The organism is Fenollaria massiliensis (assembly GCF_000312505.2).
Classification (GTDB): Bacteria; Bacillota; Clostridia; order Tissierellales; family Peptoniphilaceae; genus Fenollaria; species Fenollaria massiliensis.
Genome location: NZ_HG326226.1, coordinates 1 through 57671, shown reverse-complemented (window position 1 = coordinate 57671; position 57671 = coordinate 1). Strand labels below are relative to the sequence as shown.

General features: G+C 36.9%; 52 protein-coding genes, 1 tRNA gene and 1 riboswitch (1 of these 54 running past the window's edge). Of the genes, 11 read left to right on the top strand and 42 right to left on the bottom strand.

Going from position 1 to position 57671, the window contains the following annotated elements:
- Both BN30_RS03905 and BN30_RS03900 read right to left on the bottom strand, forming a co-directional pair.
- A protein-coding gene (locus BN30_RS03905) for an FtsX-like permease family protein (RefSeq protein ID WP_019214205.1) crosses the window boundary here: on the bottom strand, positions 1-1894 show its 5' portion. Its footprint begins 347 nt before the window's first position; the window shows 1894 of its 2241 coding nt (coding positions 1-1894); it begins with the start codon at positions 1892-1894; its stop codon lies beyond the left edge, outside the window.
- The gene (locus BN30_RS03900; protein ID WP_019214204.1) at positions 1895-2590 is read right to left on the bottom strand and encodes an ABC transporter ATP-binding protein; all 696 of its coding nucleotides are present in this window, start codon (positions 2588-2590) and stop codon (positions 1895-1897) included.
- A gap of 410 nt (positions 2591-3000) precedes the next feature.
- Between BN30_RS03900 and BN30_RS03895 the strand changes: the two genes are divergently transcribed.
- From BN30_RS03895 to BN30_RS03875, 5 genes are all read left to right on the top strand, one after another.
- Positions 3001-3276, top strand: a complete 276-nt coding sequence (locus tag BN30_RS03895) for an autorepressor SdpR family transcription factor (protein ID WP_019214203.1) — start codon at positions 3001-3003, stop codon at positions 3274-3276.
- Positions 3266-3865, top strand: coding sequence for an SdpI family protein (locus BN30_RS03890; RefSeq protein ID WP_019214202.1), 600 nt, complete (start codon positions 3266-3268; stop codon positions 3863-3865). The genes BN30_RS03895 and BN30_RS03890 overlap by 11 nt, the downstream gene beginning before the upstream one ends.
- Positions 3846-4154, top strand: a complete 309-nt coding sequence (locus BN30_RS03885; protein ID WP_004825228.1) for a DUF1648 domain-containing protein — start codon at positions 3846-3848, stop codon at positions 4152-4154. The genes BN30_RS03890 and BN30_RS03885 overlap by 20 nt, the downstream gene beginning before the upstream one ends.
- Positions 4155-4219: 65 nt before the next feature.
- Positions 4220-4930, top strand: a complete 711-nt coding sequence (locus BN30_RS03880) for an ABC transporter ATP-binding protein (protein WP_019214201.1) — start codon at positions 4220-4222, stop codon at positions 4928-4930.
- Positions 4927-6474 carry a hypothetical protein gene (locus BN30_RS03875; RefSeq protein ID WP_019214200.1) on the top strand — a complete coding sequence of 516 codons (1548 nt, stop codon included), beginning with the start codon at positions 4927-4929 and terminating at the stop codon, positions 6472-6474. The genes BN30_RS03880 and BN30_RS03875 overlap by 4 nt, the downstream gene beginning before the upstream one ends.
- 117 nt (positions 6475-6591) lie before the next feature.
- On the opposite strand, the gene BN30_RS08950 is transcribed toward BN30_RS03875, so the two are convergent.
- The 11 genes from BN30_RS08950 to BN30_RS03820 all read right to left on the bottom strand — a co-directional run bounded on the left by BN30_RS08950 (position 6592) and on the right by BN30_RS03820 (position 20436).
- Positions 6592-8361, bottom strand: a complete 1770-nt coding sequence (locus BN30_RS08950; RefSeq protein WP_019214199.1) for an ABC transporter ATP-binding protein — start codon at positions 8359-8361, stop codon at positions 6592-6594.
- Positions 8362-10137, bottom strand: a complete 1776-nt coding sequence (locus tag BN30_RS03865; RefSeq protein WP_019214198.1) for an ABC transporter ATP-binding protein — start codon at positions 10135-10137, stop codon at positions 8362-8364. It lies immediately after the preceding gene.
- 440 nt (positions 10138-10577) lie between these two features.
- Positions 10578-11273, bottom strand: a complete 696-nt coding sequence (locus BN30_RS03860; protein WP_019214197.1) for an ABC transporter ATP-binding protein — start codon at positions 11271-11273, stop codon at positions 10578-10580.
- On the bottom strand, positions 11251-12006 hold the full coding sequence (locus BN30_RS03855; RefSeq protein WP_019214196.1) for an ATP-binding cassette domain-containing protein: 756 nt from the start codon (positions 12004-12006) through the stop codon (positions 11251-11253). The genes BN30_RS03860 and BN30_RS03855 overlap by 23 nt, the downstream gene beginning before the upstream one ends.
- Positions 12003-12770: an ABC transporter permease gene (locus BN30_RS03850; protein WP_019214195.1), complete on the bottom strand. Its 768-nt coding sequence runs from the start codon at positions 12768-12770 to the stop codon at positions 12003-12005. The genes BN30_RS03855 and BN30_RS03850 overlap by 4 nt, the downstream gene beginning before the upstream one ends.
- A complete protein-coding gene (locus tag BN30_RS03845) occupies positions 12770-13687 on the bottom strand; it encodes an ABC transporter permease (RefSeq protein WP_019214194.1) in 918 nt (305 codons plus the stop codon). Before BN30_RS03845 ends, BN30_RS03850 begins: the two co-directional genes overlap by 1 nt.
- Positions 13688-15232, bottom strand: a complete 1545-nt coding sequence (locus BN30_RS03840) for an ABC transporter substrate-binding protein (protein ID WP_019214193.1) — start codon at positions 15230-15232, stop codon at positions 13688-13690.
- Between the two features lie 69 nt (positions 15233-15301).
- Positions 15302-15432: riboswitch (cobalamin riboswitch) on the bottom strand.
- A 583-nt stretch (positions 15433-16015) separates the two neighbouring features.
- On the bottom strand, positions 16016-17134 hold the full coding sequence (hydF, locus tag BN30_RS03835) for a [FeFe] hydrogenase H-cluster maturation GTPase HydF (protein WP_019214192.1): 1119 nt from the start codon (positions 17132-17134) through the stop codon (positions 16016-16018).
- Positions 17131-18558, bottom strand: coding sequence for a [FeFe] hydrogenase H-cluster radical SAM maturase HydG (gene hydG / locus BN30_RS03830; protein WP_019214191.1), 1428 nt, complete (start codon positions 18556-18558; stop codon positions 17131-17133). The genes hydF and hydG overlap by 4 nt, the downstream gene beginning before the upstream one ends.
- A complete protein-coding gene (gene hydE / locus BN30_RS03825; RefSeq protein WP_019214190.1) occupies positions 18551-19552 on the bottom strand; it encodes a [FeFe] hydrogenase H-cluster radical SAM maturase HydE in 1002 nt (333 codons plus the stop codon). Before hydE ends, hydG begins: the two co-directional genes overlap by 8 nt.
- Positions 19552-20436 carry a radical SAM protein gene (locus BN30_RS03820; RefSeq protein ID WP_019214189.1) on the bottom strand — a complete coding sequence of 295 codons (885 nt, stop codon included), beginning with the start codon at positions 20434-20436 and terminating at the stop codon, positions 19552-19554. Before BN30_RS03820 ends, hydE begins: the two co-directional genes overlap by 1 nt.
- A gap of 125 nt (positions 20437-20561) precedes the next feature.
- On the opposite strand from BN30_RS03820, the gene BN30_RS03815 reads away from it, so the two are divergent.
- On the top strand, positions 20562-20819 hold the full coding sequence (locus BN30_RS03815; protein WP_019214188.1) for an AbrB/MazE/SpoVT family DNA-binding domain-containing protein: 258 nt from the start codon (positions 20562-20564) through the stop codon (positions 20817-20819).
- A 21-nt stretch (positions 20820-20840) separates the two neighbouring features.
- On the opposite strand, the gene BN30_RS03810 is transcribed toward BN30_RS03815, so the two are convergent.
- The 7 genes from BN30_RS03810 to BN30_RS08940 all read right to left on the bottom strand — a co-directional run bounded on the left by BN30_RS03810 (position 20841) and on the right by BN30_RS08940 (position 26588).
- Positions 20841-21269: a hypothetical protein gene (locus BN30_RS03810; protein ID WP_019214187.1), complete on the bottom strand. Its 429-nt coding sequence runs from the start codon at positions 21267-21269 to the stop codon at positions 20841-20843.
- Positions 21270-21299: 30 nt separating this feature from the next.
- Entirely contained in the window at positions 21300-21575 is a 276-nt protein-coding gene (locus tag BN30_RS03805) for a hypothetical protein (RefSeq protein WP_019214186.1), read from the bottom strand.
- A 399-nt stretch (positions 21576-21974) separates the two neighbouring features.
- Positions 21975-22916: a hypothetical protein gene (locus tag BN30_RS08945; protein WP_019214185.1), complete on the bottom strand. Its 942-nt coding sequence runs from the start codon at positions 22914-22916 to the stop codon at positions 21975-21977.
- An 11-nt stretch (positions 22917-22927) separates the two neighbouring features.
- Positions 22928-24274, bottom strand: coding sequence for an MBOAT family O-acyltransferase (locus BN30_RS03795; protein ID WP_019214184.1), 1347 nt, complete (start codon positions 24272-24274; stop codon positions 22928-22930).
- A 155-nt stretch (positions 24275-24429) separates the two neighbouring features.
- A complete protein-coding gene (locus BN30_RS03790; protein ID WP_019214183.1) occupies positions 24430-25122 on the bottom strand; it encodes a Crp/Fnr family transcriptional regulator in 693 nt (230 codons plus the stop codon).
- A gap of 1 nt (position 25123) precedes the next feature.
- Positions 25124-25408 carry a cupin domain-containing protein gene (locus BN30_RS03785; RefSeq protein WP_019214182.1) on the bottom strand — a complete coding sequence of 95 codons (285 nt, stop codon included), beginning with the start codon at positions 25406-25408 and terminating at the stop codon, positions 25124-25126.
- Positions 25409-25412: 4 nt separating this feature from the next.
- Entirely contained in the window at positions 25413-26588 is a 1176-nt protein-coding gene (locus BN30_RS08940; RefSeq protein ID WP_019214181.1) for a glucose-6-phosphate isomerase, read from the bottom strand.
- Between the two features lie 168 nt (positions 26589-26756).
- Between BN30_RS08940 and tpx the strand changes: the two genes are divergently transcribed.
- The 3 genes from tpx (at position 26757) to BN30_RS03765 (ending at position 28614) form a co-directional block, all read left to right on the top strand.
- Positions 26757-27269, top strand: a complete 513-nt coding sequence (gene tpx / locus BN30_RS03775; protein ID WP_019214180.1) for a thiol peroxidase — start codon at positions 26757-26759, stop codon at positions 27267-27269.
- Between the two features lie 326 nt (positions 27270-27595).
- Complete coding sequence (locus BN30_RS03770; protein WP_019214179.1) at positions 27596-27949, top strand: CidA/LrgA family protein; 354 nt, start codon at positions 27596-27598, stop codon at positions 27947-27949.
- On the top strand, positions 27949-28614 hold the full coding sequence (locus BN30_RS03765) for an LrgB family protein (RefSeq protein ID WP_019214178.1): 666 nt from the start codon (positions 27949-27951) through the stop codon (positions 28612-28614). Before BN30_RS03770 ends, BN30_RS03765 begins: the two co-directional genes overlap by 1 nt.
- A 287-nt stretch (positions 28615-28901) precedes the next feature.
- Here the strand turns inward: BN30_RS03765 and BN30_RS03760 are convergent, their stop codons facing one another.
- A complete protein-coding gene (locus BN30_RS03760; RefSeq protein WP_019214177.1) occupies positions 28902-29762 on the bottom strand; it encodes a DegV family protein in 861 nt (286 codons plus the stop codon).
- A 42-nt stretch (positions 29763-29804) separates the two neighbouring features.
- Positions 29805-31187, bottom strand: a complete 1383-nt coding sequence (gene pdxR / locus BN30_RS03755; RefSeq protein ID WP_019214176.1) for a MocR-like pyridoxine biosynthesis transcription factor PdxR — start codon at positions 31185-31187, stop codon at positions 29805-29807.
- 95 nt (positions 31188-31282) lie between these two features.
- Between pdxR and pdxS the strand changes: the two genes are divergently transcribed.
- A complete protein-coding gene (gene pdxS / locus BN30_RS03750) occupies positions 31283-32140 on the top strand; it encodes a pyridoxal 5'-phosphate synthase lyase subunit PdxS (RefSeq protein WP_019214175.1) in 858 nt (285 codons plus the stop codon).
- Between the two features lie 373 nt (positions 32141-32513).
- Here pdxS and BN30_RS03745 read toward each other — a convergent pair whose 3' ends face one another.
- The 20 genes from BN30_RS03745 to BN30_RS03645 form a co-directional block, all read right to left on the bottom strand.
- Positions 32514-34268, bottom strand: a complete 1755-nt coding sequence (locus tag BN30_RS03745; RefSeq protein ID WP_019214174.1) for an ABC transporter ATP-binding protein — start codon at positions 34266-34268, stop codon at positions 32514-32516.
- A 3-nt stretch (positions 34269-34271) separates the two neighbouring features.
- Positions 34272-36062: an ABC transporter ATP-binding protein/permease gene (locus BN30_RS03740; RefSeq protein ID WP_019214173.1), complete on the bottom strand. Its 1791-nt coding sequence runs from the start codon at positions 36060-36062 to the stop codon at positions 34272-34274.
- 17 nt (positions 36063-36079) lie between these two features.
- On the bottom strand, positions 36080-36847 hold the full coding sequence (locus BN30_RS03735) for an ABC transporter ATP-binding protein (RefSeq protein ID WP_019214172.1): 768 nt from the start codon (positions 36845-36847) through the stop codon (positions 36080-36082).
- 2 nt (positions 36848-36849) lie between these two features.
- Positions 36850-37881 (bottom strand): FecCD family ABC transporter permease, encoded by a 1032-nt coding sequence (locus BN30_RS03730; protein WP_019214171.1) that lies wholly within the window; start codon positions 37879-37881, stop codon positions 36850-36852.
- Between the two features lie 55 nt (positions 37882-37936).
- A complete protein-coding gene (locus tag BN30_RS03725; protein ID WP_019214170.1) occupies positions 37937-38980 on the bottom strand; it encodes an ABC transporter substrate-binding protein in 1044 nt (347 codons plus the stop codon).
- Positions 38981-39606: 626 nt separating this feature from the next.
- The gene (locus BN30_RS03715; RefSeq protein WP_019214168.1) at positions 39607-40281 is read right to left on the bottom strand and encodes a hypothetical protein; all 675 of its coding nucleotides are present in this window, start codon (positions 40279-40281) and stop codon (positions 39607-39609) included.
- Complete coding sequence (locus BN30_RS03710; protein WP_019214167.1) at positions 40274-41116, bottom strand: metal ABC transporter permease; 843 nt, start codon at positions 41114-41116, stop codon at positions 40274-40276. Before BN30_RS03710 ends, BN30_RS03715 begins: the two co-directional genes overlap by 8 nt.
- Positions 41100-41762: a metal ABC transporter ATP-binding protein gene (locus tag BN30_RS08935; RefSeq protein ID WP_019214166.1), complete on the bottom strand. Its 663-nt coding sequence runs from the start codon at positions 41760-41762 to the stop codon at positions 41100-41102. The genes BN30_RS03710 and BN30_RS08935 overlap by 17 nt, the downstream gene beginning before the upstream one ends.
- Entirely contained in the window at positions 41762-42841 is a 1080-nt protein-coding gene (locus BN30_RS03700) for a metal ABC transporter substrate-binding protein (protein WP_019214165.1), read from the bottom strand. Before BN30_RS03700 ends, BN30_RS08935 begins: the two co-directional genes overlap by 1 nt.
- 105 nt (positions 42842-42946) lie before the next feature.
- On the bottom strand, positions 42947-43240 hold the full coding sequence (locus BN30_RS03695; RefSeq protein WP_019214164.1) for a hypothetical protein: 294 nt from the start codon (positions 43238-43240) through the stop codon (positions 42947-42949).
- 508 nt (positions 43241-43748) lie between these two features.
- Complete coding sequence (locus BN30_RS03690; RefSeq protein ID WP_019214163.1) at positions 43749-44609, bottom strand: DegV family protein; 861 nt, start codon at positions 44607-44609, stop codon at positions 43749-43751.
- Between the two features lie 417 nt (positions 44610-45026).
- A complete protein-coding gene (gene rlmH / locus BN30_RS03685; protein ID WP_019214162.1) occupies positions 45027-45509 on the bottom strand; it encodes a 23S rRNA (pseudouridine(1915)-N(3))-methyltransferase RlmH in 483 nt (160 codons plus the stop codon).
- Positions 45509-46303, bottom strand: a complete 795-nt coding sequence (locus BN30_RS03680) for an MBL fold metallo-hydrolase (RefSeq protein ID WP_019214161.1) — start codon at positions 46301-46303, stop codon at positions 45509-45511. Before BN30_RS03680 ends, rlmH begins: the two co-directional genes overlap by 1 nt.
- Before the next feature lie 13 nt (positions 46304-46316).
- The gene (locus tag BN30_RS03675; protein ID WP_019214160.1) at positions 46317-47141 is read right to left on the bottom strand and encodes a two-component system regulatory protein YycI; all 825 of its coding nucleotides are present in this window, start codon (positions 47139-47141) and stop codon (positions 46317-46319) included.
- Positions 47122-48498, bottom strand: a complete 1377-nt coding sequence (locus BN30_RS03670) for a hypothetical protein (protein ID WP_019214159.1) — start codon at positions 48496-48498, stop codon at positions 47122-47124. Before BN30_RS03670 ends, BN30_RS03675 begins: the two co-directional genes overlap by 20 nt.
- A gap of 11 nt (positions 48499-48509) precedes the next feature.
- Entirely contained in the window at positions 48510-49013 is a 504-nt protein-coding gene (locus BN30_RS03665) for a hypothetical protein (protein ID WP_019214158.1), read from the bottom strand.
- Between the two features lie 91 nt (positions 49014-49104).
- Positions 49105-50967, bottom strand: coding sequence for a sensor histidine kinase (locus BN30_RS08930; protein ID WP_154648833.1), 1863 nt, complete (start codon positions 50965-50967; stop codon positions 49105-49107).
- Positions 50888-51574, bottom strand: coding sequence for a response regulator (locus tag BN30_RS03655; RefSeq protein ID WP_019214156.1), 687 nt, complete (start codon positions 51572-51574; stop codon positions 50888-50890). Before BN30_RS03655 ends, BN30_RS08930 begins: the two co-directional genes overlap by 80 nt.
- Before the next feature lie 15 nt (positions 51575-51589).
- Positions 51590-53686 (bottom strand): ATP-dependent zinc metalloprotease FtsH, encoded by a 2097-nt coding sequence (gene ftsH, locus BN30_RS03650; RefSeq protein WP_019214155.1) that lies wholly within the window; start codon positions 53684-53686, stop codon positions 51590-51592.
- Between the two features lie 156 nt (positions 53687-53842).
- Positions 53843-56611, bottom strand: a complete 2769-nt coding sequence (locus BN30_RS03645; RefSeq protein WP_019214154.1) for a phosphodiester glycosidase family protein — start codon at positions 56609-56611, stop codon at positions 53843-53845.
- A gap of 238 nt (positions 56612-56849) precedes the next feature.
- Between BN30_RS03645 and BN30_RS03640 the strand changes: the two genes are divergently transcribed.
- A tRNA-Pro gene (locus BN30_RS03640) sits at positions 56850-56926 on the top strand.
- Positions 56927-57671 lie beyond the last annotated feature (745 nt).

Below are 57671 nucleotides of genomic sequence, written 5' to 3'. Positions count from 1 at the left end.
GTATCAATATAAAGAAGAATGCTACGGCAACGAGCTGAATCATGATGAAAACTGCTGAGAATGAATCTAAAAAGTGTCTCATGAATCTTGACATTTCTTTTCTGTCTATATGTGTAAGTAGATTTTCTTTAGTAATTTTTAACTCTTTATCGCTAAGATAAGCGTTGTAATAATCACTGTCTTTACCGATAATTTTATTTAAAATCTCTCTTTTTGTAAAAATTTGGAAATAATTATTGGTCTTATCTATGTCCTTGACCATAAGATATTTTTCTTCTGTATTGTATGGCTCTCTAATCTTGATTTTATCGCCTATTTCGTAGTTAAATCTCTTTGAAAGACCAAGGCTGATAACTACCTCATCACCTTTAAGGCTTTTTACATCAATCTCATCATATTTTGTATCAGCGTCTATGCCATAAGTTTGGACTTTTTCCTCATCTCTATCGACTAATTCTAAACTGACTATACTTGCCTTGCTCGCATCTAAATCATCCATATCGCTCTTGACAATGTAGGTGTGGGCGTATTTCATCTGATTTTGCATATCATCAGCATATTTTGTAAATATGGGTTTGGCTGAAACGCCAAAGATGAGTAATAAATTTGCTATAAAAACGCCAAAAAGCAAAGAAACGTAGCTAAATTTATTTGCAAATATAACTCTTAATTTAAATTTATTTATAAAATTCATATTTTTTAGCTTAAATCTACTTCTTGTTTTTGCCTTTTTAAAGTTTTTTCTCAAGAAATCAACTGGTCTCATCTTAAGACTCTTTGCTATGATGATGTAGTTGATCACAAGATACAAAACTAGTGGCATAATCGATGTTATTAAGAAGGAGCGAAGTGTGATATATGGCTCAAATACTGGTAAATCATAGGATTGATAATAAACGTTTGCATATATTTTGTACGCATGAAGATAACTTATCGAATTTCCCGCTATTGACGCAATTATTACTATGAATAGTGGCATTGCCATGTAATTTAAAAGAAGCTCTCTCTTTTTATAGCCTGAAGCAAGCAAAGTTCCGATGATTGGCGCTTCTTCTTCGATGATGGATTTAACTTCTGCGCTCGAAATGAAAGCTATTGCAATGAAGAGAAGTGCTGTAACTATGCTCATTGTAGGTACGTCGCCGCTCATGTCATCTGCAATGAAGGTGATGCACTTGTTGTCAAAGCGTGTGACAGCGTCAACCACAAGATTATCCTTGTTAACTATCTTGACTATATCTTTTAATTTTTCTCTCGCATCTTTTTTATTTAAAGCCTCATCTGTGTGATAAGAGTAAAGATATTTCACTTTAGCGTCCTTCATATCGTCAAAGGCTTCTTCAGATATAGTCGCTATGCCGAAGTGACCTGTGTCCATAGTCAAGTCATTTCTATTTCTAAGTGCTGAGGAGTAATCAGGGAAGGATGCTAGTGAAGACACTTTAAATTTTTTATTTTGTATAGTGATTTCATCGCCAATATTTATTTTATTATTTCTTGCATAATAAGCGGAGATGTTTATCTCGTCTGATTTTTCTGGTAAATTTCCTTCAAAAATTTGTGCTTCGTTGATATCTTTTCTATTTTTAAAAATTCTTAAGGCTCTTTCGTCATCATTTTCATATTCAAAATAATAATTCTCATAAAGTTTTACGCCAAGACCCTCTATCTCATCTTTTGCCTCATCGCTAAGCGCATAAATCGCTTCAAACTCTCCATCTTCAACTTTTCCATTAATTATTTGCTTATTATAAAGCTTTTCAACTGATTCTTGTGAAATGAAGAATGACGATGCGAAGACAACTATAAAAGTAAGTGCTAGCAAGATGGGTATGACTTTTAAAGGCTTGTATTTAAACTGCCTGTAAATACGTTTATTAATAGGACATCTCATCTACCAAGTCACTTCCTTTGCAGAGATTTTCTCTGTATTTCTCTCTACGCTCTTGATGCTGCCGTTATGCAAGGACAAAATTACGTCGCTCATCTTGGCAATTTGTGTGTTGTGGCTCGCGATGATGACTGTTGCGCCATATTTTTGATTAAGTTTTTCGATTAAACACAAAACATCTTTTGCGCTCTCATAATCAAGTGCTCCAGTTGGTTCGTCGCAGATAAGTAATTTCGGGCTCTTAATCATAGCTCTTGCAATCGATGCTCTTTGCGCTTGACCACCAGAAATTTCGTTTGGGTACTTGTACTTGTGCTCATCAAGTCCCAAGTCCTTTAGAAGCTCATCTATATCAAGCGGTTCCTTCGATAGATACTCGCCCACTTGAACATTCTCAAGAAGATTGAGGTCGCTGATTAGATTATAGAATTGAAAAACAAAACCAAGGTAATCGCGCCTATAATTTTCAAGTGCCTTCTTTGACATAGATTTAAGATCCTTATCAAATACACTTACATCGCCTTCGTCAATAGTTTCGATCCCACCTAAAATATTTAATAAAGTTGACTTGCCAGAGCCAGATGGACCTAAGACGCAGATGATCTTGCCATCTTCAAGTTCAAGGTCTATGCCCTTTAATACCTCCACCCTATTGTCTTTTGTGCCGTAGTACTTATGCAAATTTGAAATTTTTATCATATAAACACCTCATTTCAATATAGTATTATAATTATTGAAATAACCTTTCAAGATAATAATAGCACAATTTTTTGTTAGCGTCAACTAACTTTTTTAATATTTTTTATTTTTTCCACAAAAAAGAGACCCGTTAAGGTCTGCTCCATTAATTTTTTCGTAAGTGTACGTACACTTACTGTGCTTGCTCAAAAGAATGATTAACATAACAAGCATTAAGATAATATTAAGTTCATAGATATTGTAACATAATATATGAAATGTTTGAAATTTATTTAACAGCTTTTAGCAAATGAAAATTCGAATATTTTCAAAATAGACTTGACATATTTTGCTTGTGGTAGTATAATCTATTTAGAAATATATCGAAATAGAATTTTGAAGTTTAAAATAGAGTAGACGAGGTAATTTTAGTGGGATTTCCGAATACATTTAAGGCATTAGCAGATCCTGTGAGGCGTGATATTTTACTTTCCTTGAAGCAAAAATCACTTACAGCAGGAGAGATTGCTAAAAAATATGATTTATCTAATTCAACCATTTCTTATCATTTATCCTTGCTAAAAAAAGCAGAATTAGTAACGGAGAGGAAGTATAAGAATTTTATATACTATGACATAAATATATCCGTATTTGAGGAAATGATAATTTGGTTATCACAGTTTCAAGGAGTGGAAAATGAAGAATAAAAAATGGTATGTGGTAATAATACTACTTAGTTTTTCAGCAAGTATATACCTATTAACTATCGGAAATGGAGAAATTAGTTTCTATAAGTTGTATATACTACCAATGATAATTTCGGTATTTAGCATATGCTTAGATATAATTGGTGGGATGCTGGCGAAAAGAGATAGATTGCCACATAAATTAGTATTGCCTATTGCAATGAGTGTTCCTGTGTTATTTTCCATATCACAATATGGAAAATATGTTTTTAATCAAGCAAACGAGAACTATACTCAGAAAATAATACACGTATTAGTAGCTCTAATTATCATCGCTGTTGGAAATTATTTGCCAAAGACAAATCCAAGTCGATTTGTTGGACTGAAATTCTTTTGGCTTTTAGATAAACCAGTATTATGGTTTAAAGTTCATAGGTTAGCGGGATATTTGTGGATTATATCTGGTATTTTGATTCTCTCTCTTGGAGTTTCAAATAAATGGTTTTGGATGATTAGTTATGCAATGCTGCTATATGTCATTCCATTGATATATTCCATTGTGTTATTAAAAAAAGAAAAGGAGGAGAAAAATGAAATCATCAAAGATTAAGCACCTAATTATTAGTAGTATTTTATGCTTAGCTACAGTTGGCATTTTCTTGGTATTTGGTAAGAATTTACCAGATATAGTACCAGTACATTGGGATTCATCTGGAAATGTTAATGGTACTATCGCCAAAACCTACTTAACTTACGGAGCACCATTTGCATATTTACTTATTAACTTTATTGCATTTGCAAAGTTTCAAGGAAGTGAAAAAGCAACATGGAAATACTATCTTGTACCATTAAGTGTAATAGCAATTAGTTTCTTGGTAATATTTTTAGCTTTGAGATAAGAACATAGTGCAGAGTAAAATAGCTCCAGACAGATTATTCTGCTGGGCTATTTTTAGGAGGAATTATGCTGAAAATAAATAATTTTTCGAAAATCTATAGTAATGGTCATGTTGCAATTGCTAACTTAAATTTAACGGTAGAAGCAGGTGATATATATGCGTTTATCGGTTCTAATGGTTCAGGTAAGACATCAACTATAAAGGCTATCGTGGGAATACATGATTTTGATGGTGAAATCATTGTTAATGGTAAAAAAGTAAGCAGAAAAAATGAAACTTATAAAAAAGATATTGCTTATATACCGGATAATCCTGATGTATATGAAAATTTGACAGGCTTTCAATATGTCAATTTTGTATCTGATTTATACGAAGTCGCAAAAAATGTAAGAGAGGAAAAGTTAGATTATTTCTCAAACTTGTTTGAAATGAAATCCTTTCTAAACAATACAATTTCATCTTATTCACATGGTATGAAACAAAAAATTGTGATTATCTCAGCATTGATTCATTCCCCTAAGTTATTAGTAATGGATGAGCCTTTCGTGGGATTAGATCCCAAATCATCATATTTGCTAAAAGAAGAAATGAGAAAGTTAGCGAGAAATGGTGGAGCAATTTTCTTTTCAACACATGTTTTAGAAGTTGCAGAAAAGCTTTGTAATAAAATTGCCATGATAGATAATGGACATTTGATTTTTGAGGGTAAAACAACAGAAATATTAAAAACCTCTGATGGATTAGAGCAATATTTTATGGAGATGATTAAAAAATGAAAAATACTATCATACTTGTAAAAAATCAAGTGATCAATCTCCTTAATATCGGTAATGGAGAGAAAAACAAAAAAGAAACATTGATATATACTTCATTGAGTCTATTTTCTGTATTTATGTTGGTTTGCTTGTACAATTTCTTTTCAATAAAATCAATTACAGAAATTGGGTTATATAAGTATGCTGTATCGTATGGAGTTTCCATATCGTTTTTCTTTGTGGTTTTAGCAACGATTTTTAGAAGTAATTCTATTTTCTTTTATAACAAAGATTTTGAAATGCTTAGTTCTTTTCCGGTAAAAAAATCTGAAATCATTGCAAGTAAGTTTTTTCTATTATATTTAATAGACTTAATTATATGTGAAAGCGTACTGCTACCAGATGTAATTTTATTATTATTAAAACAATACATTTCAATTGAACTATTTTTGATTTTTTTAGTAGCAAGCATAATTGTCCCTATTATTCCTATGTGTGTGGCTTCTGGCTTGGCGATTTTAATTGAGATGTTAGGTAGTTTATGTAAAAGAAAAAATATTGTGAACATCACATTATCATTTTTGCTTTTCATGGGATATTTTATAGTTATATCAATAAATCGTGGGGCGAAATATTCAGCGTTAGAAAAAATTATTGAGAATAAACTTATAAAAATATTTCCTTTTGCAAAGCTATTTTATATCGGAGAAAGTTTACAAATTAGACTTGTTATTTTCTTGTTGATTTCGGTTGCGATATTTAGCTTGTATTTCACTTTCTCAATGAAAAATTACGATAAAATACATCTATTTCTAAATAGAAGTTTTCAAGGGAAAAGAGAGAGTAACTTAATATTTAAAACAAAAACACCATTTAGAGCGTTGTTTGAAAAAGAATTGAGGAGGTATTTAGGCTCAAGTAGTTATGTGATAAATACTTCTTTGGGCATTATGATTTTGTGTTTTGTATCATGTGGATGTATTATATTTGGAATTTCTAATATAGAAAATCTGTTAGGAATAAGCTCATTGGAATCAATACTTACTCAATATGGTTCATTGTTTATTGCTTCATTTTTAATAATGTCTTGCACTACATCATCGTCCATATCATTGGAAGGCAATAACCTATGGATATTGCAATCATCACCAGTGTCTACAAGGAAAATCATAAATAGTAAAATAGCGGTTAATGTTTCAATACACTTTGTTGGATATGTACTTGCAGTAATGATGATTCTTTTGAAAACTAAATTGAATGTGATTCAAATGAGTTTTGTATTGATTGTTCCGATATGTTATTCATTATTTATTTCTGTTGTAGGTCTTTATCTAAACATGCGATACATGAAACTTAAATGGAATGATGAGATAAGTGTAATTAAGCATAGTACAGCATCCATACTAACAAATCTTATTGCAATCTTGATGATTGCAGTTCCTGTTATAATGATGATTTTCTTGCATTTGTCATATCAAGTAACAATGCTTATAATATGCACCTTAATGCTTATTGATTGTCAAAAATTATATAGAGTTAGTCTATCTATAAATTTTTGCAAGTAATGTGAAGAAAACAAAATGGATGCCACCTACTTTTTATAGGTTAGCATCCATGAATGTAAACTAAATATTAATGTGTCCAGTTTTCTAGGTACACATCAGTAAGTAACTGCATTTAAATTAAATATTATTTAATTGCGATTCAATATACTGCTTCCTATACAAATTATAATACATTCCTTTTTTAGCGATTAGCTCTTTATGCGTACCCATCTCAGCTATACGTCCTTGATGTATATATAAAATTCTATCGCTAGTAACTATGGTCGATAATCTGTGAGCAACGGTGATTGAAGTTCTTCCCTCAAGAAGTTTCTCGATTGCATCTTGTATCCTCTTTTCTTGATAGGTATCAACTGATGATGTCGCCTCGTCTAGTATCAATATAGCTGGGTCCTTGATCAAGGCTCTTGCGAAGCTCACTAATTGCTTTTCGCCTTGTGATAATTTTCCTCCGCCTTCACCGACGTCTGTGTCGTAGCCATCTTTGAATGACTTTACAATCTCATCTAGCCCAACAACTTCAGCTGCCCTTAGCATCTCCTCTTCTGTCGCATCGTCCTTGCCATATAAAATATTTTCTCTTATGCTTCCTCTAAAAAGATATGGCGTTTGCAAAACATAGCCCAAATTCATTTGCACCCACTTAAGCGGCATCTCTTTATAATTAATACCATCGATAAAAACCTCGCCCTTTGTTGGTTCGTAAAATCTTGATGCTATGTTAATGATGGTCGACTTACCTCCGCCAGTTTCTCCAACTAGAGCAAGTCTTTCGCCATCTTTTATTTTTAGAGAAAAATCCTTTAATATATAGTCATCATCTTTATATGCAAAATACACATCTTTAAACTCAATCTCGCCCTTCATCGCAGGAAGCGACTTTTTAGGCGCATCAAGCGCATCGCCATAAACTTCTTCTATCTCTTTCGTGTCATAGACATCGACATCTGCTTCTAAAATGCTGTTGACCCTGTCCATTGACGCTTGCATCGATATAAGCTCTTTCAAAACCGAGGCAACTTGCCTAATGGGCTCGTAAATCTCAGTTGAGTACTGAACCATAGCAAAGAGCGTACCCACTGTCAAAGTGCCTGCTATGGCTGCTACCCCACCATCTTTAAGAATAAAAGCTGTGGCGATTGAGCCTAAGAATGTTAAGGACGGAATATATAGACTTTGAAGCGTAACTGAGTGTTTGCTGCGTCTTTCGTATCTTTTTGATATTTCTTTGAACTCTTCAAGATTTTCCTTTTCTCTAAGAAGGGTCTTGATAGTTTTTTGTCCTTGTATGTCTTCATTTAGCTTGCTTGTAAGGTCTGACGATGCTGCCTTTATCTCCTTTTGTGCCTTCATCATCTTATCTTGGAAAATGTAGGTAAATATGGCTATGAATGGCATACTTGCTAGAACATAAAGACTTAGCCTTGCATTAAGTAAGTACATAGTTATAAATATGATGACTAGCCTCGATAAACCATCTGCCATATCGAAGAGGTTCCAAGCAACTGATTCTTTAATTGACATCGTGTCGTGAACAAGCCTTGAGACCATCCAACCAACTTGGTGTGTATCCATGTACTTAGCGGAAAGTTTTTGCGTTTTCAAAAAAGTTTCGCTTCTTAGGTAAAGTATGACCTTTTTTTCGAATTTTCCCGCCATAAAGCAGTAAGAAAGCTCGGTAAGCGATATCATCACCACAAAAAGTAGCATCACGATGATAAATTTTGGGAAATTATCAATATCATTTTTATAAATATAATTATCGATGATAAATTTTGTTAATAGCGGCCAAAACGCAAGAAGCATCGCATATATCATATTAAGTACCGCAACGATGGCAGCATCTTTTTTAAATTTTTTCACTAAATTAATTAAACTTATCCTCATCTAGTCCACCTCGATGTTTTGTATCTCATAAATCGTCTTATAAAGACCGTCCTCGTGAATAAGTTCATCATGAGTGCCTTCTTGAATTTTCTTGCCCCTCTTCATAACGATGATTTTGTCAGCGTTCATAAGAGTTGAAATTCTGTGCGAGATGATGATCTTCGTTTGAGTCTCTTCGCTTTGACTAAGTGCAGTTCTTATGTTGATGTCTGTTTGCGTATCAACTGCAGAAAGTGCATCGTCAAAGATAATTATAGGCGTGTGAACAAGTATGGTTCTTGCTATGGCAAGCCTTTGCTTTTGTCCGCCCGATAGACTCACGCCCCTCTCTCCGACAATTGTGTCGTAGCCATCAGGAAAATTCATAATGTCATCGTGAATATCCGCAATTTTAGCCGCCTTAATGATGTCCTCATCGCTCGCGTCAGGATTTCTATATGCAATATTTTCTTTTATACTCTTGTTAAAAAGGTATGGCTCTTGCAAAACTATGGACGTGTTCTCTCTAATCTTGCGCTTAGCAATGGTATTTAGCTCCACACCGTCAATTTTAATAGATCCTTCGTAGTCCATAAGCCTTGGTATAAGCGAAACTAGTGTAGACTTGCCAGAACCAGTTAGGCCAAGCACTCCAAGTGTCTTGCCAGCACCTATGCTAAAGGATAGGTCCTTAACTGCATCATGTACCCCATCATAAGTGAAAGACACCTTGTCAAAGTCTATAGCTCCCTTGATGTTCATGTCTTTGATGCCCTTGTCAAGGTCTTCAGAGTCCATCTGTAAAACTTCGTCGAAACGTCTGATGGCAACAGTTACTCTTGTAAATCTTGAAAGCATTCTGCCTGTTCCTAAGACAACCCAAACCATATTCAAGGCAACAGCAAAGACTGCTGTAAACTCACCAACGGAAACAGCTCCATTTTTGTGCATAAGAACCCCAAATATCGCAATCAAAGCTATTTGCAAGAAGCAAAGAAATTCAGCTACTGACCAAAAGTATGCGAAATACTTCATGATCTTGTAGTCCTTGTTCGCAAGGTCCATGCTTGCCTCTTCAAATTTATTGATCTCGTGCTTTTGTTTGAAAAATGCTCTAACTACCTTGTATGAAGATAAATTTTCTTGCACAGTCGCAGTTAGTCTCGCCTCCGACTGCTCGAACTCGTCGAAGACCTTGACCACGCTTCTATCAAAAAGATATGTTCCTATGAGAAGGAAGGGCATCAAGGATATGGATGCAAGTGCAAGCTTCGCATTAATTGTAAATAGCGTGATTAAAGAGATGACGATGTAGGAGATGTTTCCTAGTAGCGCCATCATGGTAGTAGAAATAATCGTTTCGAATTGAGTGATGTCGCTCGATGCCCTTTGAAGCATGTCACCAGTTGTGATTGACGCCATGTCTTTGATGCTTAGTGACGAAATCTTCGCGTAAATATTGTCACGAATGCCCTTGCTAATGGTGTAAGTCGCCTTGCCACTAATGTATGGCCTTAAAAAATTTAACAGAGCGATTGAAAAACTAATTAAGATGAAAGCCGCAGCTATGATGCCAAGACGCTCTCTAACTAAGTCCCTGCCGCCTAAAAAGTTTATGAAAGATATCATGATTTTATTAGTCGGCTCCTCACTGCCAATTATGCTGTCAATAGTTGTACCGAGGATTATAGGTATAAGCATTTGCAATGCGCTCGATAGAATTTCAAATAAAAATGCTAAAAAATAAATAAATATGTATGGCTGTATGTATTTTTTAACTAGAGAATATTTTTTCATTGTATCACCTCATTTTGCCAATGGTATTATTATACTACTTATTATCACACTTGTCAAAATATTTGCATTCGAACGATTTGCATTCAAGCGTCGCAAAAAAAATGGATACACATCAAACGATATATATCCATCAATATATTTATTAAATTATTTTTTATAAAAACTTTCTTTTACTCCGTGTCAATTAAGACTTAAGCTTAAAATTTTAATTTTAAGTTTAAGTCATTCTTCAAGCAGAAGAAGAACCTCGTCCATACGGACGAGAACCTTTGCGCTATGATGGATAAGGCGAAGCAGTTTTTATAAGATTACACAAAATCGCCCAAACCAAATTTCGCAGATAAAACGCGATGATTGGACGAAGTGGACTGACGAAGCAAGCGGAGCGTACACGAAGTACGTGAGCATTGCTGAGGAAGGAACAAGTTCAAGGGCGCGTTTTAGCGCGAAATCTTATAAGAATTAATATCTCTAATCATTATGTCATTGATATCAATCACACGGTCGCATACATGTTCAAGCAGCTCCACATCATGACTAACCAATATAATGCTCATCCCATGTGTTTTTCTATACGCATCAAGTAGCTCTGTAATCTTGAGCTTCAGATTAACATCAAGTGGCGATGTAATCTCGTCTGCTAGTAAAACCTTTGGCTGTGTTAGTAGTGCCCTAATTATTTGCGCACGGCTAATCATGCCGCCTGATAATTCATTTGGAAGCTTTTGTAAAGAGCTTCTATCTAGCTCGAAGTCATCCATGAGTTTTTCAAGCTCTTCTTCGTTAAAATCTTTTTTCGAAAAGTGAAGCGCCTCTTTAAAGCTAGCTAAGATAGTTTTTTTTGCATCGAAGGATGAGACAGCGTTTTGAAATATTAGCTGTACTGGAAAATCATCGAGGTTCCTTCTTTTATCGCCAACTATGGGCAAATCGCGTCCCTTGTAGAGAATTTCACCTTTGTCAAGAACTATGAGACCAGCTATGAGCCTAAGAAGGGTTGTCTTGCCGCTACCTGATGGACCGATGATGCCTAAAAATTCATTCTCGTATAAATCTAAATTTAAATCGGAAATGGTCGGTGCGTCTGACATTTTAAATGTCTTTTTTAAATTTTTAATCTCTAAAATTTTTTCCATATATTTTCCCTGCCGCATCTAAAAGTAATTTCGTATTCTCTTCTTCGCTTTCAAAAATCTCGTCTGACGCTCTATTCTCAATGATTCGTCCGTCTTTAAAAACGCAAATCCTATCTGTAAGCGCTATGCCGTCAAAGGGGTTATGTGTGATATAGATAAGGCTCATCTTGTTTTTGTCCATGTGATTTTTAATCATATTTATCGCCATATCAGTCGATTCTCTGTCAAGCGCGCTCGAAATTTCGTCCGCAATCAAAAGCTCTGGCCCTCTGTTTAATATCATGGCGATGACAACTCTTTGCTGCATGCCGCCTGAAAACTCATCTGGGTACTTCTTTGCCTTGTCTTTACTGATTCCAATCGCTTCCAAGGACTCAATTGCCTTCTCTTTTGCTTCCGCTTTAGGAATGCCTTTTGCAAAAACTAAATCGCTCGTCATCTGATCAATGACTTTGATGTAAGGATTTAGCGAGTTTTGTACGTCTTGCGTGATATAGCCGATTTCATTTTTTAATTTATCTTTTAAAGTTTTTACTCTTTCACCTTTGTAATATATCTCGCCATCTATTTGTGCCTTGCGGACCAAGCCAAGCGCTGACCTAAAGGTCATGCTCTTACCTGCTCCTGAAACACCAATAATGCTCATGGACTTGCCATCATCAATTAAAAGGTTTATATCTTTGATTATGGATTTGCCAGCTATGCTCACTGAATAATTTCTTAGCTCAATCATACGTTCACCTCATCAAATGTGTAGTGAAAAATTAAGCTTAGGAAAAATATTCCAAGTGCTGGCCACAAAACTATAAGCGGTTTGTCAATGATGTAGCCTCTATACTGATATAGCATGGTTCCAAAATCTGGCGCTGTGATGTCTGCGCCTAAACCGATAAATGTTAGTGAAGCGTAAGCTAGTATATGGTTTGAGGCTTTATTGCCCATAAGATTTAGGCTCGGTGCAAGAAGCTCTGGCAGCAAAAACTTTCTCATGATGTATGAGTTTGGTGCTTGCAGCATTCTAAGCGTATCAACATAAGGGTCTCTAAGGATAATTTCGCTAAGTTTATAGCTTTGGTTTGCGAAGAAACCTATATTTGAAAAGCCTAGTGCAAGACCAACGGCTAAAACCGTGTCCGAGAAGATGATTGACGCGATCAAGGCAACTATAAAGGTTGGTATAATCAAGGTTAAGTCTGTTAAAAAACGTATGACGCTTAAAGCAGCCCCGCCATAAAAGCCAGCTACTATGCCAAGTGCAAGCCCAGCTGCGTATGAGACGGCGCTCGCTATCAAAACAACGCATAAGGTTCTTAAAAAGCCTTGTGCCATAAGCGAGAAGATATCACGTCCCAAGTGATCTGTGCCCATGAAGTGTTCAGCCGATGGCGGCAAGAATTTATTTTTGATGTCAACGAATTTTGGGTTTTGTGTCGGAATTATTGTGAGGACTATCGCTACCAAAAGTATTATGACTACTGATATTATCATCTTTTTCATTATGCGCTTCCCCTCTTTATCACAAATTTCGAAAATACACTAAAAATTAAGTGTACAAAGAACATCCATATAATTATCATCATGATATATGTTTGTATGATTAGATAATCTCTGTGGGCGATGGACTCGATCAAGAATGTCGATAGTCCTTGTATTGATAAAGCGAACTCTACAACTGAGCTGGCGCCTATCACGTAAGCACTTTGACTGATAAGTAAACCGGAAAGGCCTTGCAAGGGCTCGTGGTAGCAGTACTTTAAAAGAGCCTTTTCTCTTTTGTAGCCTCTTTCAATATAAAAACGGAAGAATGGTTTTTTCATCACTTCTAAAAAATATATCCTAACCGTTCTGGACATAGGTCCAATAAGTGGAAGACCTACAAAAAACGTCCCAACTGCTAGGCTTGCGATTGAGCCGGTTTTGAAGAACCTGATGAATCTGTATTTCACTCCGAAAAAATATACAAATAGAACAATAAGTATAAAGACCGGAACGGTTTGAGTGAAAAGAGCGAGTGCCCTTGTGAATTTATCAAAAAAGCCATCTTTAAGGCTTGACAAATAGCCTAGCCAAAAGGCTAATATACTCGCATATATTAGCCCTAATAAGCCAAGCATAAGTGAAACAGGAGCTCTCCTTAATATTTCAGGCTTCAAATCGACGTCTGTCATGTAGCTCTTGCCCCAATCGCCTTTGATAAAATCACTTATCCACTCAAAATACTGCATGCTAAGTGATTTATCAAGGCCGAATTCTTTTTTCAAATAGCTAATATTTTCTTCAGTCGCAGGGAGGTTTCTCTCGCTAAGCGCCATCATAACTGGATCGCCGCTCATAAGCCTAACGATGCCAAAGGCAATCAGTGAACCTACTATGAATATCAAAAGCCATTTGAAAAAAAAGTTTATGACTTTCATTTATCTAACTGTTAGTGTTGGATTTGTTACAAAATAGTCTCCGTTCCAGATTTCATAATTCTTAATATTATCAGAAAGCATTACAAACCAGTGCGGATCAACTGTGTATAGTATTGGAAGATCTTCATAGATCTTTGTTTGAATTTCTTTTGAAAGCTCGTCTCTCTTAGCAATATCAGCTGTTACGCCAAGTTCATCGATTAATTTATCAACTTCAGCATTAGCATAGTAGCTGTGGTTCTTAACAGCGTCTGTCTTAAAGTGTTGAGCGAAGAAATAGTGTGGGTTGCCGCTTGCTGTTGGGTTTTGAGCGTATAATAATATATCGTGATTGCCCTTAGCAGCTTCTTCGTCGATGCTGTCAGCTAGTGAAACGCTTGCTTCTATGCCCACTTGTTCTAGATCAGATACAAGTACTTGGCCAATAACTGGTAGATCTGGTTTAGCAGAGTATGTTAATATAGTTAATTTAACAGGATTACCGTTTTTATCCATAAGCTTGTCGCCTTCATAAGTGTAGCCAGCAGCCTTAAATTCTTCTTTAGCCTTGTCTACATCAAAAGTTAATTTTTGATCGCCATTGAAGCTGAAGTTCTTCGCAAATAGTCCTGTAGGCATGTCTCCTCCGCCAAGTGCATCGATAATCTCTTGTCTATTAACAAGAAGGTCAAGTGCCTTTCTGAAGTGAAGGTCGTTTAAGTGATCTCTCTTAAGATTTAAGAAGCAGTAGTATTGGTAGCCAGCATTGTAATCAAGCGCTTTGAAGCCCTTGTCTTTTAATCCTACAGCTACATCGTTTGTAAGGCCGAAAGCTAGGTCCACTTCACCGCTTTCATAAGCAAGCTTAAGCGCGTTGCCGTCTTTGAAAGCCTTGATAATAACAGTTTCAGGTCTATCTTCAAAACCATCGTAATATTCGTTTCTCTCTAAAACTACTTCAGCGCCTGGTTTAAGCTCTTTAATCTTGTAAGCGCCTGTGAAGATGTATTTGTCACCATCTTTCTTGAACATAACGTTAGTCCACTCAGCGAAAATTGATTCAAGATTAACTGCAGGTAGCTCAGTAACTATCTCTACTTTGTAATCTTCTACTGGAGTGAAAACTATCTTGCCAGCAGAAGCGCGAGCAAATTCATTATTTTCCATGATCATGTTCATTGCTTCACAAAATGCCTTAGCATCAACCTCACTGCCATCAGCGAACTTAACGCCTTCGTTTAATTCAGCAGTAAAGTGAGTCTCGTCTTGAGCCTCGATTGATTTAACAAATCTTGATTTTAAAGTACCATCAGCTTGAAGAGTGTATACGTACTCACTGATACCGTGGTTTGTTATGCTCCAGCCGTTAGATCCATCAAGTGGGTCATCACTTGTAATAACCCAAGTTTGACCAACAGTTATCTCTTTAACATCAGACTTTTCAGTAGTTTCTGTTTTTTCTCCAGAGGCAGTCTTTTCGTTCTTGTCTGCGCCTGTGTCGTTAGTTTTGCAGCCAAATGTGAATAATAATGATAAGATGACCGCCAAGAAAATAATTTTTTTCATAAAATCTTTCTCCTTTAATATACTATAGTATAGAATTAACTGTGCTAAAAAAACTAGCCTTGCTCTGAACCGGAGCAAAACTCAAATACAAGTATCGGACTTATGCGTAGTGCAAATACCGTAGCGGCACTGTGTAGGACTCTAACCCACTTCCTTGTTATATTCTATCTAAGATGATTATACTACAGAGATTAAATTTAGTCAATTGAAATGTGATTGTATAAATAGAAATAGATACATAGAGAGTATGCGTCTTGACAATTGCACATCGAAAAGTATTTTACTTCACACATCGAAAAGTGTTTTCCTTCGCTTGCTACGTCTACATAAATTGTTAATTTCTAAGCTTGCACATCGAAAAGATATTTCCACGCAGCTTAGTTCAACAAATTGACAATTGCTAAGCTTGTCCGACTATAAATCCATATTCGTTCCGCTACGCTTCACTAGATGGATTTATGGCCGTCGTCCTGCGCCAAGCAATTGAAGCAATTTTTCTCAATGCGCTGCTTTTGGAACATATCTTTTCTCACTATATATTCTCAAAAATAAAAATGGATACAAAAAAATGTATCCACTAAAATATTTATAAAATCAAATTTTTACCCCGTGTCAATTAAGGTTTTAGTGTTTAAACTTTAGTTTAAACCTAAAGCCATTCTTCAAAAAAAATTTATGGATAAGGCGAAGTGGAGATTTTTGTCAAACGGAGTGTACACGAAGTACTCGAGTATTGACAAAAATCGAACGAGCCTTAGGCGAAATTTTTTTAAGAATTTTGAATTACAGCGAAATTTTGTCTAATATACCATTTAAGTAAGCAATAGTAATCCCGTAGTTAGTCATCGGCACATTTTTATCCTTCGCCTTCATAACACGATTAAAAACAAGTGTTTTATTAAACATACAAGCACCACAATGAATAATCATGTCATATTTTTCAATATCATCAAAGTCGTCGGCTCTTGTAAATGTAAACTGAAGTCCATCGCCGAAGCGTTTCTTAAGCATGGCAGGAATTTTCACGGTTCCGATATCTTCGTTAATGGGTGGATGTGTACAAGCCTCGGCTATCAGAATTTTTTCATTGCCCTTAAAATTATCGAATTTTTTCGCTGACTCGATGAAATAAGCTATATCGCCTTTCATTTTTGAAAAAAGTACCGAAAATGAAGTGACTTTTGTTATTCCCCCAAAAACGTCATAAACTTTTTTAAAAACTCTTGAGTCGCAGATCACAAGGTCTGCGCCGTGAAATCTATCTCTCACGCTCTCAAGGTCCTCGTCGCCCACGACTATGCTTGTCATGCCCTTGTCAAGTGCTTCTCTTATGGCTTCAACTTGCGCTTTTATCAGTCTTCCCTTTGGTGCTGCTGCATCTTGCGGCATAACCATGATGATGGTCGCTTTGCTATCAACAAGACCATCTAGTAAGGACTCTTCTTTTGTATCTAAAACTTTTTTAAGCGCTGAAAATATTTTTTCTCGTGATGAGTCATCTCTATAAACAATTGCATCTCCATTATCATAGCTCACGTCTCTATCGATCGCCATAATAACTTTGATGACTGGCTTATTGTATTTTTCTAGCTCTGATAAAATCGCTTCATCATCATTATCACCTATATATATAAAGGCATCGGCTTTAGAAAATTCGGCGCGTGTCTTTTTTAGTCTCTCATCTGAAAGGGCTGTGTCGTCGCCAAATCCAGCTGTATCAATGAATACGACTGGTCCAAGTCCCGGAACTTCGATGGATTTACGAACTGCATCTGTCGTCGTACCTCGTTTGTCTGAGACTATGGCAGCATCTGAGCCCATGATGGAGTTAAAAAGCGTTGATTTGCCTGCGTTTACTCTGCCTGCGATGACAACGTGTTTTTGCAATGAACGCGCCATCATAGTCTGAAGTCTCTCTCGCCATTTTCAATCTTTTTAAGATTGTCTCTAACTATCTCTTTAACTTTTTCCTTGCCAATGTTATTTATTTCTCTTTCGATAAGTGCTTCGCCCTTTTTTCTTGTTTCTGGCGATGCATAATCCATTAAATATTCTTTAAGTGTCATAAGTGCGTTCGGTTGACAGATGTTGCCGATTTGTCCTGCTTTAACAAGGCTCATGAATCTATCGCCTGTCCTGCCCGCTCTGTAACAAGCTGTGCAGAATGATGGTATGTGGTTTGTATCCATCAGCCATGAAACTACCTCATCAAGTGTTCTTTGGTCTGATGTAAAGAACTGCTCTGTATCGGCTGAGGACTCTTCTTCCTCGTGCGCGTAGCCGCCTACTGATGTTTTTGAGCCGCCACTAATTTGGCTTATACCAAAGTCGATTATCCTTGCTCTAGTCTCTACTGACTCTCTTGTTGAGATAATCATGCCTGTGTATGGCACAGAAACTCTGATGCAGGCTACTATCTTTTTAAATATATCGTCAGAAATTGCATTTTCAAAAGTTTCTGGGTCTATGTCGTCTGCTGGTCTGATTCTTGGCACGCTAATTGTGTGCGGTCCAACGCCAAAGCGCGCTTCAAGGTGCTCTGCATGCATCAAAAGACCCACGAAATCGTATTCGTAATTATTTAGTCCAAATAAAACGCCGCAGCCAACATCGTCTATGCCGCCTAATTGTGCTCTGTCCATGGCCTCTGTGTGATAAGCGTAGTCATGCTTTGGTCCTGTTGGATGAAGTGCTTCGTAATTTTTTCTATGATATGTCTCTTGAAACAAAATATATGTTCCTATACCGACATCCTTTAATTTCTTGTAATTTTCAATGGTTGTCGCAGCTATATTAACATTGACCCTTCTTATGTCACCAGCTTTGTGATGAACGGAGTAAATGGTTTTGATAGACTCAAGTATGTACTCAATCGGGTTATTGACTGGGTCTTCGCCTGTTTCAAGCGCAAGTCTCTTGTGTCCCATGTCTTGAAGAGCGATTACCTCATTTTTTATCTCTTCTTGAGTTAATTTTCTTCTGCGAATAGTTTTGTTCTTTAAGTGATATGGACAATAAACACAGCCATTGACACAGTAGTTTGATAAATATAGCGGCGCGAATAAAACTATTCTATTGCCATAAAATTTACGCTTGATATCGTTTGCAAGCTTGTAAACTTCTTCGTTTAAATCCTCTTCTTCAGACGACAACAAAAGAAATGCTTCTCTGTGCGAAAGTCCCTTAACTTCCTTCGCCTTATCAATCGCAGCCTTAATCAGCTCTCTGTTGTGCTTATTCGCCCTACCGTACTCAAGCGAGGCAAGAATCTCCTCGTGATTAATAAATTCATCTGCTTTTTCAGAATTAACATCGTATTTATACATTGTAGTCTCCTCTCGTAAATTCAATCTCATATCCAAATTCTTTCAAATACTCGTTTAGTTCGCGAACGCCCTCGATCGCCTCAAGGCCTGATGACTTCTTTCCGTCATATAGGTTATAGCTCTCGCGTGCAAATTTTGGTGACACGTTTGGCATGATTACATTCGCCCCTGATAATATACCCAATTTTCTGCCATTTTCAACAATAGTATTTAAAGCTGTCGTCGATGGTATTAGTGCTTTAGGATGCTCAAGTCTAAGTATTGCGAGTAGTTTTCGCGTTATTTCAAGCGTTCCAGCTGGACACGACTCAAAGCGCGTTCCCTTCGATGGGATGAAGGGTCCCATGCCTATCATAGCTGGGTCTATCTCTCTAATTAATTTTATATCTTTTATAAAGCTCTCTATATTTGTAAATGGCGCTCCGACCATGAAACCCGTTCCGACTTGGTAGCCAAGCTCCTTTAAATCATAGATTGCTTTAAGTCTCCTATCTAAGCTTTGCTCAGCAGGATGAAGCTTTTGAAATATATTTTTATCTGCCGTTTCGTGTCTTAATAAAAATCTATCTGCACCAGCATCTTTAAACATCTTGTAAGACTCATAGCTTCTCACTCCTAAGGATAAAGTGATGGCTGCATCATAGTTTTTCTTTAAATGAGAAATAATTTCAGAAAAAATTTCGTCCGTGAAATGAGTATCTTCCCCGCCTTGTAGAACAAAGGTTCTAAAACCTGCTTCATAAGCCGACTCAGCCGCAGAATAAATCTCTTCTTTACTCAAGCGAAATCTATGGACAGAGGATTTATTCCTGTTTATGCCGCAGTAATAGCAGCCCTCTTTGCAATAGTTTGAAAATTCGATCAAAGCCCTTATGTAAATCTTGTTCGAGAAAGTGGCTTTGGCCGTTTCGCGCGCTTTTTCATATAGCTCTTCTAAAAAATCTTGATCCTCGCTTAAAAGTATTTCTCTAAGCTCCTTATCAGAAAAAAGCATTAAACCCCCTCCAAATCAAAGTTTGGCGTGTAATTCTTGCCATCTTGCTTATCTTGAACGAAGGCCTTCGATATGCCAAGGTCCGCCGCATAGTCGACGAAGCTATCGTATTCTAGGTCGCTAACAGTCCTATTGATCTTCTTATAATTTTTAGCTAAATGCATTGGCTGATATTGATTCATCAGTGAAAATATCACGCTATCGCCATATTTGCCATAAAGAAGACGAACTATCTTTTTCGCATCAAAATATAAATTTGGTAGCAAAAGTATACGTATAATGACTCCTTTCTTCATGATCCCGTCCTCGATAATTACCTCAGAGACTTGTCTATGCATCTCGTCAATTGCCTCAAGAGCATACTTCCTATAATTAGGCGCGTGTGAAAACTCATTGGCATAAGTGTCTGAAAAGTACTTGAAATCAGCTAAGTAGATGTCGATGAGACCATCAAGATTTTTGATTGCCTCTTTGAGCTCGTAGCTGTTTGTGTTGTAGACGAATGGCAGATCAAAGCCCTTTTCCTTAGCCAGAATGATGGCGTCCTTGATAAGATGACTAAAGTGCATTGGCGAGACCAAATTGATATTGTGAACACCCTTTGCTTTTAGCTCGAAAAATATTTCTACGAGCCTTTCTTTGCTTATGTACTTAAATATAGCGTCCTTATTTTGAGAAATTTCATAATTTTGGCAGAAGACGCAAGATAGATTGCATCCTGCGAAAAAAACTGTTCCCGAACCGCGTGTGCCCGAGATGACAGGCTCTTCAAAGACATGAACACTTGCCTTTGAAACTGCAAGTTCATTCTTCATTTTGCAAACACCAAGTTTTTCATCTCTGTCTATGCCGCACTTGCGCGGACATAAATTACATATATACATCATATCACCAAGAATATTATATAACTAATGAAGGATTATTGTCAATAAATATGTATTGACATAAACTTTATAAAAATATATAATATAATCAGAAAGTAAGAAATTCTAACTAAGGAGGTAAGGCTATGTTAGTTGAGTTAAAAGCTAAGTCGCAAGTGACTATACCTAAGGAAATAGTGAGCTTGATGAATTTAAATCAAGGAGATAAATTTGAAATTATCGAAGAAAGTGGCAGGATAGTTTTGATCCCACTTGAAGTCTACCCAAAGAACGTGATAGATGAACTAAAGGCCTCAGTTGAAGAGATAAAGGCAAGTATTGACAATGGTGAAAGACCTGTCTTTGACTCGATAGATGCCTTGTTTGAAGAACTTGACAAGTAATATAAAATGCTAGAGACATCTCTAGCATTCTTTTAATTCGTCAAGCTCAGCATCAAGCTTTATTATTAAATTTTCTATGCTCGTTCTAAAGTTCTTTAACTCATCAAGTTTTTCCTTAATCTCGCCAGCTACTCTTATGTCCGTAAAAATGTTATCAAAGTATATATCCATGACATTGTCACTCATGGTGTCGCTAATCTCCTTAGGAAGCTTCATGCCAATGTCGCCGAGCTCCTTATTAAGGCTCTTTAGGTATATGCCAGCTTCCTTTATACTAAGGTTCGCTTCTTGTATGTGCTTTCTCTTAATCACGCTGAAGAAGGCGCCTCCAAAGATATCAATCATGCTCATCTTTGACGCACCATCAAGAGACTTCACCGCCTCATCAAGCCTTAACAAGACCTCGACCGCAGCGGCCTTTGCTTCTTTTATTTCCTTTTCCTTATCCATGGTTTTCACCTCTATATATATTTACCCAAATTATTTCTTTTCTTTAAATAAAGATATGCTATTAATAATAATCGATCCTGCTGAGCAAACAAAAAGGCCATTTATCAATGTTGGAGCAGTGTCTTCAAGTGCAGTGAAATCCTTTATAAAGAATAGATTAAGCTCCTCTTTAAGAGCCACCCACAAAGTAAGTATAGTTAGAGCCATGCTCATAAATCTAAAATATTTTGCCTCTTTCCCCTTAAATGCGAAAATCAAATTTAATATGGCAAATATTACTGCCATGATTCCAAATGCGAACCACATAGATAAAACCTCCTATTTCTTATCTTTAATCAAAATTTTATTTATTCACAATTAACACAAACTATTTTTCACAGAATAAGGAAGAACCTCGGACATAAACGTCCGAGAACCTTTGCGCTATGATGCATGGGACGATGTGGACTGACGAAGCAAGCGGTGTACAAATGTACTCGAGCATTGCACATCGAAAATTGTTTTCCTTCGCTTGCTAGTCTACGAAAACTGATAATTTCTAAGCTTGTTCACCTGTGAGCCCATATTCGTTCGCTTCGCTCAGCTAGATGGTCTCACGGGCGGCTCACTTCGCAAAGAAATTAAAACAGTTTTCTCCGAATGCTGCGCTCGTGAAAATCAATTTTCTCACTATTAGTTCCAGGCGCAACTTAAATGCGAAAAAACTTATTTATTCAGAACATTCTTAATAAAGTACCCAGTAAATTTTTTTGCTCCCATACTATTCAAATGCGACGCATCGTAATAATCATCAAAACCTAAATCATCCATAGCCTTAGTAAAATCTATAAAATCCGCGCCTATACTATGAGCGTAGCTCTCAAGTGCAGCGATGTTCTCATCGTAGACATCTTTTGTAAAAATCGGCGTCTTTATAAAATGCACTTCAACACCATTTTTCTTAGCAAGTTCATTTATCCTCTTAAGTGCGGCGTATTTTTTCTCTCTAAAGTCCTTATCACGCGCTTTTGTGATATTATCAAGGTTTTCCTTGCTTAGCTCAGGATTTTTAACAAATTCTTTGCTTTGACGTTCGAGCTTCACAAAACCATTCAAGTCATCGTGGTAGTCCTTCCACTTGGCCTTGTAATCTTTTTCTTCAAGTGCCCTCCATCTTGTGTGGTACTTGATTAAAGGCATCACATTCTCCGCCCATTCTTCAGGAGGAAGGCTATCCTTAATCATCATAGCCTTATTTATGCCCATGGGGAAGTAGTCGGTGTAGGTGTGGACGCTTCCTTCATCTACGTCATTCATAGCCAAGGCATCGAGCACGTCGACGTAGATGGCCTTTGGCTTTGACCTCTTAATCGCTTCTTTGATGTAGTAGTATGTCGCCTCAAGTGGCTGTTTTTGGCTCGCTAGTATATATGAACTAATGCCATGCTCCGCCAAATATTCTGTATCAAAAGAGCAATATGCGTGCGAAGTGCCGAAGAAGATGACGTCATAAGGCTTGTCCTCGTTGAAATATCCCGAAATCTTGTTAATCATGTCCCAAGGCTTCACATCGGATTTTCTGATGAAGATGATATTTAATTTTGCAAGCACAAGGCTCAGAATTATAACAAAGCCCGCGATTTTTAAAATTCTCTTAATATATTTCATCTGACTCACCCTTAGAACTGGAAATAAATGAACTGCGCTTCGCTGTAACCCGGTCCATATATGCCAAAAATTAGTATTACTACTAGTAAAAATATATATATCGGCCATCTTATAATCAGGCTTCTCTTTTCAATTCTTTCAACCATGTTCACTTTATTGTAAATAAGTATGTCAATTACTATAAGAATGGCTATCGCAATGAGTAAGATGACTGTGTCTTCGTATGGAAAGGCGATTGACGCATCCAAAGTTCCTGCCTGCCTCTTAAGTATGCCAAGTATAAAGGCCTTTGCCGCACCAATATTTTTGCTTCTAAAGATGACAAAACTTATGACTGCAACGACAAAGGTAATAAGCCTGCGAATATTTTTATAAATTAAATTATTGCTAATATTTTTTGTAATGCCTTTAAAACTATCTTCCAAAATATTGAAAATACCATGAATTAAACCCCAAAGAACGAAGGTGTAGTTCGCTCCGTGCCAAAGACCGCTCACCAAAAAAACTATCAAAACGTTTAAATGCTTTCTGAAAGCTCCTTTTCTATTCCCCCCTAAAGGGATGTATAAATAGTCCTTAAACCAAGTTGATAGCGAGATGTGCCAGCGTCTCCAAAATTCTGTGATTGATTTCGAAAGATAGGGCGCTTTAAAATTGTCCATAAGATCGTAGCCCAAAATTTTGGCAGAGCCCTTTGCGATGATTGAATATGAATAAAAATCGCAATAGATTTGCACCGCGAAGAGTAAAGCGGCGTAGCATAAAAATACGTATGAGTAGCCTTGGTAGCTGTCATAGACTTGATTTACGAATATTGCTGCTCTATCTGCAATGACTAGCTTTAGGAAAAAGCCCCAAAGTATGTAAAGAAGTCCCTTTGATAAATTTTCATAGCGTCTGTGTCCTAAATTATCTATCTGCGTTAAAAGATTTTTTGATCTCTCTATAGGTCCAGCGACTAATTGTGGGAAGAATGAGACGAAGAGAGCGTAATTGATAAAATTTCTCTCAGCCTTAATCTCGCCTCTGTAAACGTCAACGATGTAGCCAAGCGCTTGAAAAGTGTAGAATGAAATGCCGACTGGAAGTAAAACATTGATCAGTGGCAGATTTAAGCTCCCTCCCACAAGTCCAAGTATTTTTTTTAAAAAATTAACTGTGAAGCCGTAGTACTTAAAGACGAAAAGTATCGCCAAATTGACAAAGAAACAAAGTCCGAGATAGATTTTTTTCTTTTGTTTCGCTCCCACCATGTCCATGGCGATGGCTGTTAAGTATGTCGCTACTGTGCTAAAGAGCATTAGTAGTGAGTACTTAAGGTTCCAGCATGAATAAAAGAAATAGCTTGCCAAAAGCAAAAAGGCTCTCTTGACTTTTTTTGGGCAATATGAAATAAACTAGGCAAACGATTGTGAAAAACACAAGGTAGCCAGCTGAATTAAATAGCATATATATTCTCCTAAATATTTAAAATGGACAAAGACCTCTATTTACGCGCCTTTGTCCAAGTTCATCATATAGTTTTGTCTGAAAGTTTTCTAATATCGTTAATAATAATCTTGTTACGTTCGAGCGTGATTATGCCCTCATCTTGAAATTGGCTAAGCTTTCTCGAGATAGTTTCGCGCGTAAGTCCTGTGAAAGAGCCCATCTCCTCGCGATTGATCTTAAGGTCAACTGTGATGACGCCATCCTTGATTGAGCCCGATATTTTAATCAGATTGATAAGGGCCTTAGCAACCTTCATATCCGCGTTTATAACTGAGAGCCTGTCAATAAGCTCTTCTGACTTTCTGATTCTGTAGTAGGCTTCTTCCAAAACCTTCAAAACGAAATCCTTGTTCTTTAGCATGATATTTTCGAAGTCATACTTATTTATAACTATGATCTTTGCGTTCGTTGTGGCAGCAGCATTGTAGACATATTTGTCCTGATAAAGTATGTTGAAGCCGCCAACGAAGTCGTCTTTTTTGTAGATGTAGAGAATTTGCTCTCTACCGTCCGAAAGATACATAGATATCTTCATAAATCCTTCATAGACGATGAACATCCTATCCGCGCTGTCGCCTGATGAGAATATGGCGTCGCCACGCTTAAGTGTCTCAAGCTTAAGACCTTTTCTGATCTCGTTAAGTTCTTCGTCTGAAAAATATGAGAATAATGGTATCTTCTTTAAATCGATGCTTTCTGGAAATTTATTAAGCATTTTATTCTTTATTAACTAGCACAACAAGGCTTTCACTATCGTCCAAAGCCACTGCGCTTATAGTATTAGTGCCATCGAAATTAAGCGCTTCTCCAGCCTTTACAAGGTGTTTTTCTTCTTCGCCAATAGTAATCTCGAAAGAGCCCTTCATCACAGCGAAAACTATTTCCTTATCTGGATGATTGTGTTTATCAATTACATCGCCCTTTTTCAAAATTTTGTGAACAAAATTAACCCCATTTATGCTTTTTATTAAGCCTTCATCTTTTAATACTTTTGCTAACATCTTATCACTCCTCTAATATATTTCTGATTTTTTCTTTGTAAACTTCTACACCCGGCTGACCATAAGGCTCTACCTCATCCATAACAGCGTTATAAACGCAAGATGCCATGTAAAATATAGAGAGCTTTGCAAGGCTTTCTTCGCTAATGGTCTTTAGCTTAATCACGCAGCTTGGCACGCCGCCCATGTGATGCGCCTTAACAGTCGCTTTGAAGGCAATTTCATTAATCTTATTTATATTCATGATAGCCTCATCTTGAGTTTTTTTCGCCTCCGCAAATAAATGCGTCTCGATTATATTGCGCCTGCCCTCTTGCAAAAGCTGACCCATAGAGTGCAAATCCTGTGTATACTTAAGATTAGAAACAATGAGTCCCTTGCCGTCCTTGGCAAGCGATTCGCAAAGAAGCTGCTTTATCCACTCAGTAAATGAAGCAAGCCTTTCCTCGTAAACGCTGATAAACTCAAGCGCATAAGTCTTTCCAGCTAGATGCCTATAGTAAGCGTAATCAAGAGCTGTGTTTATGGCTCCATCGCTTTCAAAATATTCTTCCTTTGCACTTTTTATACCCATAATTACTTTTTCTATATCAAGACCACTGGCCGCCATTGGCAAAAGGCCAACTGCAGTGAAAACGCTGTAGCGTCCACCTATATCTTCGGGTATTATAAAAGTTTTCATCTTATGTAATAGAGCAAAATTTGCTAATTCACTAGTTTCTGAGCTAGTCACTATAACGCTATTCTTAAGGTCAATGCCTTTTTTCATCATATCGTTAAGGAAAATTTCGAATACAAGCTTTGTCTCCATAGTTGTTCCTGACTTGCTTATAACGTTTATCGCGTAGCGCTTATCTTTGAGTTCATTAATTAAATTAATAAGGCACTCTCCATCAAGATTATTTCCGGTGAAATATATTGGGAAATCATTTCCTAAAGCGTCGATGAATGCCTTTGCACCGATAAAAGATCCGCCGATCCCGATAACTACAAGAGCATCAAAAGATTTGCGTATGTAATCAGCTGTTTTTTTGACATCACTAATAAAGGCTTCGTTCAAATAATCAAGCCTAATCCAGTCAGACGCATATTTCGTATGAAATTGTTTAAATGCATTAAGCTTTTTCTCGGAAGCACTCGCCTCGAATTGAAGCGGCTCCTTATATATTTCAAGCTGCATAAGATTCACCTCGCTTATAAGTATCTATATTATAACACGAAAGAGCATAAATTTCCAGATATTAATATAGTCTTTGATAAGATTGAGCCTATTGATGAAGAAGAAATTAAATAAATCGTTTAAAATTTTTCATTTAGGGTAAATAATTTACACTAGGGGGTAATAAATATGGAAGAAAGAAAAGGTATAATAACATTTGGCGGTTCACCTGTAACTTTAATTGGTGAAGAAACAAAGGTAGGCAGCAAGGCGCCTGATTTTAAGGCTCTTAAGAATGACTTATCTGAGTTTTCTCTTGACGAAGTGAAAGGTAAAGTAGTTATCATCAGCTCAGTTCCTTCAATTGACACACCTGTTTGTGAATTACAAACTAAGAGATTCAACGAAGAAGCTGCTAAGCTTGGTGATGCAGTTGTTTTAACACTTAGCTGCGACCTACCATTTGCTCAATCAAGATTTTGCGCTGCAGACGGCATTGACAAGGTTATAGTTTTATCAGACCACAGAGACCTTGATTTTGGTACAAAATACGGTCTTGTGATCAAAGAGCTTCGTCTACTTGCAAGAGCAATCACTATCATAGATAAGGACGGCACTATCAAGTATCAAGAAATTGTTAGTGAAGTTACTAAACATCCTGACTATGACAAAGCTTTGGAAGAAGCAAAGAAACTTATTTAAGCAAATATCTTTTTATATGACAATAGCTGGGCCACGAGGTCCAGCTATTATTTTTGAAAATAGTTTTTGCAAACAAAAAAACGCTCGGCCAATGAACGTTTTTTTAGGTGGTGTAAATTATGTGTCCAAGATTATTCTTACAATTAATTATAATATAGAACATAATTCTTGAAATGTCAATGGATTTAGCTAAATTACTCACTTGTATAATAAATTGCAATACATGGCCCACTTAGTATAGATAAAATTTATAATTATAGTAAAAAATTTTTACTTTTCATAAACGCATATTAATGGTATACTATTTAAGAATAGGAGTGATTTTTTTGAATACAATATTTGGAATAATAATCGTGGCGGCGGTGACACTTGTGAGCGACTATCTCTCAAAAACCTTGCCAGTCTCGATGCCAGCAAGCATTTACGGTATAATAATACTTTTTTTGCTTCTACAAATGGGTCTCGTTAAAAAAGAAAAAGTTGAAGGCGTTTGTAAATTTTTGATTAAAATAATGCCGCTAACTTTCATACCGAGCGCAGTTGCACTTATTGACAGCTTCATAGACCTTAAAGTCATCATAGTCCCAGTTCTAGTCGCAATCGTTTTCTCAACAATTTTCGTTATGGCAACGACAGGAAAATTTTGCGAAACGCTATTAAAGATAAGGAAGGTGAAGTGATGACAGCCATTTTCATGCTGTTACTAACAGTAGTGCCATATTTTTTCTTTGTTTACATAAAAAAGAAGCTTAAGTGGTCTTTTATCAATCCACTTCTATTTGCAATAGCAGTCGATATGGCTGTGCTTTTGAGTTTTAAAATTGACAGCAAAACTTATGCATCGGGCGCAAAATATGTTTCGCTATTACTAACACCGGCAACCATTGCCCTAGCCTTTCCCTTGTATGAAGAGCTAAAAACCATAAAAAAAGACATAGTTCCAATACTTATGAGCATAGTCTTCGGCGTATTCTCTTCAGTTTTGACAGTTTTTGCAATTTATAAGATATTTGTGCTTGAGAAAGTGCATTTTGCAACGCTTTTGCCAAAGTCCATCACCACAGCGATAGGCATAGACGTTTCTAGATCGATGGGCGGCATCGTTTCAATTACAGTATTTACGATAATATTTACAGGCATATTCGGAGCCATGGTGAGTGATGCTGTTTTTAAAATTATGAAAATTAAATCAGACGTTGCTAAGGGAGTTGCCTTGGGAAGCGCATCGCACGCGATAGGCACAGCGAAGGCAAATAATATGAATGAATTGACTGGGGCGGCGAGCTCGATGAGTTTAGTGATTAGCGGGATACTAAGTGTAATAATCCTTCCTTTCTTTGTATGATTTTTTGTTCAAGCGCGCCCTTGGGCTCGTTCCTTCCTCGGCAATGCTCACGTATTGCATATACGCTCCGCTTGCCTCGTCGGTCCACTTCGCCCAATCATCACGCTTGCTACAAAAAATTTGTTTGGCGATGATTCATTAACAAGGGTAAAATTGCTTCGCCTTATGCTAGAATTTTCTCTGCAAAACTAATTATACTGGGTGAGTTCATTCGCACCTACAATTAAATTCAAACGACAAAGGGACAGATTTGCTCTGTCCCTTCTTATATCTTATAAACCTATTAACTATAGTTCAAAATTCTTTATAGTACATATATGCACCGTACCAGGTCCTGTATGAGCGCCTATGCATACCGCAAATTGGTTTAGCTTTATCTCCATGTCTGGATACTTTTCTACGAGTAGCTCCTTTACCTTATTTGCAAGGTCTTCGCAGTCCGCATGACATACGTATATCGTGTTAGCGTACAAGTCATGACCCACTTCATTTTCGAAAAAATCAACAGTCCTTGCAATGGCTCTCTTAGTACCTCTAACCTTGTCTTCAGTGTAAATCACACCATCAGAGTGCACATCAAGCACAACCTTCATATTGATCAAGTTACCAATTGCAGCACTTAGCTTTGAAACCCTGCCGCCCCTTTGCAAGTACTCAAGCGAGTCCACGAAGAATACATACCTTGTATTCTTGACAAAGCCATGTGCATAAGCCTTAAGCTCATCAAAAGTCTTGCCTTCTTGATTAATCTTTGCTAAAGATAAAACCTGCAAGCCTTGGCCCATAGAAGCGCCACGCGAGTCAACAAGCATAAGCCTATCGTCACCTATACCAAGCGAGTTCTTCGCAAGCACAGCGTTATTATATGTAGAAGACATGCCAGTCGACAAAGATACGTATATAGCCTTGTCATACTTTTCCAAAACTTCCTTGAATTTCTCCTCATACTCATTGGGAGATATGGCACCAGTTTTGTAAACAGTCCCCTGCCTCATATCGTCATATATCATCTTGCCACTTATGTCCACACCATCAAGGTAAGTTTCGTCACCCTTCATGATGACTATGGGCATGATGTCTATGTCATATTCACTTGCTAATTCATAGCTTATGTCCGAAGCTGAATCCGTTATAATTTTGATGCTCATGGTATCCTCCTTAGCTTTAACTAAATATATTATATGATAAAATTATAGATTTTTCAAGTTTTTAATTGTATCAAGAACTATAGCCGCAGCAGACTCAAGCTCTTTCTCACTCATAAGGCCATAGCCAAGTAAAAGAGCATCTTCACTTACGCTTTTTTTGCCAAAAGTGTAGCTCGATATAGTTTCAGCCTTGACACTTCTCTTGTCAAGCATTTGAACTAGCCTACTGTAATCTTCAAGACCACTCATATAAAGCTTAAGGTGCATACCAGCCATGGAGTCCACAAGCCTAATACCAGAAGCGTCCTTGAGAGCGTCTAAGAGCGTAAGCCTCTTTCTGTTGTAGATACCCTTCATTCTGTTGAGCTGCCTTTCAAAGTGGCCCTCCTTCATAAAGTCCTTCACGAGAATTTGGACAATGTTTGAAACAGGCGAGTTCATGAGTGGCCTTATGCCATGGTACTCGTGCAAAAGTGCGTTTGGTAAGACCATGTAACTAAGTCTTAGAAGTGGGCTTATGGACTTAGAAAAGTTTCCTATGTAGATTACCCTATCCATCTCATCAAGGCTCTTTATTGGGGATATGGCTCTGGGTGCATAACGAAATTCACTGTCGTAGTCGTCCTCAATAATGTAGCGGCCACTTGCAGCATTCGCCCAGTTTAAGAACTCCAGCCTTCTTTTGATAGGCATGACAGTCGCAGTTGGAAACTGGTTAGATGGCGTAAGTAATGCAAGCTCGCAGTCCGCCTTTAGAAAGTTTTCAAAGCTCATACCACTTTCATCGATGTCAATCGGCTCGTAGGCTATACCATTGACCCGTAAAAGCGTCTCCAAAACCTTGTAGCCCGGGTTCTCCAAAGCAAGCTTCACCTTGTTTTGCAAGATTAAAAAGAGAGTCATAAGTAGGTACTCAAGACCCGAACTTATAATGATATTGTCTTCATTAGTCTTGATGCCCCTCGCCTTGAATAGATAGTTTTTAATCTCGTGCCTAAGACCATAGAGCCCTTGGTAGTCTCTTTCGTAGAACTCAGTGTCATAGATGAGCTCCTGAGTAAATATCTTTCTAAATCTATCTATAGGGTAGGACTCAGGATCGCCCTGTGTAATTAAAAATGAGTACTTATAAGACTTCTTCTCCTTACGCGTGCTTATCTCTACATCATCATGCTTAAGAGTGTATATAGTTCCTATGTCATTGACGAAGTAGCCACGCTTCTCCTCGCTCCTTATGTAGCCTTCAGAGATCAGCATCTCGTACGCACTTGTCACCGTGTTCACCGCAACAGATATGTCCCTTGCAAGAGTCCTCTTCGAAGGCAGTTTCTCTCCTTTTTTGAAGCGTCCTTCAAGTATTGCATCCTTAAAATATTCATATATCTGTTCATAAATAGGCCTATCGCTTTTTAAATCTATTTGCATAGCTCCTCCTATCTGGTACCATCAAAATAATCATAATTGGTACTTTTAATTATACCATAATTCAAGTATAATTGCTATAAAAGAGGAGGAATATTATGAATAAAAAATTTTTAGACTTTACAAATACACTTAAGGGCGGCGTCATCATGGACGTTACTAATCCTGAGGAAGCGAAGATTGCCGAAAGTGCTGGAGCATGCGCTGTCATGGCACTTGAGAGGGTACCTGCAGACATCAGACGCGAAGGCGGCGTTGCTAGAATGAGCGACCCTAAAATGATTTTGGAGATAAAAAAAGCTGTTAAAATCCCTGTTATGGCGAAGTGCAGAATCGGTCACTTTGTTGAAGCAGGGGTTTTGGAAGCGCTTGGCATTGACTACGTCGATGAATCAGAAGTTTTGTCAAAGGCTGATAACGACAATCACATAGACAAATACCAATTCGACGTGCCATTTGTTTGCGGTGCAAGAGATCTTGGCGAAGCACTTAGAAGGATCGAAGAAGGTGCATCGATGATTAGAAGCAAGGGTGAAGCAGGTACAGGCGACGTTGTACAAGCTGTAAGCCACTTAAGACAAATACTTGGCGGTATCTCGCTACTTGTTTCAAAAAGAGAAGACGAGCTATATACTTTTGCAAAAGAATATAGAGTTAGCTACGATATAGTAAAATACGTTCACGACAACAAAAGACTACCTGTACTTAACTTCTCAGCTGGCGGTGTCGCAACACCTCAAGACGCAGCACTAATGAGAAGACTTGGTGCTGAAGGTGTCTTCGTTGGAAGCGGTATATTTAAGAGCGAAGACCCAGAGAGAAGAGCTAAGGCAATAGTTAAGGCAGTGAAAAATTATGAAGATAATAAGATTATAGCTGAGGCAGCGACTGGATTAGGTAAGGCTATGTTTGGGATTAATGAAGATGAACTTGCTGTTCACATGGCTGACAGATAAAATTTCTTGTTAAAACGTGCCCTTTAGCTAGTTTCGAATTTTTTGTCGCTGCGACGTATATTCATACGACTCACTCCAAAAAATTCTGTACAACGCTAAATCATCACGAGTGCGAAGCACCAAGGTTCTAGGGGACCCATCCAAAGCTATGCTTTGATGATGGGTGAGGTTCTTCTTTTCCGGCGTAGCGTAAAGGTTCTCGGCCATAAGGACGAGGTTCTTCAATTTGTTTGGTGATGACTCATTGACAAGGATAATTAATTTGTGAAAATTATATTTTTAGGCAAAAATAAAGGATAGAGATTTTATTAGATATGTATCCTCTTCACTGGATATAATAGTGAAGAAGATACATATTTATATCTTGCCGTTATTATTGTTTTAAAATTTCTCCACCAATAAACTCTTTAAAATCTTCATTTTCGCTAATTAACTCATCATACTTACCACTTGCAGCACATACTCCATCTTGTATAAATACAATTTTATCCGCACTTTTTATTGTATCTAATCTATGTGCAATCATTAGTGTGATTTTTTCTTTTTTCAATTTTTTCACAGCCTCATTGATTGCTTTCTCATTGTTAGAGTCTAAGTTTGAATTTATTTCGTCTAAAATAAGAATTGGGGAATTTCTTAAAAAAGCTTGTGCTATAGATATTCTCTGACGCTCTCCACCTGAAATTTTAGTCCCTCTCTCTCCAAGAGCTGTGTCTAAACCTTTGTCTAAACCTTTGATAAATTCACTCAAGTTTGCATTTTTTAATGCTAATTCAATCTCTTCCATGCTAGCATTTTTATTTGCTAACAATAAATTGTCTTTAATACTTTTGTTGAAAAGATACACTTCTTGCGGAACAACTGAGATTAGCTTTTTTAGCTCATCTAGTTTTATTTCTTTAATATTCACTCCGTTAATTAAAATTTTACCTTGATCTACATCCCAGAATCTTTGTAAGAGCTTGCTACAAGTTGATTTTCCGCATCCAGAGCTTCCAACTAGAACCGTAGTAGAATCCTTAGCTATATCAAAAGATAAACCTTTCAATATAGAATTTCTCTCATTGCACTCCTTATCTATATAACTAAATTCTACAGAGTCAAAAGTAACCCCCCAAGTATTCTTCTCAACAATATCCTCTAATGTAAGTTTTCCTTCGTCATGAATAGATCCTTCTAATTGAAAAAAATCAAAAACTCTTTTTGCTGCAGCAAATATCCTTCCGTAATTACTACTCATTACTAATGTCTCTTGTATTGGGGTATACACCATTGTTGACAGTGATATTAGTGGCAGTACCATTTCATATGAATATTTCCCTTGTATAGCAAAGAACAAAATCAACACTGTTGACACTACAGATGATACACCTATGATTAAGTTGACGGTAGACACCTCGCGAACTGAGCGCTTTGAGTATTCATAGAACGCTTCGTTATACTCATCATTTGCTCTATACATTTTTTCAAAATACTTTTTTTGCCATTGAAAAATTATTATCTCTTTTATTCCTTGTATGCCATCTATTATTATAGAGTTTAGCTCTCCTAATTTTTGCTGTAACTTATATCCTTGTTTGTCCGACTTTTTTCTTAATAAGCATGGCTCTAATAACATTAGTAGAATAAATAACAATACTACAATTGACGGCCAAATCGAAAATCGTCCTATAATAAAAAGTGAAATAGCTGGCACTAGCAGTGCAACAAAGACCTGGATAATTGTATGAGCATAAAACCATTCTAGTATCTCAATATCTTCTAATATTATGGACATAATGTTTCCGCTATTTTCTCCTTCAAGTCCTGCTGGGGCGATGTTTACAAGCTTTTCATATGATAGCGCTCTTAACTGTGTTAGTATTTTATAGGTAACATCGTGTGAAATATAAATATCTAAGTAGTTCAAAATCGCTGTTGCAATAACCATAGCTAAGACAAGAAAGAAGTGTAGTTGTGGCTTATATAAATTACCGCTTAGCGCTTTTGAAATAATATATGCCGTTTCAAAGCCCAATGCTATAGGCATAATTTTATATAAGCCATTTATAATTGTGCTTATAAGTAGCTTACTTCGGTAATCTTTAATATATTTTGATAGTAAAAAAACATATTTAATACGTCCCATATTTTATAAGATACCTCCCAACAAATGCTTGTATATTTCTGATGATGCTAATAAATCTTGATGTTTTCCTCTTTCTACAATCCTTCCTTTATCCAGAATGCATATCTCATCTGCCATAAGTATTGTGGATATTCTATGAGCAATGATAAAAATTGCTCTTTTTTCCTTTAGAGTCTCCACCATTTTTTGTATATACATTTCATTTCTTCTGTCAAGCGAAGAGGTAGCCTCATCAAAAATAATAATAGGCGCATTCTTTAAAATGGCTCTTGCGATTGCTATTCTTTGACGCTCACCCATAGAAAATCTACTACTAAGTTCATCAATCTTAGTATCATATTTGCCTGGAAGAGTCTCAATAAGTTCGTGAATCATGGCATCTTCCGAAGCTTTATATACTTCATCTTTACTTGCGTTGCTATTGCCAATCATAATGTTTTCATATATTGATCCTGAAAATAAGTGGTTATCTTGCCATACTGCAGATATATTGTCGTGAAAAAAGCCAATTGTTTGATTAGAAAGTTTAGTTCCATTCAAAATAATATCTCCGCTTTGTGGGCGATAAAATCCTGCAAGCAAGTTTGCTATTGTAGATTTACCACTACCCGAATTACCTATAAAAGCGATGATTTTCCCTTTTTCTAATTCAAAAGAAATATCTTCTACAGCATTTTTTTCACTTTCAGGATATTTAAAAGAAACATTTTTAAACTGTACCTTAAAGTCTTTTTCTAGGCTTAATTTCTTTATAGTGTCTGTGTTTTCCATATATTGTGCTAAATTGTTACGTTGCATTACTTTGCTTGGTAATATGTGATTCGATATAATGTCTTTACTATCAATTTCAAGAAATTCATTAATCGAGTATGAGCCCGAAACTCCTTGAAAACCAAGATGCCATGCATTAATTAAAGAAATCATTGGTGAAAATGTTGCTCCTACTGCAAAAAAAGCAACAATCAACAAGTCTTTATCAACAAATCCGTACACGCACCTCCAGCCTAAAATAGCTAAAGTAAGTGCAGTTCCTACTCTAGCAAAAAATTCAGAAAAAGTTCCTTCTATTATTGTTACGCTTAAATGTGCCATAACTGACTTACGATAAGTCTCCCCAATCTGTTTGATGTCTTCTAGATACTCTTTGTCTGCATTAAAGGCTTTTAAGCTTTGCATGCCTTGTATTCCGTCTAAACACTCACTGTAATATTTCGCATGATTTTCCCACTCTTGTTTGCCTCTTTCTTTCATCAAAAAGAAAAAGCACATAGGTATTAATATCATGATTATCACTGAAAGTAATGCTACAACTCCAACGTATATATCAATATATGATAAAAATGCTATAAAAATAGCAGCATTTATTATCGCACTTAAGACGACTGGCATATATTTTGTGTAATAGTTCATAAGCCACTCGACTCTTGTTGTAAATGTAGAGGTTAAAAAACCTGTCCTCATTGTATTTGAAAATGCTGGTCCTAGCAGAAATAGTTTTTGCATAATCTGGGTTCTAACATTATCTTTTATGCTAGTACCTGCATCTATTACTATCTTTATATTTGTTTTACTTAATAACTTTAACAATAAATATAAAGTACATATAATCAATACGAGCGATAAACTTACTTTATTTATAAGTTCTTGGTTTGATATCGATTGTTTTATTAGAAAACTCATGCATAAGGATATAGCTGACAAAATAACTGTTGTTAGTAATTGAAACAAAACTGCCTTTATAATTTTTATCTCAGATCCTTTGGCGAATTTTATTAATGCTTTATTAATAAACATTTAATTTCACTCTCCTCTTAATAATATGAATATCTATAATCAATTACACATGAGTCTTCTTTTTCTATTATTTGCGCGTCTATTTTAAAAATATCTTTCAAATTTTCCTTTGTTATTATATCTTTTGGTTTTCCTTGCATAACGACCTTTCCTTTGTCGATAAGTACAACTTGGTCACAAAATTTCATTGCTAAATTAAGATCGTGGATAGCAGAAATGATTGTCATATCTAATCGTTTTAATATTTCTAAAACCTTGTACTGATATCCTATGTCAAGATGATTAGTTACTTCGTCGAGTATCAATATATTTCCCTCTTGAACCAATGCTCTAGCCAATAAAACCCTCTGCTTCTCTCCGCCAGATAGCGTTTTAAAATATTGATTTTCTTGTTCGGATAGGCCTACAATTTCTAGATATTTTTTCATAAGCTCAATATCTTTTTCATAGTCGTATCCTCTGTTAAAAATTCCGTGATAAGGATATCTTCCCATCAAAACGATTTCTCTGACAGTATAGTCAAAGTCGCTTTGATTTTCTTGTGGAAGTACCGCCATTTGTCTTGCAAGTTCTTTTGAACTTATTTTCATAATATCTACATTTTTTAAATATATTTTACCTTTATTTGGTTTTATAACCCTATAAATTTGTTTAAGAAGAGTGCTTTTTCCACTGCCATTTGGTCCTATAATTCCAGTAAAAATATTTTCCTGAAACAAAATATTTATATCATTGCTAATTAGATTGTCCCCAATGGCATAAGTTAAATTATCAATTTTTATCATACTTATTTTTTTACTCCTTGGCTTTTTCTTTTTATTATATATAAGAAAAATGGAACGCCAACTAATGATGTTAACACACCTATAGGTAATTCTTTAGGCGCAACTATAACTCTTGATACAATGTCAGCCCAGACTAAAAATAACGCTCCTGTTAGTGTGGCTACGGGTATTAATTTTTTATGATCTGATCCCGTTATCTTTCTTACAATGTGAGGTATAATCAATCCTACAAATCCTATGCTTCCGCTTATTGAAACAATAGTTCCAACCACTACAGAAACTGTTACAAGCAATATCTTATTTAACTTTTCCAGAGAAATACCTAGTATTATAGCTGTCTCTTCACCCATTGATATTATATTTAACTGCTCTGCCAATAAATAAGTAATAATAAAGCCTGCGATAACAACAATAAGCAAGAAAGGAATGACTTCCCAATGCGATCCTCCTAAGCCTCCCATGGTCCAAAATACAATTTCTCTCATCTTTGCATTATCTGGTGCAAAAGCTATGATTAACTGTATGACTGCGTTACATAGCATAGCAACAGATATACCAGTTAATACTAAGCTAGAGTTTGATTTCATTCCATCTTTTGATGCAATTGTATATACAAAAACCATAGCCACCATTGCTCCCATAAATGAAAAAAGATTTGTACCAATAAAGCTTAGCGCAGGAATCCTTGCAAAAAAGACTATACCAAATGCAGCAAACATGCCTGCACCTGACTGTATGCCTAAAGTGTAAGGTTCTGCCATAACATTTCCTGTTAGTGCTTGCATAATACAGCCAGTAAGAGCCAGTCCACCACCTACTAAAACTGCAATAATAGCTCTTGGTAATCTTATATTCCATATTATGCTAAATAAGCCCATGTCATCAATTGTAACATCGAAAAAAGATAATTTGTATTTATAAATATCTAAAACTTGAGCAAAATTTATATTAGCTGAACCTATAAATGTAGCTAAAACAATAGATACTAATATGAATATTAATAATATTAAACAAATCAATTTGTATTGTTTCATAATTACTCCTATTTATAAAACAAGGATACCAAATAAAATTTGGTATCCTTAAGTTTTATTTTGTCAAATCCATTATTTTAGCGTTTAATCTTTCTGCAGCATCGAAAACTTGTAAACTAGGGAAAACTTCTGTAAGTTTTACAACTACAAAATTGCCATCTTTTATTGCTGTAACATTCTTTAATGCAGGATTGTTTTTTAGGCTATTGATCTTTTCATCTACTGTTCCTGCTGTAACTCCTTGATCGTAACTATGAATTAAGATAATGTCAGGGTTTCTTTTCGTAACTTCTTCCCAGCTTACTTCTTCAAAAGCATTCTCTAAATCAGAAAAAATGTTGTTCCCGCCAGCTAGTTTAATAATTTCATTCTCTATGCCTTGACCGCAAGTCATTGCAGTTTTATCTCCACCATCAAACGCCATAACTTTTAGTGGTGTAGCTACAGCCTTATCTTTTAATGCCTTTTCACGTTCTTTTAATGACTCAATAAGCTTTTTCGCTTCATCTTCTTTTCTGAAAATTTTTCCCAAATCTTCTATATCTTTATAAATATCATTTATACTTGGTTTTTCCGAATAAGTACCATTAATGCAATAGAACTTGATGTTTTCTTTTTGGAAGTCTTCAACTGGTGCGACCCCATATTTCCCAAAAGTATATATTGTTGCATAAACAAAATCAGGGTTTTTAGATAGTAATGTTTCAAAATTAGGAGTTCCATCTACTATAACATCTAATTTAGATAACTTCTCTTGGTACTCTGGTAAACAGTCTGTGTAACTGCCCTCTGCTGTTGCAACTCCAACAATTTTATCTTCGAGTCCTAGCGCAACTAATGTTTGAGCGGCATCGTAACTAAGCGGAACTAACCTTTCAGGTGCCTTGTCATATACAGTAGTAACGCCAAAGTTTTCTATAACAACTTCGCCTCCGTCTTTTTTGTTATCTTCCGAAGCTTCCTTCTCATCAGTTTGACTCTCTTCTACAACTTTCTTCTCGTCACTTTTACTTTCTTCCTTAGTTTTATTTCCTGAACACGCAAATAAAGAAAATGAAAGTAAAGATAAAATTAAAATTAAAGAAATTTTCTTAACCATAATACTCTCCTTTGTTTTAAATTTTTGAATAATATACTCGTATAGCAATGCTCGCACATATGCATAAGATAGAAAGATTTAGCACTTTTCTTTATAGATTTTTTACATGCTATAATTATTCAATACAAATGCAAAGATATACTATAGTTAGCAATTGCTAACTATAGTATATCAGAGCGAAGTTTTGTTGTCAATCTTTTTTTATATTTTTTAAAATATTTGTTTCTTGTACAGTATGTATAAATAATTTTTATACTAATAACTTTTTGCATTAAAATACCCTCCTTACTGCTTTGTCCAGTAAGGAGGGTACATATCAGATTCGCTCTATCCTTTATCGTTATTGTGTTAAATTATTTAATTAAATTGATTTAGAACTTTCTTTGTTTATTAATCAATCCATACACGTTAATTTTGCTGTTAAATTTTAATAAACAATTTTACTAATTAATTTCGCTTTTTCTAATTTTGCAGGGCAAAGAAGAACCACGTCTATATCTTTGCTCGAGCTTAGTTCGAAGATAGAGTCGATGGATGGGACGAAGTCTAGAATAAGCCCCGACGCAGTCGTACGTACGGGGTACGTAGAGGAGGCGGCTTATTCGTAACGAGTTCCAGGCGCGACTCTAATTCGAAATAAGGCGTGCGTTCTTAATCACAGCTAACGGAAACGGAATCTCCTCACTATTAAAAACAGTTAGTTCTCCCTCTACTGTGATGATTTCTTGTGGTTTTGGATATTTTTGAGTTTTATCTTTTAATATATATTGAAGGCCTTGTTGACAACAGGCTTGGCGGTCGTTGATGACGATGTAGTGGTCCATGCCGGATGTGTCTGTGGTCTCTAGATCTACGGCGACGCCTTGTAGCTTGATCTTGACTCCTTCGAAGCTTTTTGGATCTTCAGCTATCATGGCGACGATGACGTAGTTCATGTCTAGATCATTGCCTGTTAAATCATAGTATTGGCCGCTTTCGTTTGTGATTTCGCTTTCATCTGCACTATCATTTGTATCTGGGTTAATATTTTCATCAGAATTTTCATTTGTATCAATATTTTCATCTGAATTAGCATTTTCTTCTGGGTCAATATTTTCGTCTGCATCAATATTTTCAATATTGGCATCAGCATTATCAGCATTTTTAGCTTTTGAACTTTCTTTCATCTTTTTAACTGTCTCATTCACGGCGCTGTTAGGCATATAACGGTATATAACTTTTTTATTTGTGAAAAATGCAAGTATCAAAACCAAAATCAATATGCCGACTATGGCCAAAATTCTCTTTCTTGTTTTATCCACGTTTCATACCTCCAATTATTGACATGATTAAAAATATTACGAGATTCATCACGACGATGGTAGAACCAACTGGTGTTGCCGCAAGTATTGCAAATATCGCGCCTCCAAGTGCTGATACTAGCGAGATTATGGCTGAGGCGAAGGCAATCTTTCTAAATGAATGAAAAACTTTCATCGCTGAGACTGCTGGGAAAACGATTAGTGCTGCGACTAAAAGTGAGCCCACTAGCCTAATTGCAAGTGTTATCACGACTGCGACGACCATGGACAAAACTGTGTTAAGTCTTTCAACCTTGATGCCTGAAGCGTTTGCAAGGTCTTCGTCGAAGACTGTGATGTAAATTTCTTTATAATAATAAATGAAGAAAAGTATCACGAGTATCGATAGTGCCACGGATATGATGACGTCTAGCTTTGTTAATGTAAGTATGGATGTCGAGCCAAAAAGTGTTGTGCACACGTCAACTGAGACGTTTGGTCCGACTCTAAATACGTTCATAACAAAGTAGCCCATAGCTAGCGCTGATACTGAAACCATGGCGATGGCTGCGTCTGAGATGATTTTCTTCGAATTATTTCCTTGTAAAAGTATTAGCGCAAAAAATATTGTTAGTGGTAGTGCTAATACTAATTTTTGTGTAAAGCCGATGGCTGTCGCGATTGATAGGGACGCGAATGCTACGTTTGATAATGAATTTGCGATGTATGAGTAGCGTTTCAAAACGAGTATCACGCCTAAAAATGCTGATGCAAGCGCTATGAGTGAGGCGCACACAAGTGCGTAGCGCACGAAGGGGTAGCCTAGGTAGAAGACAAATTTATTGATTAATTCCATTCATTTTGCCTCCTTCCTCGTAAATCACACGTCTTCCGTCAAGCTTAATGACTTTGTTTGCGTATTTAACTGCTCTTTGGCTATCGTGTGAGACCATGATGATGGCTGTGCCACTTTCGTTTATTTTTTCAAGCATTTCGTAAAGGCCATCTTGTGCCTCTGGGTCGAGTCCGGCAAGCGGCTCATCTAGTATAAGAAGTTTTTTTCCTTCTACAAAGCTTCTTGCGAGCAAAACTCTTTGCCTTTGACCGCCCGATAAAGAAGAAAATCTTCTGTCTTTTAGATGCGCTATGCCAAATTTTTCTAAACATTCAAGCGCTTTACGCTTTTCTTCTTTTGTGTAGAAAAATCTTTTTTTAATCTTAAAGCCTGATAAAACGAGTTCCATAATCGAAGTTGGAAAATCGGCTGCTATTGAGAGTATCTGTGGTAGATAGGCAATCTCGTCTTTTGAAATGCCCTCCATAATTATCTCTCCAGATATTTTTTTATTTAAACCTAAGATGGTTTTGATTAAACTAGACTTTCCCGAACCATTTTCGCCCAAGATGACTATGTAGTCACAATCATTTAATTCTAGGTTTATAAAATCACTTAGGACTTGACCTTTATAGCCAAATCCTAAGTCTTTTAATATTAATTTCATTAGTTTAGAGCCTTCTTTAAAGCGTCTAAGTTCATTTGCATATAGTCAATGTATGACTTGCCGTCCTTTGAGCTAACATTTTCCATAGATGTCATCTCAAGTATATCTTGGTCTTTTGTCTTTGTAGAATTTTTTACTGTGTCGGCGATTTTGCCGTCTGAACCCATTAACTTGATTATGTGTTTTAAACCAAGTTCGTCAAGTTTTTGTGCTAAGAAGCTGATAGTTTCAAAGCTTGCTTCACATTCAGCTGAGCAGCCAACAAAGGCAGCGAAATAATCAAGGTCAAGGTCACTTACTAAGTAACGGAATGGGAATCTGTCTGCAACTAAGATAGTATCAACTTTTGCAGTTTTTCTTGCTTCGTCAAACTCATTTTGAAGAGCATCAAGTTTTGCTGCGTATGCTTCGTAATTTTTCTTGAATGTATCTGCGTTTTTCGCATCGATTTCGCAAAGAGCGTCAGCAATTGCCTTTGAAATAGTTTTTGCGTTCTTTACAGATAACCAAACGTGTTCATCATATTCTACTTCTTCATGTTCATGGTCGTGTTCATGGTCATGTTCATGTTCATGATCTTCATCACCATGTTCATGTTCATGATCTTCATCACCATGTTCATGTTCATGCTCGTGTTCCATACCTTCTTTTACTTCTTCTTCCTTAACAGTATCTCCTAAAATTTCAAGCATGTTAAGAACTTTTGCGTTAGGCGCTTGTTTTGCAGCGTCTGGAGCCCATTCATCAGATTCTCCTCCAACATATAAGAAAAGATTTGATTTAGCAATCTCTTCTATGTCTTGAGCAGATGGCTCATAATTGTGAAGGCTAACACCATTGTCTGTAAGGTTAAGTACCTCTACATCAGTTCCTTCAGTGATATTTTTAACCCAATCATAAGCTGGGAATATGTTAGTAACTACTTTTAAAGCTCCGTCCTTTTGTATGCTGTCAGCTTCACTTGCTGGGATTGACTCAGTAGCTGGTTCTTCTGCCTTTTCAGGCGCTTTATTTGAATTGCAAGCAACTAGCAAAACAACTGCTAGTAGGCAAGCTAAAAATTTATTTATATTCTTCATTTTATCTCCTTTATATTTATATATTTATATTTTTGTATATTTTGTATATTTTGTATATTTTACCGATATTAAATTTTGCCGTCATTATATTTGGGGGGGCAATCTCTAATCGTTCATGCGCACCATAAGATCGACAGGTGTCTTCACCTTCGCCATAGTCATGGCAATGTTTGTGAGCCTTATCGATACTAGCACCCAAAGTATTATAATTACAGCCGCATTTGAATGATGCAAAGACCTTTGAAGGTCCGAGACCATGTCCATGAAGCGGCAAATCGGGCAAGCAGAACGCTTGCAGATGTGGAAGGCGCTTGTAGCCGCGACGAAAAAGCTTAGTAGCGACATTGCGACTAAGATGATACAAAGTATAGAAAGTAGTATTTTGATACGCTTTGGCATTTTGCCCCTCCTTTTTACACGCCTTATTATATAGCAAGGTCTTAAGAATGTCAAGATTTAGCGGTTTATATGAATTAAAATATATATGTACACACTTTTATATTTCTTGCTCGTACGAAGTACCAAGGTTCTGGGGACCCATCCAAAACGAAGTTTTGATGATGGGTCAGGTTCTTCTAAAATGCGCCCTTATGCTCATTCGCTTCTCGGCAATGCTCGAGTACTTGTATGTACAGTTAAGTCCATGCACCAAGAGAACGAGCGTTAGCGAAGTTCGATTGGCAATGCATGCCTTATGCCAGAGTTTACAAAGGTATGGAGCGAAGCGAACATAGCTTTGATTAAACTTACGGCCAAGCTTGCCTCGAAGCTCCATTTCGCATAATCATCACATTTTATCTAAGAAATTTATTTGCTGTGGTTCATTGACAAGAGTAATAATTTGATAAAATTATAAATTTGGAAAAAATATAGGATAGAGATTTTATTTTCTCTATCCTTTGCACATCTATTCAAAATTTTTCACAGCAAACAACGCTACTGTACCTGGACCGCAATGTGCCCCGATGGTTGACGATATATCAGCTATGGATATATTTTTATTTGGGTAGACCTCTTTCACAAGCGATGCAAGGTCCTTTGCCCTCTCAAACGCATCAGCGTGAGCGACTACTATATTATCTTGATAAATGCCACCATATAGCCTATCCTTAAACAAATCCACCAGCCTCTTAATAGCCTTTGCCTCACCCCTCACCTTATCCACAGGAGCAATCTTGCCTTCATCTTCAACGCCTAAAATAACCTTAAGCTTGATAAGACCACCAACAGCAGCACCAAGCTTCGATACACGGCCACCTCTTTTAAGATATTCCAAAGAGTCAACATAAAAAACACACTCGACATTGTCCCTTAGCTTTTTAGCAAAAATTTCAATCTCATCAAAACTTTTGTCCTCACATTGCAAAAACTTCGCTAGATAATAAACAATTAGACCTTCGCCAACAGATGCGCTAAGCGAGTCAATAATCATAAGCCTATCATCCGAGATTTCAAGCGTCTTTTTCGCTAAAGAAGCGTACTCATAAGTCGAGGATAGCTTCGACGATAAAGAGATGTATATAGCTTTGTCGTATTGCTTCAAAGCGTCCGTAAATTTATTCTCATAATCAATCGGTGAACGCGCCGCAGTTTTGTAAACAATGCCCTCGCGCATATTTTTATATAGCTCTTTATTGTCAATATTAACGCCATCCAAAAAAGTTTTTTCGCCCTGAGTCACAATGATGGGCATGACGTCAATCTTAAAATTTTCTCTGATCTCCTTGTTTAAATCAGATCCAGAATCCGTAATTATTTTAATACTCATAGTGCCTCCTTTTTGCTAACAGATATTATACGATAAAAACATGCGTTTTTCAAGATTTTTTATCAAAACGCATAAAATACCCTCCTTGCTGGTTTGTCCAGTAAAGAGGGTACATATCAAATTGCATTTTTTAATATAATTATTTAATTATTTTGATTAAAATTTTTTAAGTTTATAAACATTCCTCGCCACATTAATTGAAGAACTTAGGACTATATGTCCCGAAACCTTGATGCTTCGCATTGAGATGATTAAATAGCCTCGTTCAAATGAACCAGAACAAACAAATTCTGTAGTCAAAATCGATGAATGGGACGAAGTGGACTGACGAAGCAAGCGCAGCGTACTAATGGTACGTGAGCATTGCTAAGGAAGGAACAAGTCCCAGTCGCGATTTTGATAAGAATTATTTATAATCTACTTATGATATGCTTCATTATTGATAATCTTGAAGCAGCGAAATATTTGCTCCATCAAAACCACTCTCATGAGTTTATGATTCATGGTCATTCGTCCGAAGCTTAGCTTTAAATCTGCTTTATTCGAAACTTTTTTATTAAAGCCGTTTGACCCGCCTATAATCAAGGTGATCTTGGAGTAGCCGCTGACTGCTATCTCTTTAACTTTTTCTGCAAATTCTTCGCTTGTTAAGAGTTTCCCCGCTATTTCCAAAGTGATGACGAAGCTTGTCTCATCTATTTTCGCAAGTATTTCTTCTGATTCTTCATCCACTATCTTTTCAAGCTCGGCGTCTGAGAGTTTATCGGGTTTGTCTCTATCTTTGAGTTCTATAATATTAAGAGTGGCAAAGCGCGAAATTCTTTTTTTGTACTCGTCTATGGCTTCGTTTAAATATTTTTCCTTAATTTTCCCAAGTACTATGAGATCTATCTTTAGCATTAATCCATCTCGTATAAAAGTGTTCTTTTTAATCTGTGTGTTACTCTTAGCCTAAAGTCGTCTGCCTTTCTTCCCGACTGAAGCAATTCTTTATAAACTGTCATGTAAGCAAGTTTTTCTGTGTTGTTCTCGTGCGATAGATGTGCTAGAAAAACTAATTCGTTTTTGTCTTTGAGTGACTTTTTAATCAGGTCTGCTGCCTGAACATTGGACAGATGTCCTTCTGAACTTTTAACTCTTCTCTTTAAGTAGTAGCTATATGGTCCGTTCTCAAGCATTTGCTCGTCGTGATTGCTCTCGATGTAATAAATGTCTGAGTCTTTGATTGCTTCTTTAATACCATCATCAACAAGGCCTGTATCTGTCAATATGCTGACCTTTTTATTTCCTGCGTATATGGCAAGGCCAACTGGGTCGTAGGCATCATGAAACACTTTAAATGGCTTTATCACAAGATCTTTCACTTCAAATGCGCCATCAAAAATGTTTACGTGACTCTCTTTCACTGAACCAATGCGTGGTAGTGATGCAAGATAGGTTTTTTCGTTGGCATATAGCTTAGCTCCATACTTTCTTGAGAGTATTCCTGCACCTTGAACGTGGTCTCTGTGCTCGTGTGTTAAAATAACTGCATCTAGGTCTTTGATGTCTGTACCTATCTCTTTGAGTGCGTTTTCTGTTGTCACGCCATTGAGCCCTGCATCTATCAAGATTTTGCTGTCTTTATATTCGATGTAGGTCGCATTGCCACAGCTTCCTGAGCTCAATGAACAAAATTTTAATAAGTCTTTCATATATTTCCCTTCATTATAATATCATCTTGTAACCGTCTGAAAAGGTGATTCTCCAGTGCGGTACGGCTCTAAGCCTTGTAATCTTAAGTTCACTCGCTTGATCGAGCGTAACTTGGTCTAGATAGTAGCACATATCAACTTTGTCAATGGTTTTGCCCTTTACCTCTGGTTTATCGATTATGGATAAAATTTTATCTTTCACATCGGCAAGTGTAAAGAGTTCGTCCTCTGTGTTGATGTATTCAAGGCACATTGCGTCGACTCTCCTCACACCTCTTTTGTCGATGGTGAAATTAATAAATGAATTTTCTAAATAAATATCATCGTGCTTGACAGCGAAATGCACTTGGTAGCTATCTTCGTCCAAGTAGGCGCCATCAAATACCATGCCTCTAATCATGAGCTCTTTATCTCTCATAAAATCATTGGCAAGCTCTATGGCCTTATCCATGCTCATGTCTGGATATTTTTCTTCTTCGGATGCGTCCATGTAGCTAAATAGCGTTCCTTGCGATAGCGAGACGCTTTTTTTGCCTTTTGTGAGTAGTTTTAAATCGTATCTGTCATCAAGCTCTGCCTCGCCATTAAAAAAGTTTTTATTAATCTTATCAAGATCAAAATCGTAGTACTTAAGTATATATCCCTTGTACTCGCCGCCTTTTTTGAGCTCTTTCTCGTTTATATTTATTTCTTGTGCTTTAAGTATCTCGATTGCATCATCTTTGCTGATGGATAGACTTCCGCCGTCTTTATTTTTTTTCATATACATGCTTAATAGTACGGCATCTATAATCAAAAAGCACACTAAGAGTATGGATTTAGCTTTGTTCCAGTTCATAATCTCTCTCCTTTATCAGCCTAAATGTTTTCGCGTCAAATATGAAGTAGCCTTTTTTCGTGTCAATACGAATCTTTGGCGTAATCGCCTCGTCCTCGTCTTTCATCACAAGATAGACTATACTGATCTTGTCGATGGACTTAAGCGGGTTATCATCTGTTCCTGTGTGGAATAGTATAGCATTTTTATCGATTAATTCAAGTATATTTTTAGTATAAAAAGCTTCTGCCGAATCTTTATTGAAGCTTGCTTTATTAACTGAGGCGAAGCGCACTTCGTCCATGAATACATCTACTGATGCGTAGTGGTCGGAGTCTTTTTCATAATTTAGCTTGAGACCATCTAAGTAATAGTCAAAGCTTATTCTATAGCCAAGGCTGTCTTCACTAGTAATTTCCTCTATCTTAGATAGTTTTAGTGGCTGCTCTTCATCTATATCATCTTGAAGAAAGGCTATGGCTGCCTCGATTGATTTAAGTAAATTTCTTTCCTTGTAAATTTTTTTAAGTGGATCGAAGTACTCGATGGAGCCGTCGTACTTAAGCTTGATAACTTCTGAGTCGTAGCTGTATATCTTGGAGAAATCCTTCTCTTCAAGCTCTTTTAAATATTTAAACTCTTTGTTAAAAAATCTTTGTGCAAAGCTTCTTGCATTGTCCCTGTCAAGTATGTCGAAATCGTGCGCAACCGTGTATTTATCAAAGATGTAGCTTGCATACTCGTCTTGATAAGGTATATATAAGGGGCTTTTCTCGCCAAGTATTGTCGATGCGTTATAGTAATAAGTTAAATTTGGTTTTAGCTCAAGATTATTTACTATTGAATTTGGAAGTGAAAGCGATGTCTTAAGCTCTGTGATCTTGTATATGGACGCATCTGTCTTGAACATGGCGCTGCCACTATAAAGAAGTATAGCAACTTCCTTAAGATTGGCGTCATCGCCAATAAAATTATTTTTCTCCATGATATTAAAAGTTCTTGCGATTAGTCTTAAAGGGAACTTATCGATGAAAGTGAAGACAACTGATCTAGAGCTTTCTATGGCTTTTTCGTACTCATCTTCGCCGATAAGACTCACTCTGTAGTCATTTTTCGTAAAGACATCAGAAAAGAACCCTTTGAAACTTTGGAAGAGTCCTTGCTCCCCAGGGTTGTCTAAAACAGTGTGCTTGTCTTTTGAAAAATTGACTATGGCAGTCTCGGCGCTAATGTAGTCCTTTAGCTCCACCTTCTCCTTCTCTTTTGCCTCAATGCCGACTTTTCTCTCGCTAGAAAAGTCTATCCATAGCTTTGAACTTAAATATATGGCAAAAATAATCAAGAAAAAAAGAAGGGCTGTCTTGATTCTTTCTCTCAATCTAGCTCCTCCTATCTCAAATTTTTTATTAGATCAATGGTTTTCATTAAACTTATGCTCTTAGAAATATTATCCGCATCGCTTAAGTATATGTAGAAAACTTTCTCCGCCTTAGCTCCGTCACTTATGACAATCTTGTTAACTCCGCCCATAAGATTAAGCTTTTTAGAGAATATACCTAAAGATCCAACACTTATACTTGTCTTTGATAGCTCTTCATATCCATCTTCTTTGATCATTTCTTCCTCGAAGTGCTTTGTGAAATCCTCAAACTTAGTGTACTTATCCTTGTAGCTTTCAAAGTCTTTGTAGCTAACGCTTGCTAAGTAGTGTTTTATCTCGACATTTGCATTCTTCGGTGCACTGCCATTGATAAATAATGCTTCGTCAATGGTAGAGTATATATCCTGATCAGGTTTTGAAACCCTAAATACATAAGCATCCTTTGCAATAGAAACTGATCCAATTGTGAATATGAAAAGGCATAAAATAAAGATTAAGACTTTCTTTTTCATACCTTCCCTCCTTATCTACATCTATTATAACATAGTAAGGAGGGTTTTAATATTACAGTTGTATTAAATTATTTTTATTATTATTTTTTTATTATTTTTCTTTATATTCATCGATTAAGAAGGTGAATGTAGTACCTATGCCAAACTTTGAAGTGAAGACTATATCAGCTTTGTACGCGTTAGCCATCTCTTTAGCGATGGATAGACCAAGTCCTGTTCCACCCATCTTTCTCGAGCGGCCCTTCTCAACTCTATAGAATCTTTCGAAAATTCTTTTTTGGTCCTTCTCTGGTATACCGATACCATTGTCAATAACATCTAGGTGTACCTTGCCAAGAACTGAATATAGTTTTACCTCGATGGTACCGTTTTCATTCGTATACTTAATCGCGTTTGAAATAAGATTTGTGATTATCTGTTCAAGCGCATCCGGATCGATTAGCGCCTTAAGAGGCTCGTCTGCGATAGAATAAATAAGTTTTTGCTTCTTTTCGTCAGCAAGTATCTTTAATTTATCTATGGCGTCTTTAACTTTTTCGTTAAGCTCGGTTACCTTAACATCTTCGCCGCCCTTGTAATCGATATTTGATAATAAAAGTAAATCAAGAACAAGCCTGTTCATCCTGTCCGCTTCTTTCTCGATAACTCCAAGGAATTTATTTTGCATCTCCTCAGGCACTCCTCCCTCAAGAAGCGTCTCTGAGTAAGACCTTATCGCTGTGATAGGCGTTTTTAGCTCGTGCGAAACATTGGCAACGAACTCTTTACGCATATTGTCAAGCCTGTGCTCCTTAGTTATGTCTTGAAACATGATTATGATGCCTCCAAGACTATAGTCCTCGTTTTCGAAAGGCGCATAGGTCATCTTGTAGACACCGCCTTTAAGCTCTATCTCTTCTTCGCCTTCAAGGGTAAATGGATTATCAAAATTAATCGACGAAAGGCCAATTTTGTCAAGATTAAAATACCTTTGCGTGTCCCTCTTTATGTCGATGTCAATAAGTTTTTGCGCAACAGAATTTGCGTGAATAAGCTCGCCATGATTGTTTAGAGCGATGATGGCCTCTGTCATGTTGGTAAATATGGTCTCGAGCTTTTTTTGCTCCAAATCTTTCTCGCTAATGGTCTTGTTCAGCTCATCAGTTAGCGTATTAAACATGGACGCAAGCTTACCAATCTCGTCCTTAGTCCTTACTTCAACCCTTTGAGTAAAGTCCCCTTCGGCAAGCCTTTTGGCCTTCGCAGTCAAGCTGCTGATAGGCGAAACTATTGATGCGGCTAGTAGATAAGCGATAAGTATGGTAACAAATATAGCCGCGATACTGATCACTGTAAGTAATTGTCTCGCTTTTTTTACAGTCGCTTCAACCATCCTCGTAGAGCTGATTACATATACAACGCCCTTGACACGTCCACGCTCAGCCACAACTGGGTAGCTTAAGTGAACTTCTGAGTCAATGCCATCGCCTATAATCTTTTCGCTTAAATTGCCCTTTAATGCCTCAAGTAGCATCGCTTGGTTGATGGTATCGACATCGTAAGCATTTTTGCCAACTATTAATTTAGTCTTCTCATCGTTACCCGCAATTACTGATGGGTAGCTGTCATTGCTTATGACGTATACAAGCTCGTCCGCGTTAAATCTATTCTCATTAATAACGGTTTGTATGTGCTCTATGGTCTCTTCATCGGACCAATTCTCTTTGGTGAAGTACCTCGATGTCGATGTCATGGTCTCGACCTGCTTTTTGATGTCGTCTTTAAGTCCCTTCATCAGCTCATTTTCAAGTCCTGTGACGATGAAGGCAGCGACGCTCACCAAAACGAAGAGTACTAGCGACGCATAGATGATTACAAATCTAAACTTTATCGAATTAAATTTCATTTGAGATGTAATAACCCATGTTTCTTCTTGTCTTGATGTATTTGTAGTCGTCTGATAATTTTTCGTCAACTTTTTCACGAACACGTCTGATTGTTACGTCAACAGTCCTAACGTCTCCGATATAGTCATAGCCCCAAACGTCTTTTAGTAGATCAGTTCTCGAGAATACTTCGTTAGGGTGCTGCATCAAATACTTTAGCACTTCAAACTCACGAAGAGTTAGCTCAACTGGCTTTTCCTTCTTGAATACTTGTAATAAAGTCAGATCAAGCCTTATGTCGCCTATGACAATGGAGTTTTCTGTAGTTTTTATTTTAGGCGCACGTCTAAGATTCGCCTCAACCCTTGCAATTAACTCTCTTATGCCGAATGGCTTAGTGATGTAATCATCCGCGCCAAGCTCTAGACCCTTTACTTTATCAGCTTCTTCTTCTTTAGCAGTTAGCATAAGTATAGGGAACTTATACTTTTGTCTTAAAAGTTCAAGCGCCTTGAAACCGTCCATCTCAGGCATCATGACGTCTAGCAGCATTAGGTCTGGCTCGTGCTCGTTCACAGCTAAAAGTGCTTCCTTCCCGTCGTGAACCGCCTTTGTCTCAAAACCCTCCTTTTGTAAATTAAACTCAATAATATCAGTTATCGTTGTTTCGTCGTCAACAATTAGTATATAACCCATAGCTTCTACTCCTTATTATAACTTAGTATTTTCGTCTATGATAATGCCCTCTTTGGCATCATCATCTGTATCGTCTTTTGTTTTTTCTTCGTCAATTTTTTTATTTTCTTCAATATTTTCATGATTTTCATCTGTATCAATATTTTTATCATCTTCATCAGCAGAAATATTTGCATCGACAATATCATCTTCATTAAATATCTTCATAAATTCTTCTCCGCTAATGGTTTCTTTCTCGATAAGGAATTTTGATATCTTGTCAAGTTTTGTTCTGTTCTCGCTAAGTATGCGCTTTGCCTCATCATAGGCCTTTGCGATAAGCTCTTTGACTATGGCATCGACCTTGGCAAAGGTTTCTTCACTTGCAGTGAATTCGCCAGCGCCGCCTAAGTAGCGGTTTCCTTCGCTCATTAGGCTCATCATAGGGAAGTCATCGCTCATACCGTAGCGCATAACCATGTTTCTTGCGATATTTGTAATCTGCTCTATATCGTTACTTGCGCCAGTTGTAATCGCTCCAAAGACTAGGTCCTCAGCCGCTCTACCGCCAGATGCAGTAACCATCATATTGAATAATTCTTCTTTATCCATAAGGAATTTTTCTTCTGTATCTGATTGAAGTGTATAGCCAAGTGCGCCCGATGTTCTTGGAATGATGGTGATCTTTTCAACTGGAGCGCTCTTTTTCTGAACAGCTGCGACTATCGCGTGACCAACTTCGTGGTAGCTGATCATTTCACGCTCTTTCTTTGATATAATCATAGTTTTTCTTTGATATCCAACTATAACTACTTCTACCGACTCTTGTAAATCCTCTTGTATAACGAAATCTCTTTTATGTCTAACCGCTCTAAGTGCCGCTTCGTTCACGATATTTGCAAGATCTGCGCCCGATGCACCAGCTGTTAGTAGACCAATCTTTTTGAAATCTACATCGTCTGACATCTTGATGTTTTTCGAGTGAACCTTAAGTACTGCGATTCTGCCATTAAGGTCTGGTAGCTCAACTGGTATACGCCTGTCGAAACGACCGGGACGTAATAAAGCTGGATCAAGTACTTCAGGCCTATTTGTTGCCGCAAGTACCACAACACCCTTTTTCGAGTCAAAGCCGTCCATCTCTGTAAGCAATTGGTTTAGAGCCTGCTCTCTCTCGTCGTTTGATGAAAAACTGCCTTCACGCGACTTGCCTATGGCATCTATCTCGTCTATAAATATAATGCAAGGCGCTTTTTCTTGAGCCTCTTTGAATAAGTCTCTAACCCTCTTGGCTGCAAGTCCCACGAACATCTCTACGAAGGATGAACCCGATATGGAGATGAATGGCACGTCAGCCTCGCCCGCAACTGCTTGAGCAAGAAGTGTTTTACCTGTGCCCGGTGGTCCTACAAGAAGCGCACCCTTTGGCAGATTGGCGCCAATCTTGGCATATCTTTCTGGGTAGTGAAGGAAGTCAACTATCTCTAGAAGCATCTCCTTAGCTTCTTCTTGGCCGGCAACGTCTTGGAAAGTTTTCTTTTGCTTGCCCTTTACATAAACTTTGGCGCCTGATTTACCTAAGCCAAATTTATCAAGTCCGCCTCCCATATCCTTAAATAATATTTTTGATAATATCAGTCCCATTATCAAGAATGTTGCTATAGGAAGTAAAAAGCCCAAAATTTTAACTAATATCGATGGCTCTTCGATGATCTCGCTACCGAAGTGAACGCCCTTTTCTTTAAGTTTTTCAGTAAGGCCCTCGTAGTCCCACTCGCCTGTGATAAAGACTCTGACCTCTTTGCCTTGGTCTTCACTATTAATGATAGGCTTGCCATTTTTATCTAATTTTGCTTTTTCGAATTTTAATTTCTTTTCATTGTTTTTATCACGAATCGCCACGTATTCTGGTTTTAGCTGAAATACAATATTTCCGCCCATCTTTTGTACTCTATCAACAACGCCCTCGTCGATTGCTTCCAAAAAACCATCGTAAGTAACTTTTTCAACTTCTGGCTTCATAAAATCTTTCATGAAGAAGATGTTGAAAAGGTAGGCAATGATAAGTATAACTAAATAGTAATATATAAGAGATTTTTTAGGTCCCTTTTTATTTTTATTGTTCTTATTCATTTCTTCACTCCTTTATAAGTATATATACCCATGTGCATATACTTACTTGCTTTAATTCTAACACAAAAATCGTTTTTTTTCAATAAAGCGGGGCATAAAAAAAGAACTGCTCTCACAGTTCTTTCTTGTATAAAATTATTCTTACATTTAATAGTATTAATAGTTTGTTACTACATAAGCGCTCGCATTTGGATTAAAAGTGAATTGCACGTAGTTCCTCTTAACTAAATCAGCCTTAGTCTTGATAGGCTTGTTAAATACATTTATATATCTAACTTTGTCAAGCATTTTAACAGATGTTTCATTTGAGCCAGCCACAACGTAAACATTTTTACCCATATCGGCAAGTTCCTTGAATTTCGCGTGAAGAAGTGCCGCCTCTTTCTTATCAGTGAAGCCGCCCTTGCCAAAAACTGGACTTGTCATAGTCACGACAATGTTATTTTGAGTGACATTCTTAAGATTTGATGTGATGTAGCTCCACTCATTTGCGTCCGATAGTCTTAAAGATCTCTTCTTAGTGTTAAGATTTAGTATAAATGCGTTTGCTGTCGCACTTGTCGAGAAAACATTTGCATTTTTAAGAAGATTTTTCGAAACAGCCTTTTTAAAATCATTGTCATAGTTATTTAGTAAAATGCTTGTGTCAACTTTGTTCACTTTGTTGATGATGGCAGTCTTGGCGCCTTCGAAATTTTTGTCTTGATTAGCATCATATCCACTAACTACAAGGTATTCGCCGCCACTAGTTTTTTGAACAAAGCCATTTTGACCATCAGCTAATACAGATGAATTGTCTATGGCGTTTTCAAATTTGTGTTCATAAAGTAAATCGATCGCGTCAACTAAGATTTTTGACTTAACCATGGCAGAGTTATTGGAGCTGCCAACGTAGATATTTAAAAGGGTATATGGATATGCCTCGTTGTCAGGAACTTCTGCCTCAAGATATCTATAATCATTAAAATTGATTTTTTCAGAGAAAGTGATTTGCTCGGCAAAACCTTCGCTGTCCTTGATAGTTGCCTTAAGCATAGCGCCCTTTGCGTCGCCCTTAACCCACATACCAAGCCTCTTTGGCTTTCCTTCTAAAACAGGAGCCTTCTTAAAACTTATATAAGCAGCTCTCGAGTCGTCAAGCTTTGAAAAATCATAATTTAGCTCAACAGCGCCGCTTCCTTGCTTAGCGACCTTAGAAATTTTTAGGCTAGAAGATACCTTATCTGCTGGGAAGCTCGATGCCTTGATATTATTTAAATTTTCAAAATCAAGAAGCGGCTTAGAAATAAATCCAATAGTTACAGGTATGTTCTTATAAGTATTTTTATAGCCCATGGTGATGTAGCCGTAGCCAATATTATTTGAAGCAGTGAAAACATTTCCACTCATAGCACCAACAGTTCCCCAGATTGAGAAATTAATGCTCGAATTCGGAATTTTAGCGCTGCGGCCTTGATTATCTAGGCCAATAATATCCTTTATAGTGAATTTATCGCCAGGTTTTGCGTTTATCTTTTCAGTGGAGCTCCTTAGCTCAACCGGTTCAGAAAATACTTCGATGCTTTTAGTGTCACTCGCACCTTGATAAGATACTGTTACTTGTGAAGCGCCTTCAGCTGCGCCGATGAACGAGCCATTCGCACAAGATGCACCATTCGTAGCGCTTGCACTTACCGCATTTGCATCGACTCTAACTGGATTGTTACTTGCGTCATACGCTTTTACGCTGAATGCTACAGGAACGCCAGGAAAAGCCTTATCAGTATCAAGATCAAGCTCTATCCTTGCTACCGCGCCTGGATTGTCGCTCGAGAAAACGCCAACGCCCGATACAACCGCTCTTGGAGTGCCGCCCGATGGCTTGTTGATGATCTCAGCCTTATCCATCGCCTTAGTCTTTTTGACCATGGTAGTCGATCCGCCGCCATCAAGATTCATCGCGTTGTAGCAGCCGAAGCTCTTAAATATTTCACCAAACTCCTTTTGAGTAAGACCAGCGTAGCCATTCCTTCCGTCAACAGTGATGATGACTATCTTAGAGCCGTCTTGCGTAACGCCGATGCCAGTTCTTGGGTGTCTTCCTTTGTTAACAATATTAGTTTGCATAGCCACACCATTTTTCAAGATGATGGAGCCGCCACCCATAGCAAATTTTAGCGCTTTGTAGTCAACATTTGATGTTACCTGTAATTCAAGAGGCGTACCCAAAGTAAGACTAGCTAGAGGCGAGTTATTTTGGCTAAGCACATAGCCATCCTCTGGTATATCAAAAGGCTCTCCGTTCGTTCTGATATCAGCGACAACACCATTCTCCACAAGAACTTCAGTCATATTCGCAGCCTTAGCTCCAAAACTTTTCTTGCCCCAATCCCTTGTTAGTAGAGATAAATATTTGTATCCGCCGTAAGCCTTGTTAAAACCGCTAACGTGGTATTTTGCACCAGTTAATTGATTTAAGATATCAACAGATTGATCGATATATCCAAGCTGCGAGTCGCCAGCACTGCTTTGATAAAATACAGGCAATTTGTTCTTGCCCTCTTGAGCCGAGCTGATAAGCTTGCCGTCATTGACAATCATACCAAGAGTCGATGGATGCGGTTGATAGTTAAAATAGTCGCCGTTAACACCAGCGATAGCGCCACTAACATTGACCATGTCCCTAACATTCGATCTGTGAGAAACACCCTCAGTATTGAATATCGCCTTAATCTCATTCATTTGATTAGTCGTGTCAATAGTCAAAACATTTAAGTTTTGCCAGCCCTCAGAAGTAAATCTCTCGATGTGCGCGCGATGCACACCACTCGCTAGATACTCTTCCTTTCTTTCTTCGTTAATTATATAAGCTAAAGAACTTTGACTTAAAATCGAAAATGCAAGCGTAGCGCTTAGCGCAATACTTGCGATGCGTTTAAATTTCATTATATCCTTCCTTCCTTTCATTTCATACACATCCATTATATACCAAAATATAAAATTTTTGTTAAAAATATGGCAATTGTAACTATATTGAAATATTGGAGATAGATTTTTTAAAATTATGAAAAATTAAGAAAATAGAAGAAAAACTATAATAATAATAGATATATTAAGAAAATATGATTTATTTCCACTTGCAAGAATCTTATTAGAAAGTTATAATAGATAAGTAATATTTCGGCGGGGTGTAGCGCAGTTTGGTAGCGCACGTGGTTTGGGACCATGGGGCCGGGAGTTCGAACCTTCTCACCCCGACCATGAAAAAGAGCTTATCATTTAGATAAGCTCTTATTTCTTTTGCGCCAAAATTGCGGCTTACGCTCGTTCGTTTTTTGTCAATGCTCACGTACCATATGTACGTTCCGCTTGCCAAAAAATTGCACTTCGCGTAATCCATCAATTTTCATCGCAAAATCGTTTTCTTCCTTTGTATTTATTTTATTAAAGTTGTTTAATTTGTTTATATAATTGACACGATATTTATTTTGATTAGATTACTCATTTTCTTTCACATTAAAAAATTATTTTTCTCACTTTTATTACTTTGATTAAAATATCTTAGTTGATTATTAAAACTTATTTGCTTAAATACATATATAGTGATGAAAATTAATTTTTCATACTTTTCTTAATTAGATCAAAACTTTATTGCATTTACATCCGTATACATTAAAACATATTATTGTCTATATAAATATATAAATTTACATCAATTGTATCTGATCAAACATGTTTCTTAATTAGATCAAAATACATATCGCCTATCGTAACAAAATACATATACGCGGGATTGAAGAACCTCGTACTTATCGCACGAGAACCTTTGCGCTACGCAGAGCAAACTAAAGGGCTCGTTTTAATTGGATTAGATCAAACATGTTTCTTAGGAAAAATTCGATGATTACGCGAAATGGAGATTCGAGACAAGCGGAGCGTACACGCGAGTACGTGAGCATTGGCGAGAATCGAATGAGCGTAAGGGCGAATTTTAACAAGAAACACT

What these genes read in the sequence shown, in the direction of transcription:
- BN30_RS03885 (WP_004825228.1), top strand. Translation starts at nt 3,846, where the DNA reads ATGAAATCATCAAAGATTAAGCACCTAATTATTAGTAGTATTTTATGC.
- BN30_RS03860 (WP_019214197.1), bottom strand. Translation starts at nt 11,273, where the DNA reads ATGGAAAAAATTTTAGAGATTAAAAATTTAAAAAAGACATTTAAAATG.
- BN30_RS03805 (WP_019214186.1), bottom strand. Translation starts at nt 21,575, where the DNA reads ATGTGGTTCGCATTTGGAATCATGGCAGTAATATTTGCCATATTAAAT.
- rlmH (WP_019214162.1), bottom strand. Translation starts at nt 45,509, where the DNA reads ATGCTAAAGATAGATCTCATAGTACTTGGGAAAATTAAGGAAAAATAT.
- BN30_RS03785 (WP_019214182.1), bottom strand. Translation starts at nt 25,408, where the DNA reads ATGTTAGCAAAAGTATTAAAAGATGAAGGCTTAATAAAAAGCATAAAT.
- BN30_RS03790 (WP_019214183.1), bottom strand. Translation starts at nt 25,122, where the DNA reads ATGCTTAATAAATTTCCAGAAAGCATCGATTTAAAGAAGATACCATTA.
- ftsH (WP_019214155.1), bottom strand. Translation starts at nt 53,686, where the DNA reads ATGAATAAGAACAATAAAAATAAAAAGGGACCTAAAAAATCTCTTATA.
- hydG (WP_019214191.1), bottom strand. Translation starts at nt 18,558, where the DNA reads ATGTATAAATACGATGTTAATTCTGAAAAAGCAGATGAATTTATTAAT.
- BN30_RS03725 (WP_019214170.1), bottom strand. Translation starts at nt 38,980, where the DNA reads ATGGTTAAGAAAATTTCTTTAATTTTAATTTTATCTTTACTTTCATTT.
- BN30_RS03740 (WP_019214173.1), bottom strand. Translation starts at nt 36,062, where the DNA reads ATGTTTATTAATAAAGCATTAATAAAATTCGCCAAAGGATCTGAGATA.
- BN30_RS03875 (WP_019214200.1), top strand. Translation starts at nt 4,927, where the DNA reads ATGAAAAATACTATCATACTTGTAAAAAATCAAGTGATCAATCTCCTT.
- BN30_RS03700 (WP_019214165.1), bottom strand. Translation starts at nt 42,841, where the DNA reads ATGAAGAATATAAATAAATTTTTAGCTTGCCTACTAGCAGTTGTTTTG.
- pdxR (WP_019214176.1), bottom strand. Translation starts at nt 31,187, where the DNA reads ATGCAAATAGATTTAAAAAGCGATAGGCCTATTTATGAACAGATATAT.
- BN30_RS03695 (WP_019214164.1), bottom strand. Translation starts at nt 43,240, where the DNA reads ATGCCAAAGCGTATCAAAATACTACTTTCTATACTTTGTATCATCTTA.
- BN30_RS03765 (WP_019214178.1), top strand. Translation starts at nt 27,949, where the DNA reads ATGACAGCCATTTTCATGCTGTTACTAACAGTAGTGCCATATTTTTTC.
- BN30_RS03855 (WP_019214196.1), bottom strand. Translation starts at nt 12,006, where the DNA reads ATGATTGAGCTAAGAAATTATTCAGTGAGCATAGCTGGCAAATCCATA.
- tpx (WP_019214180.1), top strand. Translation starts at nt 26,757, where the DNA reads ATGGAAGAAAGAAAAGGTATAATAACATTTGGCGGTTCACCTGTAACT.
- BN30_RS03865 (WP_019214198.1), bottom strand. Translation starts at nt 10,137, where the DNA reads ATGAAAAAATATTCTCTAGTTAAAAAATACATACAGCCATACATATTT.
- BN30_RS03675 (WP_019214160.1), bottom strand. Translation starts at nt 47,141, where the DNA reads ATGAACTGGAACAAAGCTAAATCCATACTCTTAGTGTGCTTTTTGATT.
- BN30_RS03710 (WP_019214167.1), bottom strand. Translation starts at nt 41,116, where the DNA reads ATGGAATTAATCAATAAATTTGTCTTCTACCTAGGCTACCCCTTCGTG.
- BN30_RS03820 (WP_019214189.1), bottom strand. Translation starts at nt 20,436, where the DNA reads ATGTATATATGTAATTTATGTCCGCGCAAGTGCGGCATAGACAGAGAT.
- BN30_RS03815 (WP_019214188.1), top strand. Translation starts at nt 20,562, where the DNA reads ATGTTAGTTGAGTTAAAAGCTAAGTCGCAAGTGACTATACCTAAGGAA.
- BN30_RS03845 (WP_019214194.1), bottom strand. Translation starts at nt 13,687, where the DNA reads ATGAAAGTCATAAACTTTTTTTTCAAATGGCTTTTGATATTCATAGTA.
- BN30_RS03730 (WP_019214171.1), bottom strand. Translation starts at nt 37,881, where the DNA reads ATGAAACAATACAAATTGATTTGTTTAATATTATTAATATTCATATTA.
- BN30_RS03665 (WP_019214158.1), bottom strand. Translation starts at nt 49,013, where the DNA reads ATGAAAAAGAAAGTCTTAATCTTTATTTTATGCCTTTTCATATTCACA.
- BN30_RS03840 (WP_019214193.1), bottom strand. Translation starts at nt 15,232, where the DNA reads ATGAAAAAAATTATTTTCTTGGCGGTCATCTTATCATTATTATTCACA.
- BN30_RS08940 (WP_019214181.1), bottom strand. Translation starts at nt 26,588, where the DNA reads ATGCAGCTTGAAATATATAAGGAGCCGCTTCAATTCGAGGCGAGTGCT.
- BN30_RS03690 (WP_019214163.1), bottom strand. Translation starts at nt 44,609, where the DNA reads ATGAGTATTAAAATAATTACGGATTCTGGATCTGATTTAAACAAGGAG.
- BN30_RS08945 (WP_019214185.1), bottom strand. Translation starts at nt 22,916, where the DNA reads ATGAAATATATTAAGAGAATTTTAAAAATCGCGGGCTTTGTTATAATT.
- BN30_RS03850 (WP_019214195.1), bottom strand. Translation starts at nt 12,770, where the DNA reads ATGAAAAAGATGATAATATCAGTAGTCATAATACTTTTGGTAGCGATA.
- BN30_RS03655 (WP_019214156.1), bottom strand. Translation starts at nt 51,574, where the DNA reads ATGGGTTATATACTAATTGTTGACGACGAAACAACGATAACTGATATT.
- BN30_RS03880 (WP_019214201.1), top strand. Translation starts at nt 4,220, where the DNA reads ATGCTGAAAATAAATAATTTTTCGAAAATCTATAGTAATGGTCATGTT.
- BN30_RS08950 (WP_019214199.1), bottom strand. Translation starts at nt 8,361, where the DNA reads ATGAGGATAAGTTTAATTAATTTAGTGAAAAAATTTAAAAAAGATGCT.
- BN30_RS03890 (WP_019214202.1), top strand. Translation starts at nt 3,266, where the DNA reads ATGAAGAATAAAAAATGGTATGTGGTAATAATACTACTTAGTTTTTCA.
- hydF (WP_019214192.1), bottom strand. Translation starts at nt 17,134, where the DNA reads ATGATGGCGCGTTCATTGCAAAAACACGTTGTCATCGCAGGCAGAGTA.
- BN30_RS03900 (WP_019214204.1), bottom strand. Translation starts at nt 2,590, where the DNA reads ATGATAAAAATTTCAAATTTGCATAAGTACTACGGCACAAAAGACAAT.
- pdxS (WP_019214175.1), top strand. Translation starts at nt 31,283, where the DNA reads ATGAATAAAAAATTTTTAGACTTTACAAATACACTTAAGGGCGGCGTC.
- BN30_RS03760 (WP_019214177.1), bottom strand. Translation starts at nt 29,762, where the DNA reads ATGAGCATCAAAATTATAACGGATTCAGCTTCGGACATAAGCTATGAA.
- BN30_RS03645 (WP_019214154.1), bottom strand. Translation starts at nt 56,611, where the DNA reads ATGAAATTTAAACGCATCGCAAGTATTGCGCTAAGCGCTACGCTTGCA.
- BN30_RS03810 (WP_019214187.1), bottom strand. Translation starts at nt 21,269, where the DNA reads ATGGATAAGGAAAAGGAAATAAAAGAAGCAAAGGCCGCTGCGGTCGAG.
- BN30_RS03680 (WP_019214161.1), bottom strand. Translation starts at nt 46,303, where the DNA reads ATGAAAGACTTATTAAAATTTTGTTCATTGAGCTCAGGAAGCTGTGGC.
- BN30_RS03745 (WP_019214174.1), bottom strand. Translation starts at nt 34,268, where the DNA reads ATGGGACGTATTAAATATGTTTTTTTACTATCAAAATATATTAAAGAT.
- hydE (WP_019214190.1), bottom strand. Translation starts at nt 19,552, where the DNA reads ATGCTTTTTTCTGATAAGGAGCTTAGAGAAATACTTTTAAGCGAGGAT.
- BN30_RS08935 (WP_019214166.1), bottom strand. Translation starts at nt 41,762, where the DNA reads ATGAAATTAATATTAAAAGACTTAGGATTTGGCTATAAAGGTCAAGTC.
- BN30_RS03735 (WP_019214172.1), bottom strand. Translation starts at nt 36,847, where the DNA reads ATGATAAAAATTGATAATTTAACTTATGCCATTGGGGACAATCTAATT.